Genomic DNA, 57,671 nt, shown 5'->3' on the forward strand with positions numbered 1-57,671 from the left:
CAAACTGCATTTTGGTCTTCATAACCTCGATGAAGACATCTTTGTTCCAAACCAAACACACTACGGTCTTCATCGTTTAGTATAAGTTAGTTCAAAAAAGCAGCGCGAGAAAACATTCTGTTTTCCTTGCACTGCTTCAAATTTAAAGCTTGCTTACTTCCCAAATACACCCTTCAAAACAAAAGCTACGTTTGCTGGACGTTCTGCAAGACGTCTCATGAAATAACCATACCAGTCCGTTCCATACGGTACATACACGCGCATGGTATAGCCTTCTTTAACAAGCTCCTCATGGCGTTCGGGTCGAATTCCGTATAACATTTGGAACTCAAACTGGTCGTGGCTGATCTTATGCTCCTTCACTAATTCCTTCGTATATTGAATGATAGCCTCGTCATGCGAAGCAACCGCCGTGTAGTTTCCATTTAATAAATGCATTTTGATGATTTTCTTAAAATTCTCATCCACATCCTTTTTCTCCGGGAATGCCACTTCAGGAGACTCCTTATAAGCTCCCTTCACTAAGCGAAGATTTGGATGATACTCATTTAAGTCCTCAATATCTCTAACTGTTCGATATAGGTAAGCTTGAATAACCGTTCCTACATTGTCATAGTCTTTTCGAAGCGTTTTAAAAATTTCAATGGTCTTCTCGCATCGACTGTAATCCTCCATGTCGATGGTGACGAAGACCTTATTTTCTTTAGCGGTATCTAGGATTCTGCGCATATTATTCATTACAACTTCATCTGAAATATCCAATCCCATTGAGGTCATCTTTAAAGATAGCTGTGCATTTAATTTTTCTCGACCAATTGCTTTAATCGCCTCAATTGAGCCATCAGCCATTAGATTCGCTTCCTCTATACTGTCAACAAATTCACCAAGATAATCAATGGTGACCGCAAGACCCTTTGCATTTAACTCTTTAATCTTTTTTACGGCCAAATCAATTGTTTCTCCAGCAACAAATCTAGCTGCACCAAAGCGTAAACCATATTTTCTCGCAAGTTTCGTAAGCGCTTTATTCTTTGATAAAAATAAAAAGAAATTTTGTAAGACTTGTTCCATTCCAAGTTCCCCCTCGAAACGTTCTCTAGTTGCCATTCTATCAATCTCTCAATTTCACATATAGTTTATCACGTTTATTTTGCTTTGAATATATACCTCAAAAAAATATATGAAACGCTTACATTATGTATTGTATGCGTTGCATACAAAAAACGTTTAATTGGCATCCTAATATCGAAAATAGGTTAAGGAGGTTTTCATATGGAACAACAACAATCACAACAGCAGCAACCTTTGTATACACCAAAGGGACCACAAATGTCCGAAACACCAGCGGTTATAACAACGAAGGATCTGTTGTATTTAACTGACATGATGTCTTGGAACCTTTTAGCGCTAAAAAAGGCTCACTTCTTTGCGGGTCAATGCCAGATGTCTGAAATTTCTCAAGCGCTAGAAAAAGCATGCCAAATGCATGAACGTCACTATCGTCAGATTTTAGATCATATGCAAAAGCATACAGGGCAACAGCCACAGCAACCAAGTCAAGGTCAAATTCAAAGCCAGCAAATGCAATAAAGGGGGCTACATAATGAACCAGCAAATGAATCAAAATCAAAATCAAAACCAAGTTAAAAACCCGAAAACGAGCGTTCCAAAAACACCACAAATGAATGATCGGGATTTTATCAATGACATGCTAGCAACTGAAAAATATATGACGGATGCCTATAGCACTGCTTTAAATGAGATGAGTCATGATGGATTATATGAGGATATCCGTTCCATTTTTAATGAAACACAGGATTGTCAAAGAGAGCTATACAATCTTATGTTTAAAAATGGCTGGTATAAGCTAGAGGAAGCTGAAACACAAAAGGTACAACAAAAGCTACAGCAGTTTTATAACTATTCAACTACACAATTTCCAAACCATAATACGGTTCAGTAGAAAAAAGAGATGGGACACTTTTTTAGGGTGGCCTCATCTCTTACTTGTCTTTGAACGATGCTCTTCATTCAATTTTTTTATTTCTGCGATGATTTCCTTGATGCCTTCTTTTGCATCTGGGTACGTCTCGTTCCAATGTTTTGCAAGTGGCGGCATTGATTTTGATATATGCATATAGAGTGACCAAAGCTTAACTTTTTCTTTTAATTCAGGTGAACTTTCACCAAGTAAAAGCTCTGTGTACTTTTCCAATAATCCATCAACTTGTTCTTCGATTTTTTGACTCATCCTTCTTATCTCCTATTTTACAATTTAGCGGACATGTTTTGCAGCGGTCTTCGGTACTCGTTGTCTTGTAGTAAAGGCAGCAAGTTTTCCTTGTTCGAATGGTTTGATCGTATTCTGGGCGATAAACCTTTACACCTAAATAACGGGTTAGTGGGTTGAAAGCAACTGGACCGAATAATTTACCTTCCGCTTTCTTCACAAGATATTCAAAGTCTTCATGGATGATATTTCGTTTTTCATCAAAATTGGGTTTTGCCAACACAGATTCATAGAGCCAATATACATAAATTGAAACATTTTCCCAAAGAACCTTTTTCGATAGGCCCGAATGTTTTGTAAGAGTCAGTAAGACTTCATGGATATGATCATGAAAAATGGCCTGTATGGTTTCATCTCGCCATTTATCTCGAGATTCGATAGGTGCTGACACAGTTTGAAGGTCAGAAAAATAGAACTTCGGATTCCAGTACCAAATTTTCTCCTCATCACTTGTTTCTAAGGAGATGTTAGACAATGACACATTTAATCGTTTGTTAAGAATCGTCATCGCATACAAATTAAGAGCGGCAAAAAATCCATAACGTTTCATAAACATCGATGCCGCCACTCGTTTATCTGGTGCTGAAATCCTTGTTCCGACATTTCCTAAATACTGGTTTATTTTTTCTTCCTCAAAAAGCTCATTCACTGGAGTTGATAGGCTCGATTCAAATTGTCTGTCACTAAAACGAAATTCCTTTAATTGTTCAATTTCCATTTCCGTAAGGAGGTTTGACATTGTTATACTCCTACCTTATCTAGAATACGTCTTCCCTTACCGTATGGGATGCATAGAGGTGTTCCAAACAGCGGATCAACGGTAATTTCACAATTCATTCCAAACACATCTTTTACAAGGCTTCCATTCACCACAAATTCTGGTTTGCCCTGTCCATAGATTTGCCTATCTTTTATCGCTACAATATGGTGGGCATAGCGGCAAGCTAAATTTAAATCGTGTAAAACCATAATAATAGTTCTTTTTTCAGTCTCATTCAGTTCAAATAATAGATCAAGTATCTCGATTTGATGTGTCATATCAAGATAAGTGGTTGGTTCATCAAGTAAAATAATATCGGTTTGCTGAGCAAGTGTCATTGCAATCCAGGCACGTTGTCTTTGCCCACCTGAGAGGGAATCAACGGTCCTTTCAGCAAAATCGGTCATATTAGTTGCCTCTAGTGCATGTTTGACCATTTTTTCATCTTCTTCTGTCCATTGTTTGAGCCAATTTTGGTAAGGGTAACGTCCCTGCTTCACTAACTGGAGGACGGTTAAGCCTTCTGGAGCTGTTGGTCCTTGTGGAAGAATCGCAAGCTTTCTTGCTACTTCTTTTGTTGGAAGCTTTGAGATGGTCTCCCCTTCTAGGAGGATAGCTCCTTGTTTTGGCTTTAGTAGTCTTGCTAAAGAACGTAGCAAGGTTGATTTTCCACATCCATTTCCACCGATAAACACAGTGATTTCACCCTTTGGGATTTCAAGATGTAAGTCTTCAATGATAATGGATTCTCCATATGATAACGTTAAGCTTTCTGTTTCCAAAGCATTCATTAAGTACGCCCCCTTACAAATCATAAATGTTGAAGCCGAAGCGATAAAACATGGACCTAACTATTTCTGCTCTTATAGAGCAAATAGATAAAATAAGGTGCTCCTATTGCAGCTGTAAATACGCCAGCTGGAACCTCAATTGGCGAAAAGACAGTTCTACCAATTAAATCAGCAAGCATCACAAGAATTCCCCCTAGAAGGGCTGCAGTTGGTAGTAATGCACCAAAGGCTGAACCAACTAATCTCCGTGCCATATGCGGTGCCATCAAGCCAACAAAACCAATCCCACCGGCAAAAGCTACTGCACTGCCTGTTAATGCTGTACTTGCTAGTAATAATAAAAACCTTTGTTTTTGAACGGCACTTCCAACCCCAGTTGCAAGCTCTTCTCCAAGCTCCTGAATGTTTAAGTTGCGTGCGAGCATAAAACAGATGATGAATAAAATGATCACAACAGGGCTGAGAATTTGTACATTTGCCCATGTTGACCCATTTACAGTCCCAGTAATCCAAATATTCGCCTGACTGGCTTGATAAATGGGTCCCATTATCATAAATGTTGTTGTCAAAGCTTGTGTAAGGGCAGATACACCAATTCCTATTAATACAAGACGAATAGGTGATACTCCATTTTTCCAAGCCAGTACATACACTAAAAAGGCAACTGCAGTTGCACCAATAAATGCAGCAACCGGCATCCATTTAATACTCACTGTTAATGCATTACTTGAATTTGAAAAAAAAGCTAAAAAGGCAACAACCGCGACAGATGCACCACCTGTAATTCCTATAATATCTGGTGAGGCAAGTGGATTTCGAATAATTCCTTGTAGGATACTACCTGCAGCAGCAAGTGCCATTCCTACCAAAAAGGCAATGATGATTCGTGGTAAACGAAAGGATGTAACTACCAATTGCTCCATGCGTGTACCATATCCAAATAACGTTTTTACAACTGTTACCGGGTCAATCTTCATTTCTCCAAGTCCTGTGCTTACTAAAAACAAGACAAGTGCAATAAATACTAAAATAAAAAAAGTAATAAGTGCTTTTTTATCAATTAAAAAGGAGACATTCCCCTTTTTTCCAATACGGAAGGATTTATATTTATTCACGCCTTATGAAACCCCTTTCTCGCCACATAAATAAAGAAAGGTGTTCCAATAAGGGCCGTCATAACCCCTACTGGTACTTCTTCTGGCATGACAATATACCGGGCTGAGATATCTGCTAATAATAATAATACCCCACCAAGAATCGCACAAAATGGTAGAATCCAGCGATGGTCAACGCCCACTAGAGCCCGAGCAAGGTGTGGAATGACGATCCCAATAAATCCAATTGGCCCTGCAACCGCAACGGCTCCCCCGGCTAGCAGGATGATCGTAATCGCTGTTATAAGCTTAACGGTACCAGTGCGTTGCCCAAGTCCTTTTGCAACATCCTCACCCATTGTCAGGATATTGATTTTATTCGCTAAGAGAATGGACGCAACCCATGCAACTCCCAAATACGGAAGGACACTTGTGAGCATCTCAAGCTTTCTCCCTTGAATTGAGCCTGCTAGCCAGAATAGTACTTGGTCTAGCGCCATTTCATCAATAACCAGCAGTCCTTGTGTAAAGGAAGAAAACATGGCAGCCATTGCTGCACCTGCTAAGGTTAATTTCATTGGGGTGAGGCCTTCTCGCCCAAGTGATCCGATAAAATAAACGACAAATGCCGCAACAGCCGCACCTAAAAAAGCAACCCACGTAAAAGCTTGTAAAGAATTGATAGAAAATATGGAAACAGCAGCCACAATAAAAAAGCCCGCTCCCGCATTGACACCAAAAATACCCGGTGATGCTAATGGATTCTTTGTTAAAGCTTGCATTAGAGCTCCAGCTATTCCCAAACTTGCTCCAACGGCTGCAGCAATGAGTGCACGCGGCAGTCTAATTGTTTCAATAATAATATGTTCGTTTGAGCCATTATAAGCTGTGAATGTTTCGTAAGCCATTTTCCAAGATGTATCAGTATATCCATAAACAATACTTGCACATATCGAAAGAAGTAATACTATAATTCCAATAACAAGTCCTGCAAACTTAGCTTGATTTGATTTCAAAACCATTATATTAAAGACCCCTTAATTATAAGAAAGAAATGTATGACTTTGGATGAACATGTTTATGTTAATATTAGGTGTTCTTAGTTAGACTTCACTACTCTCACGCCTTCTTATACATAATAAAAAGACAATGAATATCCGTAACTAATTTCTCTTTTAGTCTATTGGAAATGAGAATTGTTGTCAACGAAATGAAAATCATTCTCAATTTTATATTGACTAAATATCCGAATCACCTTATTATCATAAGTAAATGAAAATCATTATCAGTTAACAGGAGGATACATAATGGCATTAACAAAGAAAGCTTATCTAGGAATTTTAACGTTGGCTTTATTTTCACTTTTATTAGCAGCGTGTGGTGCAGCGGATAATACAGACAAGAATAAGTCAGTTGAAAGTGCAAATACTTACACAGTTGAACATGCGATGGGTACAACGCCGATTAATAAAGACCCCAAGAGAATTGTTGTTTTAACAAACGAAGGTACAGAGGCATTACTAGCAATGGGAGTTACACCTGTTGGTGCGGTGCGGTCATGGATTGGCGACCCTTGGTATGCTCATATTGAGGAACAAATGGAAGGTGTAGAAGTGGTCGGCGAAGAGAGTAATGTCAACATCGAAGCAATTGCTGCTCTTGAGCCAGATCTAATAATCGGCAACAAAATGCGCCAAGAAAACATTTATGAGCAATTAAAAGCAATTGCACCTACTGTATTTGCAGAGGATTTACGTGGTGATTGGCAAAAGAACTTTACGCTCTATTCAAAGGCGATTAATAAAGAAAAAGAAGGTCAAAAGGTTCTTGCTGATTTTGAAGAACATTTGAATCAAGTCAAAGAGAATATTAACACAGATACTGCAGTGTCTGTTGTCCGTTTTATGGAAGGTCGAACTCGGATTTACTATACGGATTCCTTCTCTGGAGTGATTTTTGATCAATTAGGGTTGAAACGTCCTGAACAGCAGGTTGAATTATTTGCGCAAGACCCAGATGATCAATTTGCACGCGAAGTTGATCAGGAAAAAATTCCATTAATGGATGGAGACGTTATTTTCTATTTCACATATGAAACAGGTAACGGCGAGGCAACAAAAGTGGAGGAAGAATGGATAAACAATCCGTTATGGAAAGGGTTAAATGCGGTGAAGGAAGGCAATGCCCATAAGGTAAGTGACCCTATCTGGAACACAGCAGGCGGCGTTTTAGCAGCAAACCTCATGCTTGATGACATTGAAAAATACTTAGCAAAATAATAATGAGGCTCCCGCCATTAATTTGTGGGAGCCTTTTGTTTCTTTATTTATTTCGAAGTTTTTCTAAAATAACCTGTGCCTTATATCCGTCTTTAAATGTATAGAGATGGCTGTCTTTGCCAAGTATGGCTGTAACAAGATGGTCGATTAGTGTTGAGGTTTCTTCATTTCCAGTTTCAATTGGCTGAATCTCTTCACCAAGTTTCCCACCTTCGAGTTTACCCCAGTCCACTAGTGAAAGGGTCCCCTCTGTCCCATAAGCTGTGTACGCAATTCGCTCCATTCCGGAAACCTGGCTTATCCCGTTGATTAAAAATGGAGTTCCATCTTCAAATTCTAACGTGGCAATAACTCCCGTTTCACATTTGGAAGTGTCCTCTGGGAACTCCAACTTGCTAGTTTTATGCGTAATGGAACCAAAGATACGTTGTGTTAATTGAATAAAATGAACTCCAACCTCTAACACAAACCCACCTTGTTCACGACCTGCCACCCACTCATTCTGCTGCCAAAGACGTGGCCAGTTAGGAAAATTCATGGAAAGTTCCAGTTTACGAAGTTTTCCTATGTATCCTTCCTTAATCATGCGTTCAAAGGTATTGGCAGGGCTCCTATAGTTAAGTGGGAAATTCATTGCATGGATGATTTTCGCTTTTTCAGCTTGTTCCAGCATTTCCTTAGCCTCTCCAACTGAATTCGCGAGTGGCTTTTCACATAACACATGAATTCCTTTTTTAATGACATCCATTGTTACGGCATGATGATATTTTGGTGGGACGGCTACATAGACTAGGTCCAGTTCCTCTTTTGCCAGCATATCCTTGTGGTTGTTGTACCCATTGATTCCACCAAGTTTATCTACCATTCTTGTAACCCGCTCTTTATCCGTATCAACGACCGCTTGAACGATTGTGTTTTTATTCGAATTAAAGCCTTGGATGAGTCTTTCTCCTATAGCTCCAAGACCAATTACACCTACCCTTACATTTTCCATTTCATCTCTCCTCTCCACTCCCCATTATAATTCCGCCCCCTCCAACCCGTCTATGATGACCGCAAAAAAAGCCCCTTTTGGAATTAAAAAGGGCTTTCACTTTATAAAAACGATTTTATATCATAAACATGGCCATTGATTAATTCCTGATTGAAGACGAGGTCTAGGATTACACCTGCAACAAATTCAGGCGATCTTAGCATCCCCTTCTCATTGAATTCAATAAATTGCTCAACCTCTGTGAAGTCCTCTTTTTTTGTCTTTCGAATCACCTCTTGCATATCCGTATCCATGACACCAGGTGAAAATGAAATCATCGTTACTGGGTGCTCAGCTGTTTCCTGTTCAAAACCAACTGATTTTGTAAACATATCGATTCCTGCTTTTGTAGAAGAGTATGCAGTCCATCCATATCTCGCACGGTTAGCAGCACCTGATGAGATATTCACAATCACCTTTTTCGTCGCAAACGAAGACGTATTCCGAATGAAATATGAACTTAAGAGCATTGGCGCTAACAGATTAACATGAATATTTTCCGTTAGTTCTCTTGGACTTGCTTTTCCAATTGGTTTAATTGGATCAATTATTCCGGCATTGTTTACTAAGTAAATTCCTTCTGCATTTGAAAAGTCAATGGATGAAAAAATTCGTTCCATTACTTTTTCAATTTCTTCTGACTTTTGGAGATCACAAGAAAAATAATAAAGATTGATGCCTTTTTCAAATGCTATTTCCTTTAATTCATTATTTTGCTTTCTTGAAATGCAAAACAAAGTGTGGTTCTTGTCCAAAATTTGTTTTACGATGGATTCTCCTAATCCCCTAGATGTACCAGTAATTATAAAATATTTCAAAGAAGACACTCCTATTAACTTTTATCTTGCTACTTACAAAAAGTATAACATACCCCTAATAAATAAAGGCAAGCATATAACCTTTTCTTATTCAATAATACCCGTTTCGGTTAATTCTACCTCTACGTGAACATCTATTTGCATATTAGGATAATCACGCTTCCATTTTTCATAATCTAAACCACGAGTTGAATGTCTGGCTATATATCCAATCCCAACTGGATCAATATTTTTCTCTTGAAAATCTTTCAACATTGCTTCAGACTTCTCTTTAATGGTGCTCCCAAGTTCCTCAATGATCTCCTTGATCACTTTAGGGGTTGTTTTTTGACCACTAAATTCGCTTAAGATACCTTGAAACTTAATCGTAATGTTTACCTTTGGATCCCCGTGTATATCTTCAATCTTTATTTTTCTTTTTGATTTGATCCGCCTAATAGATGCATACTCATCGGTCTCTCTTAATCGAATTGTATAAGCACCTTCTCCATAATTTTGCACCAATGCTTTAAAGAAGAACAAATCTGGTTCATCAATTTTCGATACTAATTTCCCATGCTGAAATAATCCAAGTCCAGTAATCTCCATCTTATCAGATAGCAATTTTAACATGGGGAGGTAGGGGTCCATCCCTTCCATGTAATGTCTATACATAAACGTATGAAGATCAGACCTTGGCAAATCTCGTTTTTCAATATTATGTTGTAACAAAATCGATAGGTATTCCCCTGTACCCCTGTTACCTAAATTTTTTTCTAGAACATCCTTTGTCTTTCCTTCTATAATGGCTAAATTAATTTTTGACCCAATACTCGCATCTCGTTGAAGGGCGTCAATATACCGAAGTATTCCATTCTTTGCAAGCTCATCCTCGTACAATACAACACGTACAGCACCTGTAACTAATGGATCAGCTGATTTTTTTTGTAAAACCGTAATAATTTCTTTAGCTAGAAATGATTCGCCAGTGAAGCTAGCATTATCAATACTTTTATCCGCCTTAAAAACAGGGATAACGGCTGTTCCATTCACTTTTTGCCCTTCAGCTCGATCAAATCCAACAGCTGCCACCATATTAATTTCATCAATAATTTCCACAGATATCCTGCCATAAACAATTGTTACAATTATAATGGCACATATTGCAATTCCCATAAGCATCTTTTTCATTTTTTCTCCCTCAGTTTTCGAATGACTAGTGTAATGATGAAAAGGAATGGAATGTAAGCAAAGTTATAATAGAAACCAAAATTTGATAGGTAATTACTAAGCATGTCTATATCATGTCGTGTTTTAAAAAAACTGCTCACAACTAAAATCACCGGCATTATCAAAAGTACAGCTTTTCGTTGTTGGACTGAAAATACTTTTTTCATTCCCCTGCTTGCCCCCCAGATGGCAATACAAATATTAGGAAGAATCACAAGAAACCATGATGCTATTCCAATATATTCGAAGCGTTCCACAAAGGGCATGTTGATGCTTTTAAACATTGTTAGTGTGGCCCAAATTATTTTATCAAGTTGGTTTTTGCTAAAATACATGATTGCCGTAATTGAAGCGATTAGATATAAACACGTAGTGGCTAAGACTCCAAGATGGGCCCATTTCTGAGATTTCTCTGGATTTTTCACAAATGGATAAAAGAGCAATAGCGTCTCAAATCCTAAAATACTCAAGGTCATTTGCTTTGTAGCTTGTGCTATTTCGGATAATGAATGATTCATGATTGGTACTAAATTTCGCACATGTCCATAATCTAAAGGGAAAAAAATCAATAAAATGATATACCCTGGCAGAACTATACTAAAAAAACTAATACCCGTTACGGTTCTAAAACCACCAGAGACGATATAATAAGTGAGAGCCATTGTGAAAAAACCAAAGATCCAGCCATTAAATTCAGGAAACATCCATACCTGAACAACCTCAACATAGGTACGTAAAACAGTCACCGCTAAAACAATTAAGTAGACAATAAATAGTAGGCTAAATAAACCTCCTATCCATTTTCCGAAAATTTCTTTATGAACATCAACAATATCCCCCTTTGAAGGATTTAAAATTTTATAGATCATCCACACTATAATGTGTACAGCCACCCCTGATAAAATGACGGAAATCCAACTATCATACCCAGCCATTTTTGTTATAATTCGCTGGAATCCAAGTATTCCCACCCCTACTTGCATGGAATGGATTAGAAAAAACACCAAAAATGGAGAAATTAAAAATGGTTCTTTAATTCTATCCATCACTGCAACTCCTTAGTTTGACTACTCATCAATATCTTTTTTCGCCTCTGCTTTTTTTTGATTAAATCGTTTCGTGTCTTCCGGACGAACGTAGGTTGGACGCTTTGACAGTTTTGAATAAGGTAATCGAACAAATGCATCTTTTAGATCTCTCACCCGTATTGGGTAAATTGGTTCTAAAAATGGTCTTCCTAACGATGTTAAACGAATTAAATGTGTCAATAAAAAACAGAAACATATAACAATTCCTAATAAACCCCATAGCTGCGCAAAAAGAAGAAAAGGAAATCGAATGATACGGATTGTGTTACCCATTGTATAAACAGGTGTTGTAAATGATGCGAGTGCAGCAAGTGCAATCATAATGAGTAAAACATTACTCGTAAGTCCTGCTTCAACAGATGCCGTTCCAATCACGATACCGCCCACGATACCGATTGTCTGACCAACCTTGGCAGGCAGCCTTGCTCCAGCCTCACGGAGTAGCTCAATGACTATTTCTAAAAACAATGCCTCTAAAATCGGTGGTAACGGAACCTCCCGTCTTGATATAACTAAGGTTGCCAGCAAATCACGAGGAATTAACTCATGATGGTAGGTAAGAACGGCCACATATACAGGTGTTATTAAGATGGAAAAGACAACTGAAAAAAGTCGAAGCATACGTACAAACGATGCAATATACCAATTCATAAAATAGTCTTCAAACGATGAAAAAAACTCAACAAGGGTAGTCGGTGAAATCACGGCTTGAGGCGACCCCTCGGATAGGATCACTACTTTTCCCTCTACTAATACAGATGCGACTCGGTCTGGACGTTCCGTTTCAAGCATTTGCGGAAACGGGGAGTACGTATTATCAGCAATCATTTGCGAAATAAAGGAACTGTCACTTATTGAATCGATCTCAACATCACTGATTCTCTGTAAAACGGTTTGTACATTTTCCTTTTCAACAATATCCTCTATATAGAGGATTGCTACTTTCGTCTTTGATAACTTCCCAACAGTAAGTTCTTTCACACGTAATTCTGGTACAGGCAATCGTTTTCGAATCAGGTTTAAATTTGTATCCAGGGACTCTACAAATGCCTCTTTTGGACCATTTACACTAAATTCTACCTCTGGAGTGTTGACCGATCTTTTTTCAAATTTCACAGCATCGATAAGCGCACAGTAGCTATCATTTTTATGAAATTGAATCATGATACTGCCTTGTAAAATCTTATTTTCTATTTCCTCAGTTTTTTTTGAAATCACAATTTCCTTATTTGGAATAATGGCTTTAAGATCCCGAATCGAATAGATTTTCATATAAAGTAAATAAGGAAGAATCTGTTCGTTGAGAGTTTGTGTATCAATAATATTGCGCTGATAACAAATCCAATATGGACGATTCGCTTGGCTATTAAATTGGCAAATAAAGTCTTGTGATTTTCGAAAGGTTTGATAAATTTCCTCGGTTAATGGAGGTTTTTTATGATCTTTTTTAAACCAATTTGCCATCGCTATCTCCCTTTTTGCTATAACAAGTTCTTTTTTTTCCACATCTATCCTTCTGTTAGTTATTCCTTGAAATGTATGGAATTTATGCATGGAATTTCTAGTTATGTTGAAATTATTGGAATGAAAACAAAGCATGAAAGAAGATAAAGGGCAAGATACTAAAAGAAAAGTGTGTTGAGGTGATATAGATGTGGAATAAAAAAAGAATTGCGATTGTGGCATTGGTTATCACAATTGGACTTACGTTATTTGTTTCTTTTTCTTACTTTAATGATAAGGATAAGATGGGGCCTAAATCATTTTCTTCCCCGAACAGTCCTTTGCATGCAGAAAATGAAACAATAGATACATCTCCTCAAATTATGAATGTGGACTCGATTCAGCTATATAATAATGTTCAAAAACAATTAGACAAACATGAAGAAATTGATGTTATTGACCATAATGGCAAGGACAAGAGTCATTATCATCATCACCAAGTCATTGTTGATTTTAAAAACCATCTTACCCAAGATGAAATTAAACAAATTGAAAAAGATATTCAAGGTAAGCTATTACGTAAACTTGATTCATCTTATATTTTTGAATCAAAGAACTTGAAAACGCCTGAAATGATTTCGTATTTCGACAAAATGAAGAATGTTGAGTTCGCTGAACCAAATTATATTTTAATGCAGAACCAACAGCACCCAAATGACCTCTTATACAATGACTTTCAATGGAATTTACGAATGATTGATTCGGAAAATGGCTGGGGAATTACACAAGGCTCAGATCAGGTAAAAATTGCGATTGTTGATACTGGTGTAGATTTGGATCATCCTGACCTTGTAAATCGAATCGCGGGAGGGTATAACGTCCTTAAAGATAATAATGTTCCGGATGATGATAATGGACATGGTACACATGTTGCCGGAATTATTGCCTCTCAAACAAATAATCACGAAGGAACAGCAGGAATCACATGGTTTAATCCGATCATGCCGGTTAAAGTGATGGGCTCTGATGGATATGGTTCTACCTTTGATATTGCCCGTGGCATCATTTGGGCAACTGATCATGGGGCAGATGTCATTAACCTTAGCCTCGGTAACTACCAGGGGTCAAAGTTGTTAAAACAAGCGGTGGATTATGCATATCGACATGACGTTGTAATGGTTGCGGCATCAGGTAATGATAATTCAAGCCAGCCCAGCTATCCTTCAGCTTATCCTCAAGTATTAAGTGTTGCAGCCGTTGATTTAAACGGAGACAAAGCGGATTTTTCGAATTATGGCGATTATATTGATGTGGCTGCACCAGGTGTAACGATACCAAGTACCTATATTGATGAGCAATATGCTGCCCTTTCAGGTACCTCAATGGCTGCACCACATGTTGCTGCTCTTGCTGCTTTAATGCGTTCAATAAACCCAAACCTTTCGAATAAAGAAATTATGGACATGATCAAAGCAACGAGCTTGGACCTTGGTAAAGCTGGGAAGGATATTTACTTTGGAGAAGGACTTATTGATATCGTCCAAGCTTTACAACAGGCAAAGCAAGGTGCAAATTTGAAAACGCAATAAGCAAAAAGTGGGTAACCCCCACTTTTTTACTTTTTCACATTCATATTCCATTTGATAATGGATAGGATAAAAGATAAATTGACAAAAATGAGGTTTTCGGTAAATGGAGGAAAGACAATTGTCTCATACTGGAACTCTAAAACGAAGTGAGTATCGTCTTATCATCGCTGCATTTTTACTCATCATCATTTTTGTATCTCCGTATTTTATTCTTGGAGAGAATGCTCATTTAAGAGTTCATGACAATTTAGATTCGAACCTGGCATGGTATCGTGTTCTTGCTCAAAGCAATCAAATGCTTGGACCAGTCGATGCGACGATCCCCCAAATTATTAATGGCAATCTCCAAAGAGGTGCATTTGGTACAGAATTAAGCGGAATTGTTTGGTTGCATGTCTTTTTTCCCCCGATGGTAGCATATGGTCTTAGCCAGCTTATTACTAGGATCTTTGCATTTCTCGGGATGTTCTTGTTATTAAAAAAACATTTTCTGCCAAATAAAGAATGGTCCTGGATTCGGGTTGGGGTCTCATTAGCTTTTGCTCTTACACCCTTTTGGCCATCTGGAATGCTAAGTACACTTGGAATGCCATTAGCACTTTGGGCACTGCTTAATATCCGAGCAGGTGAGAAATCATGGGTGAACTGGCTGACCCTCACCTTACTCCCGCTCTATGCGAGTATCGTGCTTGGCTTTTTCTTTTTTATAAGCGCAATGGGAATCTTATGGATTGTCGATGGTATACGTGGCAAAGGCTGGAACCTTCGTTTTTTATGGGGACTCATCTATTTTACGTTGATATTTATGGCAGTCGAATACAGACTTGTATACTCCTTTCTGTTTATGGACGAACCGAACAGTCGTGATGAATATTTTCATGCTCGATTATCATTTCTTCGTGCTTTACGACTTTCCCTGAAAAATTATGTCCTTGGTCATACCCATGTAATGAGTGTCCATGGCTTAATCATTTTGCCCGTAACCTTCATTGCTTTAAATATTGTACTGATAAAGAAGCAGTGGAAACAAGAAAAGGTATTCCTTTTTCTACATATCTTTAATGCAGCGTTATCGATTTGGTATGCATTTTGGTTTTATGAAGGCTGGGTTCCATTAACGGAACGTTTTCATTTTCTAAACACCTTTAATTTTGCACGATACCATTTTCTTAGACCCATGGTGATCTATGTTTTATTTGCGATTTCATTAAAAATCCTCTGGGAGTATCGAAATGGTTGGAAGTGGGCTTGTTTGGCCTTTATCGCTGCACAATTATTTTTTGTGGGGGCTTTTAATGAGGAAATTGTCTATAAAAAGAAGCCGTCCTTTCAACAGTTTTTTGCTGAAAAACAATTTGAAGATATCAAAACATATATTGGGTTACCACAAGAAGGATACCGTGTTGCAAGCATCGGTCTCCATCCAGCCATCGCTCAATTTAATGGATTTTACACCCTTGACACATACAATAATTTTTATCCTCTTTCCTATAAACATCAGTTTCGAGAAATTATTGAAAAGGAATTAGACAAGGATCCAAAATTACGGGAATACTTTGATGAATGGGGTGGCCGCTGTTACATTTTTTTAGATGAGCTCGGTAAGCATTATATGTTCAAAAAGACGTCAAAAAAAGAAATTAAGAAAATGGACCTGAATATGCAGGCATTTTACGATATGGGAGGAAGGTATATTTTTTCGTCATTGCCTATTAAAAATGCCGCAAAAAATAGCCTTGAACTCGAGAAAACGTTCGATTCACCTGAATCTGCATGGAGGATTTATTTATATCGGGTGTCAGTTACTGAATAAAAACTATTAGGGGGATTCATCATGAATGCACCAATACTTACTATTGTCGTCCCTTGCTACAATGAAGAAGAAGTCCTTCCGGAAACGATGAAGCAGCTTCGAACCCTATTAGATGAGCTTATTACAGATAGGCTCGTTTCAGAAAAAAGCAGACTTTTGTTTGTCGATGATGGCAGCAAGGATCAAACCTGGACGATTATTTATAAAAAAGGATTAGAGGACCATACGATTAAAGGGCTAAAACTTGCGCGAAATGTCGGACACCAAAATGCTTTACTGGCAGGTCTATTTGCTGCAAAACGCGGGTCCGATTGTCTCGTTTCGATTGATGCTGATCTGCAGGATGATATTGCTGTGATTCGCGAGTTTCTGAATCGATTCTCTGAAGGCTATGAAGTCGTATATGGAGTGAGAAAAGAACGCAAGACCGATACCTTTTTTAAAAAACATACCGCTCAAGGCTTTTATAAATTAATGCAATTCATGGGTGTAAACCTTGTTTATAACCATGCTGATTACCGGTTAATGAGTAGACGAGCAGTGGAAGCACTTGAACAATTTGATGAGAGCAATCTCTTCTTACGCGGAGTTGTTCCTCTTGTTGGCTTTCAATCCACTTCTGTTTTTTATGATCGGAAGGAACGGATGGCAGGAGAAACGAAATACCCATTGCGGAAAATGCTCTCATTTGCGCTTGATGGGATTACATCATTTAGTGTTGCACCGATTCGCTTTATTTCCTTAGTCGGGTTTCTCTCCTTTTTTATCAGCCTTGTATTCGGAGGATACTTTTTTTATTTAAAATTTAGTGGACAAACGACGACAGGCTGGACCTCAATGATTATGTCGATATGGTTAATTGGTGGACTGCAATTGATTGCATTAGGTTTCATTGGAGAATATATCGGGAAGATCTATAAGGAGACGAAACGACGTCCCAAATTTGTTGTTGATATTGACACATATAATTTGGCGGTTCCAGAACAAGAGTCTTTTGCTCCAGAAGAGGGTGAACTCTTGATTGATTACAACCCACTTTCTGAAACCAACTAATACATTTATTCGCTTCTTGCTCGTTGGGGTATTAAATACACTTGTTGGGCTTTCAAGTATTTTTATGTTGCTACATGTAATTGGTCTTTCCTATTGGATATCGACCTTTCTTGGAAATTCGATTGGTGCGGTTGTAAGTTATCAGCTAAATAGACGATTTACTTTTGCCAGTCATACAGCCATTGGCCGAAGTTTCCCCTTATTCGTTGCTGTGATTTTAGGCTGCTATTTTCTTTCATTTTCTATAAGCAAAATCGTGGCAAGTCTCATATTGGCCCATTATCCAAATGAGGCTGCCGTTTTACTGGGGACAGGTCTTTATACGATTATGAACTATCTCGGACAGAAATATATCGTATTCCAACCAAAAAAGCACTTAAACTAAGTGCTTTTTTTCATTGTCCTTATTGTTTTTTGAAGGAATACAATACCTACACTTAAAAAGATGACCATTAGGATTGCTGGTAACTGATTTTTTTTAGCTAGGTCAACTGGATTAACTTCGGCACGAGTACCCTTAGCTTCTTTAGGAATATCCATTTTAAGCTGCTTTACAGCAAGTTGACGGCCGTCTTCCCCAAGTACCTGAAGGACTCCCTGATCATTCATTGCTATTTGTACATCCTCATTTTTCTTTTGCGTGTATGGGAGTGGTTTGTTCAAATGATAGCTTTCGTCCTGCTCACCAGAAAACTTTTGGTTTGCCGCTACCTCTGCTACCTCGAAATTTTCAAAGCCATAATCTAAGAGCGCGACCGTATCCTCATATGCGTATTCATTGCGATCTGCCTTTAACACAATGGCAATCAAAGCCAAATCTCCTTGTTCCGCTGATGTTGAAAGGGTGTATCGCGCTTCTTGAACAAAGCCTGTTTTCCCGCCTGTGATCCCTTCATAGGGAATTTCACCTCTAAGCAATAAATGGTGGCTAAAAAGGGTGGTATCCCATGATTCTCCATCCCATGCTAATTCCTTCGTTCCAAAAATTTCACGGAAAACGGGATTCTTCAAGGCATATTTTGTCATTAAAGCAAGGTCGTATGCGGTTGTGTAGTGATTCTCATCAAAGAGACCATGAGGGTTTGTAAAATGAGTCTGTTTTACTCCAATTTTTTCTATTAAATATTTATTAAGGGAATCTGCAAAGGATTCAATACTCCCGTTAAGATGCTCTGCAATAGCAACTCCTGCATCGTTTCCAGAATTAATTAATAACCCTTGGATAAGATGTCTTAATGTCACCTGCTCGCCTTCCTCTAGATAAACGCGAGTACCATCCGTTTCGTAGGCATTTGCACTTACCGTTACAACATCATCTAAATTCCCATTTTCAATTGCATATATGGCTGTTGCCATTTTTGTTAAACTTGCCGGGTACATTTGTGTATGACTATTTTTTTCATATAGGATTGAACCAGTATTCGCATCTAATAAAATGACTGCATCACTCTTAATCGCAGGTACGTTGGACTGAATATTTTCCGCAAAAGCTTGAATTGGCGAAAGTGAAGTCATCAGAAATACTAGAATCAATACAAAATTAAGTTGCTTCATTTCACTTCTCCCTTTGGAACTTTAGGGACGAATCCCTTTCTTTACAGTGTTTTTTCACGTTCACTTGGGACAAGGTACCTGTCCCCTCGTCCCACGATTTTACAATTAGAGGTATTCGTATGTCAAATCGATTTTATGACAGAAATGAGAAAAGACGTTGGCGTGTTTTATTGCCAAACGTCTACATTTACTTTATTTATGGTAAGTGTATATAGAACTCCATTCGTGGATTAGATTGGTTGCAAAGAGTATATCGCGTGCGTATAATTCTGCTTTCTTCATGAGTTCTTTTTCCTCTACTTGACCTTCAAAGTCAGGGTTCACCTTGTAATAAATATAGGTATTATTTTCGGATTGACGAAACCGAACAAACGCAACAAATTCTTTCTCACGATAGACAGAATAATAGTAATCTGTGGAATTCCTATACAATTCAAAATAGGTCCAATTTGTAACCTTGTATCTTTCCTCTTGTGTCATTGGAACTAGGTGGATATCAATCCTAACATCTGTAAAAATGTCTGTAACCTTGAAATGCTCCACTACAATTATTGTATCTTCATTAAGCTCATATCCGTCATTTTTTAATGGCTTCTCCCAGCTAAAAATATGATCACGGATAAATTCATCTAAAGTGGCGTTTTCTCCTTGTGCAATTCGTTCTCCTAGCTCACCTTGAATTTCGCCAAATCGAATTTCATAAAAATCAGTAATTTGAAGGTTTGCTTTATGTTCATTTAGCTTTGTAAAAACCTGAATTGTATCGCCAATTTCACTTTTTTCCTCGTTTGGCAATTGATCATACCAAACCTTTGGAGTACAGGTGACCGTCTTCAGACCTCGCAGTACCTCTTCTAAAAGTCTTTCATCATAATTATCTCGACCCCAAAAATCGATTCGTTTCATTCCAATCACCTCTTCCCACTTCTTAAATTATATAATGGAAAGTTTGGAATGAACAACTTAAACTCATAAGTTTTAACGACTTATTGAGTTTGAGTCATACAAACACATTAATTATCCCCATATCCCCTATGTTCAATCCGTCAAAAAAATCACATAAATTGTATTTTTTACAAGACATGAGAATGAGCCCTTTAACACAAATTAAGAAAGGATTGTTAAAAGGTGAAAGCCTTTTGACTATCTAAAAATTCGTCTGGGAGGGTTCCGAATGCAAAACAACAATCAGCAAATTCCAGCACAGGCTCAAGCCGCTCTTAATCAGATTAAACAAACTGCCAAGCAATTGGCGCAAACTGAGCAAATGAATGCTCAGCAGTTCCAACAAAGCTCACCACAAGCACAACAGGCTGCCCCTGGATTTGCAGGACGTGAATTGAATGCTGCTCAGCAGTTAAATCAGATAGAGCAGACCGCACAACAGCTCCAACAATCTGTTGGGCAACAACAATTCACTTCAACAGGTTCCTCTTTCAGTACAGAATTTGCTAGCGAGACAGATGTTGCTGAGGTTCGAAAACAGAACCAACAATCACAAGCTAACAAAAATCGCTAGTTTCCCTTCACAGATGTACCCCCACACTATGTGGGGGTATTTTGAAGAACATTAAATGGCCTAATTTTCCTACCATAGGCATTAATAAATCGTTTTAAACTACTCATACTACAAAGTAAAGTTAAGAATGGAGCTGAACAAATTGGGTAGAACAAAGCGTGGAAATGCAAATGCACAAAGAAATAATAATGTAAAAAAAGGAAATAGAATCAGTGAAGAATTAGTTGAATTTGCTTCTTATACAGAAGTGGAAGCAGAAAAACAAAATGTTCAAAAGAAGAAAAAGAAATAAGAGTATTTGGTCAAGGTCATGCCTTGACCTTTTCTTGGTTCTATCGATTTTATTCTGGTTCATCGATTTTAGTATAATTACTTATGCTTGCTTCATACATCTCCCGTCGACAGTTCTACCAAAACATCTTTTGGTACACCCAATTCACTATAAAAATAATGAACCCGGCCGCAATATTAACCCATCCAAGGACCTTGCTAACCCTTTGTTCCTTCTTCATTTTTGCTTTTTTATAACTTTTTACATCAAATATGAGAATCAAAATCCCAGTCGTTATGCTAAGGATAACAGCGTAATTTAAATATCCAATAAAGATCATTTTGTCTCCTTTTAGAGGTTATTTAGCCTTTGTACCTACTCGTCTAATTTTTGTCGTACATTGAATATCAAAAGATAAATCCTTGAATACTTCACGCCATTTCTCTTTTGTTTGGATTTCTTTATTCCAAAAGCCAGGTTGTTTTGCTCGAAAATATTCACCAAATCCAAAAATATCTGATTGGTCAGCCTGCATTTTATGAATTAATTTAGTAGTTCCTTCAATAACTCCCTTCGAGGCCTCCGTTTCTATTTTTCTTACAATTTCAGGATTATTTAAATCTACTCTAACTGCCCCTTCGTCAATAATACTTTCATAATGAATTTTTATAGTTACATGTGGCTTTCCGTTCCGAATCGTTGGTTTGATCGATGACTTCCGGTGTTCTGCCCTTACAATTACTTTAGCGGTAGAATCAGGTACATCAACAAACACTTCATACCCACCTGTTTTTTCTCCTGTTACAGCCATAAATAACCCAATTTCAACCGGTTCTGTTTTACCTATCATTTGGTCATCCCTAAAATAAGCTAATCCAGCAATTTGAATATTATCTTCTTTCCTTAATTCAAGATATGGAAGAAAAGTATCTTGTCCTTTGCTTTGAAGTTTCGTCCAAAACAAGCCAATAAAATCTTCCGGAAAAGTACCTAATCCAACAGCATTTTCAACCATGGCAGCTAAATATAGAGGCGGAACTCGCTCTAGCTTAGGTGCCACCTCCATGAATTTTATGGCTTCTCCTTTTGAAACTACCATCCAAGCAGTTCTTCTAATCTCAGGATTTCGTCTTAAATAATCATTAAACCTTATTACCCCATCCTTGGCCACTTCCTCACTTATGACAATCATTCGCAGATGGCCAAAGAAAAGTCTGTCCGCTACTTCCTGCTGTAACACTGCTATTGCATCATCAATTGTATTTCCCACTACACTTATTAACCATGTTGGATTTTGGTCTACTCCTGCTCCCCCACTCTGTGGGCCTAATGGAATTCTTCCTGGAACGGCGATTTGCGCACTCAGTTTAATTAACCCTTCCTTTGGCCTTGGAAATTTGTTACCTAAGCTTGTTATTTGTTCGCGTTCCTCTCCGTCTCTACCAGCAGCTTTATCAATTGAGATCGCCAATATTGTCGCGCGTTGCTCAATATCATTACTATCCCAGCATCCAGTTAAGAACAGAGCTGGCACAATAACAATTAGTATCATTTTTATTTTCCAATCATGCTTTGATACTCCCACTTTTTTTCACCTTTTTCTTTATAAGGTCGACACAAAGTAACAGCATGGGATAACCGACCGTTAAAATCAAACCTAATCTACCAAAGATTTCAATAACATCGTATAAATGCAAAATATTTTGCGGAATCATTGCAATAATGAAGACGATGGGTAAGATAGAAAAGGAGAGCATTTTATGATCGCGTAATCCAACCAGTTGGCTAATAGCATGAACTGTAAACATATAACTTGAAAGCAATGTAGTGAATACTGCAATTACCCAGACAGATAAAAAAACAATATCTAATCTCTGAAGAATATTTCCTGGTACTGACGTTGTACGTGCTAATTCAAGAGTTGGCCATAGCAGGTTCAATATTTCACCTGGACCAAATACCGCAACAGTTGCAATTACAATTAACAAATATAATCCACCTGCTATTCCCATCCCCCAAATACTCGCTTTTAGCGCTTTTTGAGGATAACGCATAAAAGGAATAATCATTGTAAATATAAATGAACCTTGAAATAATGCGGCAATGGTAAACGCTCCAACTAAATAGTTCCCGGAATCATTACCTAGTAATGGTAATAAGTATAAGGTATTTGCATTTTTTAAAGATAAAGCAACGATGATTAATGCAGGTGCTATAATAAACGGCACATAAAAATTATGAATATAGGCAAACACATTCATGTCATTTCTTGTAGATAGTGCCGCCAGAATCAACATAACAATAACAGTTACTTCTAAAGGCGTTTGCTTTAGTATCGCAGTAATGACAACTGCACCGAATTCACGTGAAGTTAATCCGGTTAATACCGCAAAAAAGAGAATGATTGCGATGCTCCAAACCTTTCCCAGCCACTTTCCTAAAATATCTTCACTATACAGAATGATCGATTTACGCGGGTGGCGCATTCCTAAAAATGTAATGAGTCCAAGGCCAATTGATGCTAAAACGATCCCCATTAATGTTACAAAAGGAGCGCCCGTATCCGCTGTACGAACCGCAAAAAGAGGAAGTGCTAATAGACCCACTCCGATAATCGTGCTAATTAGGATCGTCACTGCTTGAATGACTGTTATCTCGCGTGGATATTCCACTAGACTTTTCCTCCTCCCATTTTTCATTTCCAACCTTGATTGGATCCAATGTGTTATTTGGAGCTTTTTTTACTTCTTCCTTCTTTCCTAAACGTTCTGAGTTCTGGGGATGTAACATTGCTGGCCTTTTCGGCATCCAAGAAAATGGCGAACGAACGATGACATCCTTTAATCCTTGAAAATTCCCAGGTGTGACTGGGCTCATATAAGGGACCCCAAAGGATTTTAAAGAGAGCATATGATTAAAAATAAAGATGACGCCGATCACAACTCCATAAAGTCCAAAAAATCCTGCCATAATCACGATGGGAAATCGAAGCATCCGAAGGGCAAATGCTGCATCATATGCTGGCGTTGCGAATGAACCAATGGTTGTCATTGCAATCACCACTACTGTAATTGGACTTGCAATTCCGGCTTCAACTGCGGCTTGTCCAATCACAAGAACTCCTACAATGGAAAGGGCTCCCCCTACTTGTTTTGGCAACCTTACAGTCGCTTCACGAAGAATCTCCATGGCTACCTCAATCATTAACACTTCGATCACTGCTGGAAAGGGAACACCTGCGCGTCCACCAGCAACAGCTACAGCAAACTCTGTAGGAAGCAACTCAGGGTTAAAGGAGATAAACGATACATATAACGATGGAAAAATTAATGAAAAGACTAACGCAACCATTCGTGCAAGACGGACAAAGCTACCCATTAAAAATCTAGATGAATAGTCCTCTAAGGTTTGGTAGAATTGATTAAATACAACTGGCGCAATGAGTGCAAAGGGCGACCCGTCAAGTAGGATTGCCACTCTCCCTTCTAAAATATTACCAACTGTTTTATCTGGTCGTTCCGTACTTTGGATCTGGGGAAACGGAGACATATGGTTATCTTCAATAAATTGTTCAATATAGCCTACATCTAGGACGGCATCTATATCAATTTTTCTTAATCGATCCTTAACCTCTTTCACTAATTCTTCGGTTGCAATTCCTTCAAGGTAACAAATCGCTGTCGTTGATTTTGACAAACGACCAATTTCCATCGTTTCTACTCGGAAATCAGCTGTTTTTAAACGATTACGCAATAACGCTACATTTGTCCAAAGCGATTCGATATAGCCCTCACGAGGCCCCAAAATCACCTGTTCGGTTTCCGGCTGGGAGATTGAACGTTTTTCGACATTTTTAACGGCAAATTGAATACCGGTAGTTACGCCGTCAATAAATACAAAGGTTTCTCCACTCAAGAGAGCTTTAACGATTTTTTCGATATGATTTTCTGCTTTTGTTTCACAATGAAATATAGTCTCGTTCAGCATGAAATCCTTTATATTTAAAAGTGAAAGCTTGTCAAGTTTAGTTGAAATGGGAACATGCATTAGCGGCCTCATAATCTCATTATTAATTACGTTTTTATCAACTAAGCTTGAAAAATAAACAATAGCCGCTCTATATTTACCGTACATTTGAAACTGTCGATAAAAGAAATCAACATTTTTCCCTAATAGATTTTTTAGTAATTCTATCGTTTCATCGAGGTTCTCTCCTAATTGATCCTTCGGTAGCTCTTCAACCAATTGATGTGGAATGTTCTTTTCATTCGAATCCGTAGCTGGTTGGTCTTTTGGTTTACTATACCTTCGTTTCGGACTCCTTCTGATCGTGGACCAAGACATTTCGATACCTCTTTCTTCAAAGGAGACATTTTTTAATATATTCCACCATAAATGGAAATTTATTCTGATACAGAAAAAAGACAGTTCCTCAAAAAAGAACTGTCTTTGTACTTATCATTATTAAAAATGTTTTTTATACCATTCCGCAGCTGCCGCAACTTCGGTTCCAGTTAACATATGACCATTGTTTTCCCAGTGAACCTCTACCTTTGCATTTGCATTTTGTAATAGGCCTTGAAGATCAACGGTTTCCTGTGCAGGACAGATTGGGTCATTTTTACCAGCAGTGATAAAGACAGGAGTACCCTTAAGGTCTGGTAATTCGATGCCACGTCTAGGCACCATCGGATGATGAAGGATGGCTCCTTTTAAGGCATCCTTATAATGGAACAATAGGCTTCCAGCAATATTGGCTCCATTCGAATATCCGATTGCGATTATATTGTTTCGATCAAATGAATACTTTGTTGCTGCTTCATCGAGAAATTCATTTAATTCTTTTGTTCGTAAAACCAGATCCTCTATATCGAAAACTCCTTCAGCTAGGCGACGGAAAAAGCGAGGCATGCCATTTTCAGATACATTGCCACGAACGCTTAGTACTGAAGCATCTTCATCGATATGTGGGGCCAACGGCAATAGATCGGATTCGGTTCCTCCTGTGCCATGCAGTAACAAAAGTATTGGTTTGGTTTTATCTTTACCTTCACGGAAAATATGCTTCATGATTTAATTCCCTCCAAAACAAAATGCTTGTTTTATTATTTCCAATCATCTTCAAAACAATAGAATAATTTTAAGTATCTTAACTTCAAGATAATATACTCTATTCTATTTGTCAAATGACATATAACAAGGACAAGTTTCATAACTTATTGTATACGTGTATAGGAGGGGCAGTATGAGTCGTAAAATTATTTTTCTGTTTATTTCACTAGCGTTGTTACTAGGATGCACTTCAAATTCAAAGACAGCAGCGAAACTGTACAGCACCCTTGACCAGAATCTCTCTGAAAAGGATCAGGCTTTATTAGATAGTCTTCAAAGCCATGTACAAAAATTTATCCAACTCAATAAGGAGCTAGATATGCTTTTGGACGAAATGAAAAAAGATGATGAACTTGAGGCCGCCATTGAAACGATGCAAATCGCGAACGAAGAGGCCATGTACATTTTCAATTTAATTGAGCTCGATGAGCAACCAACCAATGAAAATTTACATGAACTAAGAAGTCATGTTCAGGCTACCATTGAAAAATACATGGAAGCTATGAATATGCAGCTTGAAGGAATTTCAACGGGTGACCCCAAAAAGACGGATAAAGCTTTTGAAGAAATACAATTGATCAATGAGGAATTTGATCAATTGTATCGTTCAATGAATCGTTAAATCGATTTTGGACATCTGTTTGCTAAAGAATAGAATTCATGATTTAACCTATACTACTCTATATGAAGTTTGAGGAGGTGGCCTCATGGACAAGCATAAGGTTCGCTTATCTAGTGCCGAGATCGCTGGATTATGGACAACCTTCATCCAGGGAAGTATGACCGTTTGTTTAATCAAATATTTTCTTCACCATTTACATGATGAAGAAATCAAAACGCTCTTAAAAAAGTCTTATGAAATCTATAATGGACAAGTAAAAGCTATTAACGGCTTTTTTACCGAAGAGAAAATCCCAATACCCGATGAATTTGGTGATGAGGATTTGAATTTATCTGCTCCACCACTCTTTTATGATCCATTTGCTCTTACATTTGTTTATGCAATGAGTCGAATGAACATGATTAACTTTAGTTTCATTACATCAAATACTGCTAGAGAAGATATTCGATCTTTTTTTTCAAATTGCCTCTCGGATGCATTGAATCAATATAATGAGGCTACACAGCTAATGCTTGAAAAAGGAATGTATGACCGGCCACCCATGGTCGTCTATCCAACAGAAAATGAGTATATCAAAAAGAAAACGTATTTAACCAAGTTTATAGGTGACAAAAGACCATTAAATGTGGTCGAAATCACGGATATGTTTTTTAATATTGAACGAAATTACTTCGCAATTGTTCTTTGCATGGGCTTTCAACAAGTGGTACAAGATAAAGAAATCTTTGAATTTATCAAACAAGGGAGAGAGATTTCAGAGAAGCAAATAACCTATATTAATGATTTATTGAAACAGGAAAATCTAATGGGGACAACATCCATCACAATGGAAGTAACAAGTTCAACTGTTTCCCCGTTTTCTGATCGGCTTATTCTGACGCTCTTCCATGCTCTGAACGGTATTGATATTACCCTTCTCGGGCATGCCCAAGCATTATCAATGAGGGCAGATCTAGTTGCTTTTTATTCAAAAACAATCGGTGAGATTTTCTTATATGCCGCGAAAGGCTTTAATATGCTTGTTGAACGAGGTTGGATCCAGGAACCGCCCTCAAACATAAATCGAGATAAACTAAGAAACATTCAAAAATAAACGACAAGCTCCTTAAGGCTCGTCGTTTATTTATGGAAAATTTGAAACCTATCCCACACTTCTTCTAAATTAGTAAGATGCTTTTCAATTTCAGCCCGCTTCTTTCGACCAACTGCTGTCAATAATGCATTCACCAAACTCAACGGAGCAACAAAAGAATCTATATAGGACGGCATCTCACTTGGAGAGCAGAGGGTAATATCAGCGTAAGGTATCAAAGGTGAAAACATTGTATCTGTAATCGCAATGACATTTGCCCCCCGGTCTTTCGCAAACGATACTGCATCGATTGTATTTTTCGTATACCTTGCAAAGCTAAGTCCGATTACTATATCCTCTTCATTTATTCGAAACATTTTTTCGGAAATGCCATTCGGGTTTCTAATTAACTCTGTATTTTCGAACAAGAGATCCAAATAAAACTCTAAGAAAGAACCAAGTGAGACCGCACTTCGATTGGCCACAATAAAAATTCGTTTTGCGTCGATAATGGCCTGAACAGCCTGACGAAAAGCCACTATGTCAAATTGGTCAGCCATTTTTTGAATTCGGTTGATTTCCTCTTGAAACATTTCGTAAACCGCTTTATCCTCTGAATCATAAATATCATCGGAAATTTTTAAACGTTCGACTGTCGTGAGCTGTCTTTTCACAGAATCCTGCATCGCTTTTTGCCATTCTGGATATCCACTATACCCAAGAAAGGTGGAAAAACGAACAACGGTTGCTTCACTTACCTCCGCCATTTTTGCAAGCTGTCCTACTGTAAAAAATGGAACAGATTCTGTATGCCCCAAGACATACTTAGCAATTTTACGTTGTGACTTACTCATTTCTGGCAATTTATTTGTGATGATTTGGTATACCTCTTGCATATTTTTTATTCGATTCCTTTCACAATCTTTATCGCCCTTTCATGCATATTAACAGTTTCTTTCATATCCTCTTCTGTGTGCACAATAGACATCGAGTAGCGATTAAGTGGCTTTGTATAGATTCCAAGCTTTAAAAGTTGAAGATCCATGTTTTTACGGAGTTCCATATCTGCTTTAACTAAATCACGGTAATTTCGGATCGGATGATTGGCGTGCACAATATTAAAAATACTCCCCATTCCAACAGTCTGCATAGGAATCCCATATGAATGGTACAGTTTTTCAAGGCTAGAACGAAGATCATTTGTTTTTTTGATTAACTCCGGGTACACATTTGCACCTTCGAGGACTTTGATGGTGGCTAATCCAGCTGCTAATACAACCGGATGTCCATTGTAGGTTCCACTATGAAATAGCACTTGATCTTTTAATGTAGCCTTTCCACCTGCCGATAAAATATCTCCGCCTTTTGTAGGATCCATGATCTCCATGATTTCTTGGCTTCCACCTACTGCTCCAATTGGAAAACCACCACCCAAAACCTTTCCTAAAGCAGTAAGGTCTGGTTTTATTCCATAAATAGATTGTGCCCCTCCTAAAGTTAAGCGAAATCCAGTCTTAACCTCGTCAAAGATTAATAGTATTCCCAGCTCTTTTGTAAGTTTTCGAAGTCCATCCATAAAACTCTGTTCGGCTGGGATAAAACCACCTTGAATTGGTTCAATAATGATTGCTGCCATTTCATCCTCATATTGGCGCAGGAGCTGAGCTGTTGATTCTAAATCGTTAAAAGGGAGAATAACAGTATTTTCGACATAATGTGTTGAGATCCCTTTCGATTCCGGTACAGGGTTCGGCCTCTTCTCATCACCCGCTTCATCGATGGTCGGATTAACACTTACCAATACCTCATTATAGCCTCCATGATAATGGCCCTCAAATTTTGCGATGGTTGTTTTTCCTGTATAAGCTTGTGCTAATCGAATTGCTAATAATGTAGCCTCTAATCCAGAATTCGTATAGCGAACCATTTCAATTCCTGGAAAATACTCGATTAGTTTATTTGCCATTTCCACCTCTAACACATGCGGCGCCCCAAAAACCGCTGTTCCTGCTGTTGTCAATTGATGAAAAACAGCAGCCGTAACCTCTGGGTGGCCGTGGCCAAGCAGAAGAGCTCCATAGCATAATAAATAATCAATATATTCATTTCCATCTACATCAACTAACCGGCTCCCCTTTCCTTTTTCCATAAAAATTGGATGTGGTGAAAAGTACTTAATGTTTGCAGATACTCCTCCGGGAATGACCGATTTTGCAATGGAAAAATAATTTGCCGATCCAATTGTTTTTTCTGTGATAAGCCCTTGGTTAGATTGAAACATTGTCAATCCAAACACCCCTTTGAAATTAGTGTTTCATAGTATTTATTTATGAAATATATATTTCATTATAGAACGGGACAAGCTTGGAAGTAAATAGACAACACTAAACTTTTTGTTCGACAAAAATAGTAAAAAACCACCCTTTCCTAAAAAAGGGTGGTAACCGTGCTCAATTAATTAAGTGACACCGTTGGCCTTTGAATATGCTCTTTTGGTCGTCGTGATTGAATGAATAATACAGCAACTATAGCTGCAATACCTACTAATCCTAGATAGATATCAGGTGAAATTAAACAAAGCCCTCCAGCAAAGAGAATAACTCGTTCCCAGATAAAGGTTTTCCTTATAAAGTATCCCACCATTGCAGTACTTACACCTAACATTCCAATAATCGCTGTAATAACAGAGATTGTTAAGAACGGAACTTCGTAGTTAAGTAAAAGCAGCTGTGGATTTATCACAAATATAAATGGAATGATATAAGCCGCGGTTGCTTGCTTCGTAGCGGTTACACCCGTCTTAAATGGATTTGCTTTTGCCAATCCAGCAGCGGCGTAGGCAGCTAAGCAAACAGGCGGAGTAATATCAGCGACAATTCCGAAATAAAACACAAACATATGGGCGGCTAATACCGGAACGTCCAATCCTTGAATTAATGCTGGAGCAGCGAGTGTTGCTGTTACAACATAGTTTGCTGTTGTTGGCAATCCCATACCTAAAATGAGGCAAGCAATCATTGTAAATAGTAAGGTTAGTAATAAACTACCTGCACCCAACTCGATAATGCCATCTGCAATTCTACCTCCAAGTCCAGTTTGAACAACAACACCAACGATAATACCCGCTGAAGCACAGGCCGCAATGACTGGTAATGCAACTCTCGCTCCTTCTTCCAAAGTTTTGATCATTCCCCATAAGGATAAACGTGTTTCTTTTTTAATTAGACTCACTAAAAATGCAATTAGAATAGCAAGCAAAGCGGCTCTCATCGGCGTGCGCCCAATTGCAAGCGCATAGAAAATGACAATAATAGGTAGTAATAAATAGCCTTGTTTAACCATTAAGTCTCTTAAACTCGGCAATAGGTTCTTAGAAACCCCAATAATGCCCAGTTTCTTTGATTCATAATGTACAGCTAAAAATACGCCTAAGAAATATAGGATTGCAGGTATAATAGCAGCAATCATGATTTGGCTATAAGGAATGTTTGTATAGGATGCCATTATAAAGGCGGCTGCTCCCATGATTGGTGGCATAATCTGTCCACCAGTTGATGATGAAGCTTCTGTTGCTGCAGCGAATTCAGGTGTATAACCAGCCTTCCTCATCATCGGAATGGTAAATGCACCTGACCCTACTGTGTTGGCAACAGAGCTTCCCGAAACCATTCCTTGAAGGGCACTTGAAACAACCGCAGCTTTTGCTTGGCCACCTGTATAACGCCCGGTTAACGCATAGGCAAGATCATTAAAAAATTGGCCAATCTGCGTTCGAATTAAGATGACACCGAAAAGCAGGAATAAGAAAATAAAAGTCGATGAAACTTGAATTGGGGTACTATAGATCCCTTTAGTTGTTAAATACAAATCACTTGCAAGTGTACTCCATGAAAATCCGCGATGGGCAAACAGTTTTGTTGGAATCAAATTTCCATATAAAGCATACAGAATTGCCACACTCGCAACGATGACAATTGGTAAACCAACACATCTTCGAGTAGCCTCTAATACGAGTAAAATACCAAGAGTTGCTACGATGTAATCTGGCGTTGTATACCCAAATACAATCCTTTCTGTAACTAACTCTTCATAAAAGAAGACATTATAATATCCAACACATAAGGAAATGGCTGCTAAAACAGCATCGTACCACGGTACTCCTTTTTGTTTTCGCTGTAAGCCTTTTTTGGCTGGATATAGTAAAAAAATTAAACACAGTGCGGTTCCCAAATGAATAGGGCCTTGTATGCGTGCCTCAAAGGAACCACGGTAACCAGTGTATAAATGAAATAATGTTAATAAAACTGCAATTGTGAGAACTACCCAAGTAAACTTTCCTAGGTTTCTTCGATACGTACTTTCCCGGTCATATTTTTCTAGAATTTCATCAGTTGATAGATTTTCATCTTCTGACCGATGATCATTATGCATAGTTAACTCATCTGAAGCTCTTTTACCCTTTTTGAAAAAACCTTTCATCTCCTCCACCACCTCCAACATTCACTTATTGGTGAAAAAAGGGCAAAACACAAAGTGTCCAGCCCCTTTTTCCAAGGTTATTAATCTAGTATTCCAACTTCCTTATAATATTTTTCTGCACCCGGATGAATTGGTAATTCCCCTAGTCCGTTAAGCGCATTTTCTTTTGTCATATGTGCGGCCTGGGCATGTGTGTTTTCACTCGCTTTTTCAATCATTACCTTGGCTAGCTGGTATGCTAACTCGTCATCTACAGTTTCTGTATTTGCAACAAGAACAGCAAATGCGGATACAGCATTTACATCCTCTTTTAACCATTCGTATGACCCAGCCTTGATTGTGTAGCCTGTGTAACCACTGCTTTCCTCAACCACTTTTAGCTCATCGCCCGTTACCTCTAAGAACTTTACATCACCTACTGATGCTTGAAGTTCGTCGGCTCCAGCATCTGGTAATCCTAATAGTCCAAATGAAGCATCAATTGTGCCATCCTGAAGCTTTGACTTAGCGTCACCAAATCCTTCTTGGTATGCGTCATAATCCCCATCATTAATACCATAGGCTGCTAATACCGCCTTTGTTGCCGCTTGCGTTCCGCTTCCTGGAGGTCCAATCGCAATTCTTTTTCCTTTTAGGTCAGCGATTGTCTCAACACCAGTACTTTCACGTGTAATAATTTGAAGAACCTCTGGGTAGATATGTCCAATAAATGCGAAGTTCTCCACCTTTTTCCCCTCAAAATCACCTGTACCGTTTAGCGCATCATATGCTGGTAGATTAACCGTCATTCCAAGGTCAAACTCGCCATTTGATATTTTCGCGAGGTTCTCTACAGATGCACCTGATTCTGTCGACGTTACGTTAACTCTTTCAATATTCTTATTCCAAACATTCGCCATTTCTGCACCAAGTGGAAAATAGGTACCACCTTGGCTACCCGTACCCATGAGAAGATCGACTGTACCTTTATCGCCGCTATCTTTTCCTACATCATCCTTGTCCTCACCATTCGTGTTATCACTGCTACAAGCTGCAATGACTAAAACCAATGCTAATAGCAAAGTAAGAAATGAGTACTTCCTAAGCATTTGCATTCCCCCTATTATTCTTTTTTATGTAGACCCTCGTAATTGAGGTTTCCTACCAAACACTTATTTGGATTAATATGGTAGATTTACCATAAAACCTACAGTATTAGGTTAACACAATTTGTTTGTGGTTTGCAAAATATTTTTAATATTCATTTAATGTATATGAAATAATACGTTTAAATACATATATGATAGTCGTGAAATATATAGATAATTTTTCGTATTATTGAAACCTTTTTCCTTACCTTTACGTAAATACATTAATTCCAAATTTGGAGAGGTTTAGGAAAAAATCTGATTGCAAACTATATACTGTATAGTACAATCAAAAAGAAACATTTTTTACGAGGGGGAAAACAACTTATGAAACGTACTGGAGAAATTGTGTTAACGATTATTGGAGCATGTTTTTTTGCATTGATTAGTGTGTTTGGATTTATGTTTATTGGCCTAAGTGAAGATAATGCATTTACGCAGGAAATGGAGAATATTGCTGCTCAAGATCCAGCTCTTGAAGGTACAGATATGGGATTCTTGACTGATATGATAGTTGCTGGCGGCTGGTATTTCGTGATTGTGGGGATTCTAGCTATTATTCTTGGGATTGTATCGCTCGTTCTTCTAAAAGGTGACAAACACCCAAAGGCTGCTGGTATTATTTTAATTATCGTAGCTGTACTCAGCGCACTTGCAACAGTCTTGATCTCAATCATCTCAAGCATCCTTTACTTAGTCGCAGGTATCCTTTGTCTCGTTCGAAAGCAAAAGGAAACATTCAATCCGGAATATTAACCAAAAAAGCTTGAAGGTTTTGCCTTCAAGCTTTTTTTAGTGCTTGACTAAACCGCTTTAATCCTTCTTCTAAAAGTGATCTTGGGCAAGCGATGTTGATCCTTGTAAAGCCATCTCCTTCTTTTCCAAATATGTATCCTTCATCAAAAGCGACTTTCCCTTGTTTTTGGATGACTTCTTCCAGCTGCTTTGCTTCCAAACCAAGTTCACGGCAATCCAGCCAAACGAGGTATGTGGCATCTGGTTCGATCACTTTTACCTCTGGTATCGTAGTCTTGATATATTTTTTTAGAAATTCAAGATTTTCTTTTAAATATACAAGGAGCTGGTCAAGCCATTCATCACCTTCCTCATAGGCAGCAATTAAAGCCGTTACTCCAAATGTATTGGTCATACCTATAAAACGATCTTCGAGTGCTTTATTAAAGCTTTCACGAAGTTCTTCGTTTGGAATAATGATATTAGATGTTTGCAAACCTGCAAGATTAAAGGTTTTGCTTGGTGCAGTGCACGTGATGGAAATTTGGGCAAATTCCTTTGATATTGATGCAAACGGCGTATGAACATTTCCTTCATAGACAAGGTCAGAATGAATTTCATCTGAAACGACAAGGATATTGTGCTTCAAACAAATTTCCCCTAGTTTTGTTAGTTCGTCCTTTGTCCATACACGACCGACAGGATTATGTGGATTTGAGATAATGATCATTTTTACAGATGGATCCATCTTTTTTTCAAGATCATCAAAATCCATATAATAACGGTCATTTTCAAATCGTAAAGGATTATTGACAATTTCCCTGCCATTCTTTTCAATCACATTCATAAAGGGGTAATAAACAGGTGGCTGAATCAAAATTTTATCTTCTTGATTTGTAAAGTTTTGAACAATAATGCCTAGTGCGGGGACGACGCCTGGTGTAAAACAAATCCATTCCTTTTCTATTGTCCAATTATGACGACGCTTCATCCACCCTACGGTTGCTTCATAATAGGAATTTGGTCTGATTGTATATCCATAAATCCCATGTTCGACTCTCTTATGTAGGGCATCAATGACTGGCTGGGGAGCTTTAAAATCCATATCAGCCACCCACATCGGGAGAATCTCTTTGTCACCAAATAAGTTTTCTACCTCATCCCATTTCACCGAGTTCGTATTTAAACGACTAATCGATTCATCAAAATTATACTTCAAGCCAACCCCTCCATTAACTTAGTAAAGACTTTTGATTGCTGCATTTTCAGGAAGCTTAAATGGATGTTCTTTGTTGATATGATCGTAAAACATGATTCCGTTCAGATGATCGAATTCATGCTGAAAGACAATTGAAGCATACCCTTTTAAGCGTAGTGAAATTTCTTGTCCATTAATATCGTATGCTTTTATTTTAATTTTTTCATATCTCGGGACATAGCCTTCAACCGGGCGGTCAACAGAAAGACAGCCTTCTCCTTCCGGCAAATAGGTCATCGAAACAGAATGGCTGATAATTTTCGGATTCACTATATAATACTCAAATAATTTGTCATCAAAGTCCGTAAAATAAGTGACAAACATTCGCTTATTAAGACCGACTTGGTTCGCAGACAATCCTACCCCAGGACGTAAACCGTATTTTTTTGCAAGTTCTGGGTCTTGGCTATTTTTTAAATAATTCATCATGCTAATGAGAGATTCTTTGTCCTCTTCCGAGAGTGGTACAGGAACCTCATCCGTTTTTTGAGCTAAAATCGGCGCCCCCTCCCGGACAATATCCTTCATTGTAATAATGTAATCAGATTTATAGTACATTCTTTCTCATCTACCTTTTCTCTTTTTCATGTATTTATCTTATCTTTCCCTAAAGTTTATGTCCATTGATATACAGTTTTTCACTAATATCAGGTTGTATTCTTTATCAAAAGAAAAATGCCCCCAAAACTGGAGGCATTTCAAATCGTTGCATTTTTTACTAAAGAACTGAAAACTTCATTACTCATTGTTTTGTAGCCATCACTTGTCAAATGAATGCCATCATCACTAATAAATTCATTTAAGTCCCCGGATTGTTTCATAGCCGAACGCACATCAATCTTTAGCACATTTAATTGCTCAGCTAGGCTGTTCAAGCTGCGATTATATAGACCATGCCAGTGCTCAATTCCTCCTTGAAGACTGATCCAATGACTGATTGAACTTCCGTATGTCTTAGCAAGCATTTTGTAATATCGAACAGGGTCGAGTGGTGGCAAAGTCATCAAAATCGGAGTGCCATTTGTTTCTTGTATTCTATTAATCAATTGTTTTATGTTTTCAATATAACGTTCAATGGGAACGATTGGTTGATGCTCAGCCTCAGGTTTTTCAGCTACTTCATCCCATTTAAAATTGCAGTCGTTGCCGCCAATATTAATAATGACGTAATCCGGATGTTCGGCAATCACATCTTTTTCAACGCGGGTTAATAAGAGGTCCGAGTTGTCATTAAAAACACCTTTATTCATAACCGTAAAATGATCAGAAGCAAATTGCTGTAAAAAGGCAGGGTAATTTTCTTTTAATATTCGCATTCGACCTTTTACAAAAGAAACACCTCTCGTTAAGCTATCACCAAAGCATATAATTTTCATATTTATCACCGCTTCATCATTAATTTATTCGAATTACCACATTATGCGGTTTTGATTACTACATATAATCATATATGCATTTCAACATATAGTCAAGTTTTACATCAAAGTGGTTTTAGGGTAAACTAAACACAAATAAAACCGGAAAAATGAGGTTGTTACAGTGGAGATTGATAAGGATTTACTTAATGTTTTAGAAATTGATAAGAATATTTTTTTAGAGGATATTCCACAAATCGATCTATATATGGACCAGGTCATCCAACTCTTTGAAAATACGTTTAATTCTTCTAAGAGAAATGAAGACGAAAAAATACTCACGAAAACGATGATCAATAATTACGCAAAAGGTAAGCTATTAATCCTGATAAAAAACAAAAAATATTCTAGAAATCACTTGCTATTATTAAGCATGATTTATCAACTTAAAAGTGGACTATCCATCAATGATATTAAGGCAACCCTTCATGGTATCAATGATAGAACAATGAATGATGGGGAGTTTCACCTAGAGGAATTTTATAAAAGCTATCTTGCTCTATATAAAAAAAACACGGCTGAATTTAAAGAGGATCTTGATACAAAAATAAAGGATGTTTCGGAAGTAATGGGTTCTGATGAGGATGAACAACTGAAAAAAGTGCTTCTTATTCTCTCCTTTATAACCGTTAGTCAATTTTACCGTCGTGCAGCTGAAACATTGGTAGATGAGTTAATCATTGAACAAGGTGAAAAAAAAGAAAAGTGAGCCGATCACTTTTCTTTACTTCACACTATTAATTAACCCATTCATCATTTCTTTATCCATCGGTCCCACAATTTTTTTCCGCACTATTCCTCTGGAATCAATTAAATAGCTCGTTGGAATGGCGTGGGCTTGATAGATTTGCCCAATATTTCCTGTTTCATCAAGCATGACTGGAAAGGTGAGCGCGTAATCCTCTACAAACTTTGCTACATCCGAACTCTTTTTCTCTGCTGTTGTTAGGTTAACGGATAAGAGGACTGCATTGGAATCTTTATTTTCTACATAAAATTCTTGCATATGAGGCATTTCGGCTTTACAAGGTGGGCACCAGCTCGCCCAAAAGTTTAAAATGACCTTCTTCCCTCTAAAATCCGAAAGCATCATTTCTTCTCCACTTATCGTTTTAAGTGTAAAATCCGGTGCCAGTTGACCTTCAGCGATCCCGACTTCATGTTCTTCTGCTTTTGCTTCTTCGTTAGGGGTTGCGTATGAAATATTGCTATGGACTGTCCACACCACAAGCCCTGTTAATCCAACGATGAGTGCTGCCTTTTTAATCAAATGAAACACTTCCTTTTTCTGTTGTCCTCTATAATAGAATGTCAACAATATAAGAAAGAATGCACTCATCGCTATTACAAAATGGAGAGCTGCATCTTCTCGAATCCAAAATAAGAAGAGTAAATCATACATTATTAAAGCTGCGAGACCTACTATAAGTATTGAACGAACAAGGAGAGCAGAGGGAATTGTACGCCTTTTCAAGTGGTGCAGCAAATAGAGGATTGTAAGGATTAAAGCAATCACAAATCCTTTCGTACCCCCGGTGAAGTACAGTAATGACATTGGACTTTTTAGTACGAGTTTTGGTTCAAGAAATAGCAAACTCCCTTTCCACGCTATAAAACCAATGAAGATACCATTAGTTAGTAGGTTAAGTATTGTTTGGGTCGTATCCTTCGATTGTGTTTTTGCGGACCAAACTCGTAACACAAGAAGCCCTACTACTAATCCAATTCCAAGGATGACCCATTTTGTCATGATCGCTAATGAGCCGATTTGTATGAAATGCATGTTTGTCCTCCACAGTGTTTAGTACAATTATTATACTATGTAATGATTAAAAACGTTTAGTGACAGTAAACTCATTCCACAATCAATTCAACTAAAAAAATAAGGCCCCCTGCAAGAAGGAGCCCATTTTTATTCATTTGTCGGTCGTTTGAACGGCCACCAGTTGGCAATGCCAAAGTTTTTGACCATTACTGGAATAAATAATGGCAAAATCACAAACGCGTACAGCATGAGTCCAACAAGTGTGATTGACGCAATCTGAAGCAAGGATAGCATTCCAGAAGGCATCATTGCGGCAAATGTTCCTCCTAGAATAATGGCAGCTGAAATAATAACAGTTCCCATTTTCTTCATAGAAAGAAGCATTGCCTCTGTCACAGAAATATCGCGATATTCGTTAAACCGGTCCATCAAGAAGATACTGTAGTCTACTCCAAGTGCGACGAGGATTACAAATCCAAAGAATGGAACGGCCCAGCTAATTCCGGTATATCCGAGAATATTAACAAAAATGACTTCATTGATTGCCATTGATGTGTAATACGTTAAAATTAATGAACCTATGATGTAGATTGGCATGATGATTGAACGGAACAAGAATATTAGAATGAGCGCAATTCCGATAAACATCAAGACGATTGTTCGAGAATAATCTTGCTCGGACATTTTGCTTAAATCAGTATTCGTGCTTGTGATACCGCCAAGGGCTACATCTGCATTTTCAAGCTTTGTACCTTTTGTCGCTCTTTCAACTGCTGCATTGATTTCATCAATCTGTGCCATTGCTTCATTTGAATATGGGTTTGCCTCAAAAATAACATCCAATGTCATGATTTTATGGTCTTTTGACATGTAAACATCAAGGACCTGTAAGAATTCATCACTTTCAAGTACTTCTTTCGGCATGTAGAAAGCATTCAAATCTTCAGAACTAGAAAGATCTGATAAATACTCTTGTGCTGATCCTAAACCATCTGAAACCTGGCCAAGTCCTTCTGCACTTTGATTGAGTCCATCTGTTAATTGAGTAATTTGACCACCCAGACTTCCAAAGCCATCTAGCAGCTGCTTTTGACCATCATTAATGCCCGTTAAGCCGTTAGTAATTTGTGGCATTCCTTGCACAATTTTTCCTTGCCCATTTGCCGCTTGAAGAAGACCACCTTTGAGTTCTTCGAGACCTGCAATCAGCTGTTCAAGACCCGCTGGAAGGGCTGCCTGCTCTTTCAGCAATTGTTCGAAACCAGTATTGGCTTGGATCATGCCTGCATTCACAGCTGAAAGGTGTCCATTTAATTCTTGAATTCCTGCTGATAATTGCGGGATCCCCTGTAAGGATTGCTTCATACCTTGATATACTTCATCAACAGCAATACTTTGGCCCGTTTCTGCATTTTTGTAATAGCCTTCTAAATAAGCAAAGCCACCTTCATTTAGTTGGTTTACACCAGCAGTTAATTTTTGCAGAGCATCTGCTATCCCTTTGTAGCCAGTTTGTAAACCTGCAATACCACCTTGGGTCTCTTTATACCCAACTAATAATTTCGTATTATAATAGTTTAATAATTCTTCTGCACCGGCTTTTGCCTTATCCACCTCAGCAATCATTGTATCAATTCCAGCTGTCCCGCTACGGATGCCAGACTCGATTTTTGATAGGTTCGTTTGGATTTCGGTAAGTCCTGATTTAACTTGATTTGTACCTGTGATTAATTCACCAATTCCATCTGTTGCTGTTTGAAGCTCAGGTTCTGATTTTGCAAGCTCGCTGCCTGCCTCCTCTAAACCTTCCTTAATTTGAGAGAGTCCATCTTTTCCTTCTCCCAGACCTTCCTCAAGAGTCTTGGCTTGGTTCGCGACAAATAAATCTTCAATTGGTTCACCGGTTGGTCTAGTGACTGAGCGGACTGTGTCAACTAAGTCTACTTTTTCAATTTCTTGACTGATTTTTTCTGTTAGTTCGATATATTCGGTAGAGTCCATGGCCTCATCATTTTTCACAACGATTTGCGTTGGCATGGATTCACCGGGTCCGAAGCTCCCTGCAATCGCATTGAAAGCCTTGATTGAATTCACATCTCCACTTAATTCCTCTAATGAGTTATAAGATAGCTCACCATCATACACAACTAAAAATGGCGTAACGATTGCTGCAACTACTAATAGAGATAAGAGTGGACGGCCTAATGAAAATCGACCTGCCAATTCCCAAATCTTACTGTCCCCGTGTTCCAAATTCTTCTTAGATGGCCAGAATAATTTTTTCCCTAATACGGCCATAAAGAATGGAACGACTGTAAATAATGCCCCTAATAATAGCGCTACCCCTACCGCCACTGCAACTGCAGATTGATATAAAATGAATTGTGAAAATCCAATTGCTGCAAAACCAATCATAACCGCAATACCGCTAAAAAGAACGGTGCGTCCTGCGTTTTTATACGTTTCAATAATCGTTTCAGTTAAACTCTCCCTTTGTGAAAGTTCCTCTTTAAAACGACTTAATAGCAAGATACAGTAGTCCGTTCCAATTCCAAATAACACCGCAACTAAGAAAATCTGTGTATAGGTCGATATCGGGAAGTCAAGTTTATCAACCAGCATCGCAACAATAGATTGTGAGGCAAGATAAGCAAACCCTACTGTTACAAGTGGAATAATAGGTGCTATTAAAGATCTAAAGACAAGTAAAAGAACGACAAGAATAAAGACTACAGTAATACCTTCTGTCTTTTTCAGGCCTTCTTGAGAACTTGTTACAAGGTCTTCACTTATTAGCCATTCACTGGTGTAATAGTGGTCAACCTTCACATCTTCAATTGCTTGATATAAAGCCTCGCCAACCTCTTTCGGTTCACGGTCATTCCAGCTAACTGTTACTGAAGCAAGAATGGATTTTCCATCCTTGGAAACAAGCTGCTCCTTTAATGTCTCTTCATTAAAATGAGTCAGGATTTCGGTTATTCCAATTTTGTCCTTCTTTTCCTCGAGAAGTCGGATTGCCCGTTCAGCTTCCTTTATTTCATCTTCTGTTAGCTTTTTTTCATCGTGAAACACGAGTGCGACCTGTGTTTCATTCCCTCCGCCTTCTTGAGATTGGGCATCGTTTAAGATTTTTCCAGCAATGGAGGACGAATATTCGTCCGGAACAGTGATCTGACCCTTTTCCCGAACAAGGTCCGCCATATTTGGAGCTGCAAGAAACAATCCAGCTACAACGACAATCCATGCGATAAGGACAAACCATTTCCGCTTTATGATAAAATTCATGCTTAATCCACCACCTTGTTGATTTTAATTTGTTGTAGAATCCCATTAAGCTTTTCATAGGTTTTTAAAAATTGAACAATTTCCTCTTCTGAAAATTCCCCAATGATCGATTCGACAAGCTTATGAACCCGCTCCTCCGTCTTCGCGTACAATCGATTTCCTTTATCCGATAATGTTAAATAAACAAGTCTTCGGTCATTTTCATCGCGCGTTCTTTGGATTAACCCTTTTTCGTAAAGACGATTAATAATTGCCGTGATTGCACTCTTTTTCACTTCAAAAACATCTGCAAGTTCAGTAGACGTACATAAGCCTGCTTTATTTATGTAGCGAAGGGTATAATGCTGTTCATTTGTAAGGTCACTTCCAATTTGATCCCTCACAAGAGACTCAGCAATGGTATTAACAGAAAATGAAACGTCTATATAAGTATCAACTAATTCCTTAATGTTCGTTTTAGACAATTTGCTATCACCTCACGTAATAAAATTAATAGTTAAGTCCTTTAACTATTAACATTGTTAACTATAATTTGCACCAGTCTAAAAGTCAATAAAAAACATCTCTCTAAAAACGAGAGATGTCGACTTATTTTTCCTTATTCAAGTACTTCAATATCCTTTAACTCCATGACTGTGTCCCTTTCAAACGAAACGTAATACTTTACATATCCATTTTCATCTTTTACATATTCCGCATTAGTGTCATCAATGATGTTTCCGTTAATGGTGACATCGCTGTAGGCATAGTTATTGTCATTGAGAACCTTTTGAATGACTTGGGACTCCGTTAGAACATCTTCCCTTGTTGATTGTGTTGAATCCAACACAATATGCATGCTCAATGGCTTTTCTAGTTTCATATCCTTGCTCCATGTTGTATTCATGTCATAAGCACCTTTTTGAACCTCTAAGGCAACTCCCATCCCTTTCACGTTTGGAACGGATTGTTTCAATAAAGATGTTATTTCCTTTTGAGCTTCCTCACTTAATTTTTCCATTAACGGCTGATCTAAATTCTCAGTGTAAATGGAGTCTAGCAATACAGAGGGCTGTATTAACCCTCTCACGGTAAATTCATATGACTTTGGCCCGTTTTCATTCGGGGCGGCAGCACCAATTTCTATTACATTATAATCATAGGTTGAAAACTTAAAATTATAGAATCCTTCTTCAATCCGGAACTCGCGATCTGGATATGTTTCCTCTAAATAATTTTCCAGTACTTTTGTTGAAAAAAACTTACTAACCGGATTTCCATTCGTTTCGTTATAGAGATATAGGACAAACAAAACGAGCAGTCCAAGAATCACGCTATAAATTATTCTTCGCTTCTTCATTTATCATCACCAGTCCTTATTTTTATATATAAGAATCCAATCATGCTCCCGATAAAAGCAAATACATAATGAAGCAAGGTTACCAAAATGGATCCGATAATTGATTGCAGTAAAAATGGTCCGAAGGATACTGCGCCAACTATGTCCCCACTCATATAATCACTTATATTTCCACTAATTGACCAAATAAAGATGGGGATAAAAGAAATGTAAAAGACAATTTTCATATCCTTATAAAACAGATACGTAAGTAATCCAAGTACCGTATACCATAGAATAAATCCAAAGCTATCATTGAGCATGGATGTCTGTATAGCAAGGAAAAAGGACAGCCCAACAAAAATTAGTTGATAAAGCGCGAGTCTTCTTTTAATGTTTGTGATCATTTTATCGTGCTGAACAGGAGAATTAATTTCTTCCTTTACGAGTGGAGTTGTTGTTTGATCCACGAGCTTTTGGAGTTCATTGTTATCCTGTATCTGTTCCTCCAGCCAAGTCGTCGTTTCTTCACTTAGCAGCCCTTCATTGTATAGCGGAAGCAAATCTTCAATGATGGCTTGTTTACGTTTATCCATGATATCCCTCCATTTCCTTATAAAGCTTGAGTTTTGCCCTATGAAATGTAACTCTAGCAAAGTTTTCACTTTTTCCAAGCAAGCTTCCAATCTCTTTAAATGATAATTCCCCGTAGATTCTTAATGTTACAACTTCTTTTGATACATCATCTAACCGATTAATAAAATTAATTAGGTTTTGTTTCGTTTCCTTTTTAAGCACTTCCTCCTCCGGTGACATTGATTCTCCAGTTTCCTTTTTAAGCATGTCGTTTAGCTGATTCTTATATTTTTTTGTTCGATAATGTTTTAATAGTCGATTTTTGGCAATGGAGAATAACCACGTCTGGATTGTTGATTGCTGTGAAAAGGTATGCTTGCTTTTAAGTGCTTCATAGAAAACCTCCTGTGTTAAGTCCTCTGCAACCTCCCTGCTAGAGGTTTTGATAAAGAAAAAAGCATATATTCGTGGTTGCACTTCTTTATATAGCTCCTCTAGCTCCATTTTTCTCTCCCTATCTGTTTATTTTTGACTTTCATTGTATTAGTACCTTGAGTATCGCTTTTGTTACAGATTTATTGAAATTATGTAATCACTCAAAGCTTAAGCCAAGGATTGATTTCTGTAAATGCAAAAAAGCATGGGACATTGTCTCATGCTGGGATCATTCTTATCACTAACGGAACGAATACCTATTAATTGACTTCCCGCAGTCCTTTTCCATCAAGTATTTCTTGTACCCCTTCTTCACAAACGCCATAGGCACGCCATGAACAAGATTCACAGACTGTTTGAATATCTGATGGGACAACATATTTGCGGATTCGTGATTCGATGTCCTCCCATCTTAAAACTTTTCCAATTCGAAGTCCGATTTTTTCAAGAATAAGAGCATCCCTTTCATAAATGGAGGCATCTTCACAATGGTATTTTCCGTTGTTTGGGTATTTTTCACATAAATGATCTGGCCCTTTTACAATCTGAACGAGTGTCTTCGGGTTCTTTCTAAGGGTTTGGTGGACAATCGTCATATTTTCCACATACTCCTGGGAATAGCCCATTCCCCGGTACCCCAATAGACAAAATAAATGATGGCCGCGCAGTTTATACATAGGAACACCTCTTTTTGTTAACTTTAATTATTTTATAGTTTACATATATTTTTTCATAAAATCTACCCCTGTCATTCCATCAAATCAGACATACGGACCACACGATGTAACCGATGTATTTGAAGAAAATATGTAAAAAAATGAGGTCAGGTTCGTCCTGGCCTCATCTTTTATTAGTCTCGGTCGTCATTGTCATCATGATCATCGTCATCGCGGTCATCAATTTCTTTTTTCAAGATTTTACCGTCGACTGCAGAAATTTCAAATTCAGCTTCTTTTCCTTCATGAATCATTTCGATTTCATAGTAGAGGTCATCATCTAGTTCAATTTTCACGATTTTACCTGGAGTGTCCTTTGTAGCAATTGAAATGGCTTGTTCTTTTGAAATTTTCACTGCTGCTGCAGTTGTTTGAGATAGTTTTTGATCGTCATCATCGTCATTGCGATCATCATTTCTTACCTCTTTAACAGTCGCTGTATTGACTGCAACCTTAGCAACGTTATCATCATCGTGACCATCATCAACTCTTACCACTTTACCAGTTGTTGCATTGACTTTAACCTCTATATCGTCATCTTGCTTTCCTTCAAGCTCTACTTCGTAAACTAGCTCTCCATTCTCACGTTCAAGCTCTATTTCTTCAACTTGTGACCCCTTTACCTCTTGTGTCGCAATTTCTATTGCTTTTGCGTGTGAAATCTCTGCTTCCTTTGCAATTGCACCGACACCTACAGCTCCTCCTAATACGACTGCTCCAACAATTCCTAGTACTACAAGTTTTTTCTTCATTTTTGTTTCCTCCTTTATTTGAACTATCTTTATCATAGACAATGAAAATGAGGAAACTCAGATAATAAAATGAGAATTTGATGAGAACCAAATGAGTTTTTCTAAGAATTAGTCCTCAAGAACAATCGTGATGACCTCACCTGAGATCGGATGAATCTGAACAATTTTTTCTTCACCTTGATTTGTTTCGATTTCGACAAAATAATAATACTGTCCGCCTTCCTCTTCAAATTCAACGTCATCAACAACACCCGCTACATGTTTTATTGCAAGCTCAATTGCCTGTTGCTCCGTAATTCGTTGTACAGTTTCAATTGGTGGCTTTGGTTTAGTTGGTTTGGGTGTAGCTGGATTTGTTTCGGGTGGAGTCTGCGGCTGCTTTTCATTCTGGACAACATCCACAATCTCGCCTGTGTTTGCACGTAATTTATACGTTGATTCTGTATCGCCTTTTATGACGGTTGCATAATAATAGGGTTGTTCTTGTTCCATTTTCTTTTCAATTGTTTTGATTTCACCTGTTTGCTCGTTTGATACAATTTCCCGAATCTCGTCCTCTGTTTTTTCCTGTGGTTCCTGGGAAAGCTTTGTCAGATTCGTAATATCACCCGTTTTGCGGTGGACGTCAATTTTATACATGCCAGAATCAATCTTAAATTTTATTTGATAAACGTCCCCTTCTTGGCTTACTTCCGTATCCTTACCGTTATACATTTTTTCCACGAGGTTAATCGCATCACTTTCTGACAAAGGCTCTGCAGACGTATAGCTTTTAGTAAGCTGCCAAATGACAATTGCTGTAAGCAGAATACCTCCTGCAGCAATAAGACTATTTCGAAGGGTTCTTTTTCTCATTGCACTCACTCCATCATTTTCTTTGTTTCTACTATACCTTTTTTATATGAGAATTTAATGAGAATCCTCTGCGGAAAGTAGAATATTGGCGGTAGTTCCTTCCCCTTCAATACTGTCAAATCGAATGTTCGCACCTATCGCATCTGCCAATTCCTTAGCAAGTGAAAGCCCCAATCCGTATCCCCCTGTTTTCCTTGCTCTTGCCTTATCCACCCGGTAAAAACGGTCAAATACCTTATCGACATCTTGCGCAGGAATCCCTACTCCCTGGTCAATGATTTTAATACTAGGCCTTTTCCTTTCTTGTCCGAGTACGACAATCACTGGTTTCTCACTGTATTTTAGGGCATTTTCCATTAGGATATAGAAAATCTGCTTGAGCTTTTGCTTATCTGTTCTTACAATGACTTCTTCTTCCACAATGATTGAAATTTCACGTTTGTATGCCTCACGAAACGATCCAACCGACTCATCAACTATTTGTAGAAGCGATAAGCTTTCGATATGAAGCTTCCACTGTTCATCATGTTTTGCCAGTAAGAGAAGTTGCTGAGTTAATTCCCTCATATGAATAGCTTCAGACTGAATGGCATCCACCGCTTCTTGAAACAGCTTAGGGTCTGTTTGTCCTCTCCGTTTTAAAAGACTTGCATATGAGTCAATCACCGTTAATGGTGTTTTTAACTCATGAGATGCATTGGAGACAAAATTCTCCTGTTTTTCATAGTTCACTTCTAATAAATCCATCATTTCATTAAAGGTTTGACCCATTTCATACAGTTCGTCTTTGGATTCCTTTGATAATTCAATACGTTTATATTGTCCGCTTTTTCGAATATCCCGCATCGTCTGAATCATGGTCGTAATTGGCTGAGTAATGACATTACTTAGTAGCCTTGTTGACACCAGAACTGGAATAGTTGCAATCAACGTGACAGCGAGTAAAACTAGACTTAATGTTTTTAAATTGTTGGCTGTTGCCGAAAGGTTTTCAATCACCTGGAGCTCAGCTACTTCCCCATCAAGCCATATAATAGGGTATGACACGAAAGCATGTGGAACTCCATTAAAATCGATAATTTGTCGTTGTTTCGTTTTATGATAGGTTGTTGGAAATTTATCCAACTCCTGTTGTTCTGGAACGAGCGCTTGTGCTCCTATACTCCCATCAGGTCGTACTACCCGCAGCATACCTTCTATAGGGAGGTACGTACGCAGCAAAGCCCCTATAGAAACTGAATGACCTGCTTGAGAAATACCATTCAAGGCACGTTCTGCCTCTGCCTCAGTGCGATCCAATTCACTATTAAACATCAGGTTGCTGAAGGTAAAATAGGAAGCAATGTTAATTAGTACAAGCAATAGAATAAACACAACTGCCGTGAACAAATTGATTTTTTTTCGTAGTTTCATTTCGTTTCCTTCATCACATAGCCGACACCACGTACCGTGTGAATCAACGGCTCGTCATACGGCTTATCCATTTTATTTCGTAAATATCGAATATACACATCCACTATATTTGTGTCTCCGTAATAGTCATAGCCCCATACCGCATTTAATAATTGTTCCCTATTTAGTACTTGGCGCGGATGCTTCATTAAATACGCAAGCAAATCAAATTCACGAGGTGTCAATTCAATTGTGTCATTTTGACGTATCACTTCATAGGTGCTTTCATTAAGTGTTAGGTCCCCTAGCTTTAACCAATCGTCTACTTGGTCTTCCTTAGATTTGTCTAGTTTAAGATTATTGCGAAGTGCTACACGAATACGAGCCAGTAGCTCTTCAATTTGAAAAGGCTTTGTCACATAATCATTTGCTCCTAAATCAAGGCCAGACACCTTGTCCTCGACTGAATCTTTTGCGGTCAAAAGAATGACTGGTGTTGATGCGTTTGCAGAACGAATCCGCCTAAGTACCTCTATCCCGCTTATTCCCGGGAGCATGACATCTAAGAGGACCAAATCCCATGTCTCCTCTTGAAACATGTCCAAGCCCGAATGCCCATCATATGCTTTTCCAGTTTCATAGCCTTCATATGTCAATTCAAGTTCTAATACACGAGCAATCTTCTCTTCATCTTCTACAATTAAAATACGTTGGTTTTGCACTCCTAACCCTCATTTCTCTATGTATCTACTTATTATTTTACCCCAAATAAGGCGTTTCCTACACTAAAAGAAAAGTACCTGATCACCACAGGCTTTTGGCCTATGATAACAGGTACTGTTAAAAATTCTATTCTTCTTCAATTTCTTCCTCTTCAGATCTTGGTCTTCTTCCCCAAAAAAACTCCCATGCATCGACTCGTCGAACTTCCTGTTCCTCATGAGTTTCCTTTTCTTTATTATCGGCCAATACCAGCACCTCCCCAAATTAACTGTCGTTTATATCCTATTCAGTCCGTTGGTTTCTGTATGGGGTTTTGCCCATTTGGATTAAAAAATTCGTGTTGGAAGTGTAATGATAAACGATGTATACTGAAGATGTAAATATTTAACTTTATTCAGTAGCAGACTTTTATGAGGGGTGAGATGTACGCAGTAGAGTAATTATTTCATTGGGTTCAAACCCTGACTGAATAAAGTTAAAGCCTCCGGCGGATGCCACGATTTTTCAAGGGAAATTTTTCGAGCATGCTCGAAAAAAATCGGGCGCAAATACGCCAAGGCGCATTTGAGAGAGGTGATGGAAGATGGCAAAATCAAATGCTCGGAAAAAGCGCGAGAAGCTTGTTCGGGAAGGAAAGCGAAATCCTGAAAACGGGAGAAGCCCATTTGCATTAATCGATATGCAAACAAGAATAACAAAAACAAAAAAAGATCACTTATACCGCACAAAATATAAGAACCAATCATTTACCGACGGAAATGATGGTTCTTTTTATTTTGTTTTTTATTATTGAAGGATAAACATTGGAAAATGTATTTTCTACCAGGAAACTGTTTATAAATCTATGAAATGGGTCAAAATGTAATAATGTTTAAAATTGATAGTATGAGGAGAAATAATAGTGACAACAAATACAAGAAGGAAACTGATTAATACGGGAAGTTTTATATTTGGCTTTGGTTTTTTAGGCGCACTAGACGGAATAATTTTTCATCAGTTGCTGCAGTGGCATAGTGTGTATATGGCTACAGACCGCCCTGGGCAAATAATGAGTGATGGAATTTTCCATTTTGCTGTAACAATTACTCTCATCGTTGGCGGTGTACTGCTTTGGTTGGCAGGAAATCCAAGTAATCTATCAAAGGGAGTTCGTTTACTAACTGGCTGGTTTTTAATCGGAGGTGGGGTCTTCAATCTAGTTGAGGGTATCATTAATCATCATCTCCTTCAAATCCATCGTGTCAAACCTGGGGACCCGAACGCTTTAGCATATGATTTAGCTTTTCTTGCATCCGGTTTAGTGTTATTCATAATCGGACATGTGGTTAAACAAAAAAAAGAATTACAGGATTCATCTATTAATTCGTAAATTGGGTGGAATTATGTACAGAATCATAAGCTTTATTATTATTTTTAGTATCGTTTCCACGATGTTGTATTTTCATAATAAAAGCAGTCACTTAAGCGCCGCAAACCATGAAATATTGCATCAAATAAACCAAATCATCATTCCACCATTACATCCTGCTCCTGCTATTACTGGTTCGGTCGTACAGGATCCCTCTGGGACATGGTTGTTAGAAATCAATACTGAACATTTTAAATTCGAACCGAAAAAAGCTGGTTCTAATGTAATTACCTTTAATGAAGGACATGCACATATTTATTTAAATGGAAAAAAAATAAACCGGTTATACGGACAGTTCTATCACCTGGACAAATTACCATCTGGTAAACACCATATAAAAGTTACTCTCAATGGAAATAACCATGGAGTATTCATGGTAAACGGAGAGGAAGTTGCATATAGGGAGACTGTTCACATACCATAAAAAATGCTGACAATTAGGCGTCAGCATTTTTTCGTATCTCTTATGACAAAATTCGTTTTTCTCCTTCAATCTCTTTGATAGGGGCTATATTTTGCGAAAATTCCATCGTTCCGATATACTCTCCATCCTCATCCCTTACGGCAAAATACCGGATATACACGTATTTTCCTTTTGCTTTAATCCAGAAATCTTCAGTATCTTTTCTTCCTGATTTGAAGTCCTCAAGTAATTCTTCGACAACGTGTACACTTCTTGGAGGGTGACAGTTTTGAACCGTTCTCCCAATCACAGCTTTTGTCCTTGCAAAAATACGCTCTTTTCCTTTGCTGAAATAACGAACGACGTCATCCTTATCAATAAACGTGATATCAACCGGTAAATGGTTTAACAATAGCTCCAGCTGCTTTAACGACAAGATACCTGTTTCCATCTTAATAAACCCTTTTGTTGCAATCGATTCTTCCTCAATCACATTTCGCTCAGGCTTCCAATCCTCAGGAGAGATCAAACAAAATCCAATTTCATCACTTTCATTGGCGATTTTCATCCACTCATCTTCGGTCAGATTATTTAAAGACATCGGGAACAGAATATTTTCCTCACGATAAATCATCTCATTAACTTGGTCAATAAAAAATTGAATAACCTCAACGACCGACTGACTATCCCCTCCGTAATTTGTTAGCATTTTTTTAGCATCCTTGATTGCATCCTGAATGAAGTCATCGATTTTCCACATCATATTAGTTGGTCCATAAATTCCGTACTTTTCAAGATATGGAAAAAGGAGTTGTTCTTTTCTTTCATAATGTTTTCCAATATCCAATAAGAGGTTGCAATCCTCAAGTAACTTCAATCTGTTCTCTTCATGATCATCTTGTTCAAAAGTTTGCAAATGCGGCTTTATTCTGTCGTTTACTAGCTTTGCTAATTCTCTATTTTCAAGCTTGAACGTATGCACTGGGTGCCCAGGTTGCTCTTCAGGATGAGTAGCCCTCGTTTCTTCTATTAAATCCTTAAAAATCTCCCGATGCTGTAAACAAATTTCTGTTGCTTCACCTGCTGGGATGTTCTCTTCTTCAACCAATACATGCTGTAGTCTAGAGATTTCTCCTATCGTAATATACCCAACCTTATTTGCTAAATGGGATTTAATTTCTTCTACTGATTTCCCTTTATGTAAAGCCTTAAAGCTTTGTTTTATGATTGCTTCTCTCTCTACATCACTCATTTGATATTTTTCTCGGTTATTAATAAGTTCACTCACACTAATTTCTCCTTTCCAACTGTGCTATTCCTTTTGAAAATAGCATAGTTTCAGGAAAAGTTTCGTGATTCGAATCACATGGTCAAAAATCAAATGCGCCTTGGCGTATTTGCGCCCGATTTTTAGGCCCGCAGGAAGTGGGTCATAAAGACGTTGTCACAGGAAGGCGTACTTAGTCTTTGATCTTACCTGCTCGAAAGAATTCCTCTGAAAAATCGTGGCATCCGCCGGAGGCTTTAATTTTATTCAGTTGGAGATTGAATCACCATTAAAATTGTCCGTCCCTTAATGCATTCACCTGTTGAATAGGGAACTTGTACTGAATAAAATAAATAAAGACCCACATATTGTGGGCCTATGGTTTGGGATATTGGTATTCTATTTCATCTTTCTCTGGATTATAGTCGACAATGAGATTATGACCATTGAAAAACCAGATATCATCTTCTTCTACATAGAATTCAATTTCATCAATCGTTTGACTTGTGTGAATTTGGATGGGGTCGTCATGTGTAGAAAAGGCAAGTGAATACTTTTCTTGTACGGGGCTAGTTCCATAAAACATCGGATAAAATCGAACCGTATCCCCTTTTTTTACGCTTATGTCTTCTTTAAACCATTTTAAAGCTGCGTCGCTTATTATCATTTCCATATAGATTGAACCTCCCTAGGTGTCCTTCTGATATTTTGTACAAAAAGATGGGCTTTATTAACTTTATAGTACTAGAGTTTTTACAGATTTGATACCAACTAATTTGTGAAATGTTTATCATAGATAAAAAATGCACGCAATCATGAACGATTGCGTGCACTTGTGTTATTTGCTTATAAGAGGACAAAGGCAATTGTAGCTCCTGCGATAATGGCTACACTTACAATTTTTCCCCAAAGAGGAACTTTGTCATTTGTATTTTGATTGACTTTCTTCTCTTGATCCTCGACTACCTTCCGATACTCAGGACTGCAGCACCCCATTAGGATACCTTCTTGTAGTGAGAAATATCTACTTCTAGTGGAAGATTTGCCGCACGCATTTTATTGGCTTGACGGAAGAATAACACCAATAACAAGGCAGTACCAGCAAATCCACCGTACCATGAAATATCCATTGGTAAACGGAAACCGATTTGAGCATTCAAGATATAAGTGATGACCAAGCATAGCATGAATGTTCCTGGTATTAATGAAATCCAGTAGTTCTTCTTCGCAATGTATAGATACATCGCTCCTACGAATAGAGCAATTACTGCTGTTGCTTGGTTTGCCCAACTAAAGTATCTCCAAAGAATATTGAAGTCGATTTGCGTAAGAACAACTGAGATTGCAAACAATGGAACTGCAATCCATAAACGGCTTGATAATGACTTTTGAGCCATTTTTAAATATTCAGCAATAATCATACGTGCACTACGGAACGCGGTATCACCTGAAGTGATTGGCAATACGATAACACCCAATACAGCAAGTGTTCCACCAATCGCACCTAACATCATTGTAGAAACTTCACTTACGATTGCCCCTGGTCCACCAGCTGCAAGAAGTTCCTGTAAACCGCCGTAACCATCAAATAAACTCATTGCTGCAGCTGCCCAGATCATTGCGATGATACCTTCCGCAATCATCATACCGTAGAAAATTTTGCGTCCTTGGCTTTCCTTTTGAGTCGTACGTGAAATAATTGGTGTTTGAGTTGCATGGAATCCAGACAAAGCACCACAAGTGATTGTAAAAAATAATAATGGGAAAATAGGTGCATTATCAGGATGGAAATTTGATAATGAAAGTTCTGGAATTGGTGCACCTTTTAAGATTAAACCGCCGCCAACCCCGACAGCACTGATTAAAAGAACTGCTCCAAAGTATGGATAAAGACGTCCGATAATTTTATCAACAGGCAACAAAGTAGCCAAAATGTAGTATATGAAAATAGCTACGATTAAAATTGCGATGGCAACTTTCCCGTCCATTAGTAGGTATAATAGATCCGCTGGTGTTCTAACGAAAACTGTACCAACTAATAGTAAAAGTAAAACAGCAAATGCGTTCACCACATGCTTCATTGCTTTACCTAAAAACTTCGTTGCAAGCTCTGGTAAGTGAGCCCCTTTGTTACGAATGGAAATCATCCCAGTTAAATAGTCATGAACAGCTCCTGCGAAAATACATCCAACAACGATCCAAATGAATGCAACTGGTCCGTAAAGCGCTCCCATAATTGGTCCGAATACAGGTCCAGTACCCGCAATATTGAGTAGCTGAATCAATGAATTTTTCTTTGTGCTCATTGGAATATAGTCCACTCCGTCAGCATCAACATAAGCTGGAGTCGCACGTTCTTCCTTTACACCGAATACTTTTTCAACGTATTTTCCATACGTAAAGTATCCAATGATTAACAAAGCAATACTTGCTAAAAATGTAATCATGTCATTTCCCCCTTATTCATCTTATTTAGAAAAAATAATGAATGCGTTTACATTCATTATAGTAGATAAATAGAATTTTAGGAAGATTTGAAATTGAAAGGTAGAAATTTGACAATAACGTGTCAAAATCGTGAACTAAAACGCAAAAATTCAGCCCTAACAGTTTAGATTTCTAAGTTAGCGCGCAGTGCTTTGACATAATTCCTACTAACGGAAAGCTGTTCTTTCCTTCCTTCAATTTCTAATTGATAGGCCCCGTTAAACCAAGGAGTAAGTCTGGTAACATATTTTAAATTAACGAGGAAGCTTTTATGAATGCGGAAGAACCCAAATGATTCGAGTCGGCTTTCCAATTCCTTCAACTGTGTTTTCGTATCATACTCACCCATTTTTGTTACAAGCTTTGTTATTTTCTCATCCTTGGCTATATATAAAATATCCTTTGGCTCGAGATAGATAATCTCCCCACTTGAATCAATCGCCAATTTTCCAGCTTGTTTTCCTTTTTCCTTCTCCTCTGGTGTAAGAAGATGGTTTTCAATTCGTTTAACTGTTTCCTTTAACTGTTCTTCATCAAATGGCTTTAATAGGTAGTCAATCGCATTAAATCGAAATGCTTCCACAGCAAACTCAGGGTATGCCGTTGCAAACACAATCAGTGGTGGCTTTTTCAATTCCAGCAGGGCTTTTGCAGCATCCATGCCTTTTATCTTCGGCATTTCTACATCTAAAAACACAACATCAGGCTGAAGTTGGATTGCTTTTACAATAGCAGACTCTCCAGAATCAGCTTCTCCGACGATCTGAATGGTCGAATATGTTTCTAATAAATGAGTTAATTCATCACGACTATATAGTTCATCATCGACAATTAGTGTTTTAATTTTTGCTTCCATTTTATATAGCCTCCGTTAGTGGAATTGAAAAGGTAATCTCCGTTCCTTTGTTTTCTTCACTTTTTATCTCTAAAGCGGACTTTTCACCAAATAGCATGGTAAGCCTTCGATTTACATTATAGAGTGCGACGCCGCTGCCTTTTTCTGATTTGATTGGGGTAAGGCAAATTTCACGGGCCCGCTCTTCTTTCATTCCCATTCCATTATCCTCAACCTTTACAAAAACACAGTCAACCTCTTTTTGAATCGAGATAATTACTTGAAAATCTCCATCACGGTCCTTCATTCCATGTTTGATTGCATTTTCAACAATCGGCTGAAGGGTAAGTGGTGGGATATACTGATACAAAGCAGCCTCCTCAACCTTATAAAATACCTTTAGTTTATCTACAAATCTAGTTCCTTCTATTTCTAAATAGGCTTTTACCTGTCGCAGTTCTTGTTCTAGGGTCGTTATATTTTGTGTTGTAACAGTGAGATTTTGACGTAAAAAATGGGATAGGGAAACGAGTAGTTTCCTTGCCTTTGTTGGATCTCTTCTTACCAAAGAAAGAATCGTATTCAAGGTATTAAAGAGAAAATGCGGACTAATTTGTGCTTGAAGCACTTTAATTTCAGCCTCTTTTGCGAGCTGAAATGCTTTATCGGCTTCCGCAATTTCAAGCTGATTGCTTAAAAGGGAGCTCAACCCTGAAATTAGCTCAGTAACAACAGGTGTGATTTCTTTTTCAGAACGAAAGTAGAATTTTAATGTCCCAATCGTCTCTTCTCTACGTTTTAACGGCGCAATCACGGCAGCCCCCAGTGGACAATCCTCATCCCGGCATTGAATCATTTTTTTGTTCGCGATTACAATTTTTCCATTATGAATAACTTCTTGGGTGATTTGAGTTTGAATTGGCATCTGTACTCGGTGATGGTCATGTCCAAGGCCCACATGTGCTAAAATTTCATGATTGTTTGTCATTGACACTGCGGTAGCTTGAATCTCGTCCTGAATGATATGACAAACCGCTTTTGCTGTTTCGCGATTCAACCCATTACGCAAATAAGCAAGTGTTTTATCTGCGATGCGAAGGGTTTTTTGCGCTTGAACCGCACCAACCTTCTCTCCCTCATTAATCACACTCTTAATAATCATAAGGAAAACAGCGCATCCAAGTCCATTTGCGACAATCATCGGAATCCCAATGATCTCAACTAAAGCCCACGCCTTTTCAAAAGGACGCGCGAAAAGCAAGATAACAAACATTTGCAGCGCTTCTGCCGAGGCCGCAATAATAAATGCAGTACTTAATTTCACGTGCTTATTTTTCTTATAAAAGTAACCGGATATAAAACCCGCAATAATAGAGGCAAAGCCACAGGAAAAGGCGGTAAACCCACCAAGCGTAAAACGATGAATTCCAGCAATTAAACCTGCCCCTAAACCTACCTTGTAACCACCAAGCAGACCAGCAAGTACTACACCAATCACGCGTGAATTCGCTAACGCTTCATCAGGGGTTAAACCTGATGCCCAGCGGTCAAACTGCAGACTCTCTGTATTTAGACTTAGGCCCGTATACGTACCAATAATTCCGAAAAAGCCAAAGAAAATAATCGCCACGAGCTTCTGCCATCGATTCAGCTCATCCTGATACATCATCCCTCTGAAAAACTTCAACCTCGTTAAAATAAAAGCGATTGCAACAATGATTCCTAATCGCTCTAACATAGTAATTAAAAGTACGAACATAGGCATGCTCCTTTTTCTGGGACATGATTGAGACAAGGGGACAGGTTCAGTGTCCCAACGTTAGGAAATATTAGGAACAATAACCTTCCCACTCTACCTGTCTTTGTATCTTTATTGTAACAAGATTTTATGGGTTTGGGTTAGATTTTTAAGGGTAAGAATTTTGGAAGTTTGGTAGGTTTATATGGAAAAAGCCCTTCATGGGATGAAGGACTTTTCGTAAAAATTGCCATTAAATTGTTTACTTACTTATTTACAGAAGACAAAAACTGATCAAGTGCAGTCTCTAACTCTAGCATAGCAGCATCCACTTGCCTTTGGGTCGCACGGAAATCTTTTTCAATCTTGCGGACTTTATTAATTGTTTTACGTAAATGTTTTTCAGACCCTTTTGGATACTCACCAACCTTATCTCCTTCTTTTGCATCACGTAAAATGGCTTGCGCTTCTTCCATTAGAGCTGTTAATTGTGTTTTAACACCTTTAACATTTATGGATTGCTTAAATGTATCAAGTGCAGTCTGTAATTCTTTCAACGAAGTATCGATTTGTAATTGAGTTGCTGAATTTTGCTCTATCATTTTAGCTTTTGTAATAGCATCGTTAAAAACTTGTTTAGCTTCTACAGGATATTCGCCAATCCTATCCCCTTCTATTGCATTTTCATGGACATTTTGTGCAATTTTTATAAGTTCTGTTAATTCGGTCTTGTCACCTTCTACATTTATTGAACTCATAAACGAATCCAATGCCTCCTGTAAAGTTGTTACTGCATCATCAACTTGTTGCTGTGTTGCAAATACTTCTTCTTGTACTTGAATAGCTGCTAAGATTGCATCATTGAGAGTTTCCTTAGTTCCAACTGGATACTCACCCACATTCGGACCTTCAACCGCTACATCATGAATATCACTCGCATCCTTAATAAGTGATTCTAAAGCAAACTTATCAGCTAATTCCTGACCCGCTGGTAGGGTTTGATACAATCCTATTTCTGACATATATACCGAACCACGAGCTTTAAGTATACGAATACGGAATTCTTTACTGGTTATTGGGTTAGAAAGTAAAACAATACGCTTGTATCCAATTGCCTGGTTTGTGTATACCTGCTTCCATTCACCATTTGCATCACGTACATCAATTGCAAAAGACTCTACTTGCTGTCCATGGTTAATGTCTTCTTGTAATACAACTTTATCTACAGTTACTTCCTTTGGTAGGCTAAAAGTTAGACTGCTAGGTTGAGTGCCTGTTCTCCATGAAGT

The 57,671-nt window shown here is 38.1% G+C and carries 59 protein-coding genes (1 of these 59 running past the window's edge); 16 read left to right on the forward strand and 43 right to left on the reverse strand.

Annotation, left to right across the window (positions count from 1 at the left end; translation table 11 throughout):
• Positions 1-153: 153 nt before the first annotated feature.
• The gene (locus V7138_RS20640; protein WP_335401077.1) at positions 154-1,071 is read right to left on the reverse strand and encodes a proline dehydrogenase; all 918 of its coding nucleotides are present in this window, start codon (positions 1,069-1,071) and stop codon (positions 154-156) included.
• A 201-nt stretch (positions 1,072-1,272) separates the two neighbouring features.
• Between V7138_RS20640 and V7138_RS20645 the strand changes: the two genes are divergently transcribed.
• Together V7138_RS20645 and V7138_RS20650 are read left to right on the forward strand one after the other, a co-directional pair.
• Positions 1,273-1,590, forward strand: coding sequence for a hypothetical protein (locus tag V7138_RS20645; RefSeq protein WP_335401079.1), 318 nt, complete (start codon positions 1,273-1,275; stop codon positions 1,588-1,590).
• A 13-nt stretch (positions 1,591-1,603) separates the two neighbouring features.
• Positions 1,604-1,963 carry a spore coat protein gene (locus V7138_RS20650; RefSeq protein WP_335401081.1) on the forward strand — a complete coding sequence of 120 codons (360 nt, stop codon included), beginning with the start codon at positions 1,604-1,606 and terminating at the stop codon, positions 1,961-1,963.
• A gap of 33 nt (positions 1,964-1,996) precedes the next feature.
• Here V7138_RS20650 and V7138_RS20655 read toward each other — a convergent pair whose 3' ends face one another.
• The 5 genes from V7138_RS20655 to V7138_RS20675 are packed head-to-tail and all read right to left on the reverse strand — an operon-like array spanning position 1,997 to position 5,957.
• On the reverse strand, positions 1,997-2,251 hold the full coding sequence (locus V7138_RS20655; protein ID WP_335401083.1) for a YusU family protein: 255 nt from the start codon (positions 2,249-2,251) through the stop codon (positions 1,997-1,999).
• Positions 2,223-3,029: an IucA/IucC family C-terminal-domain containing protein gene (locus V7138_RS20660; RefSeq protein WP_335401084.1), complete on the reverse strand. Its 807-nt coding sequence runs from the start codon at positions 3,027-3,029 to the stop codon at positions 2,223-2,225. Before V7138_RS20660 ends, V7138_RS20655 begins: the two co-directional genes overlap by 29 nt.
• A 2-nt stretch (positions 3,030-3,031) precedes the next feature.
• Entirely contained in the window at positions 3,032-3,841 is an 810-nt protein-coding gene (locus V7138_RS20665; protein WP_335401086.1) for an ABC transporter ATP-binding protein, read from the reverse strand.
• 56 nt (positions 3,842-3,897) lie between these two features.
• Positions 3,898-4,956, reverse strand: coding sequence for a FecCD family ABC transporter permease (locus tag V7138_RS20670; protein ID WP_335401088.1), 1,059 nt, complete (start codon positions 4,954-4,956; stop codon positions 3,898-3,900).
• Positions 4,953-5,957, reverse strand: coding sequence for a FecCD family ABC transporter permease (locus V7138_RS20675; protein WP_335401090.1), 1,005 nt, complete (start codon positions 5,955-5,957; stop codon positions 4,953-4,955). Before V7138_RS20675 ends, V7138_RS20670 begins: the two co-directional genes overlap by 4 nt.
• A 285-nt stretch (positions 5,958-6,242) precedes the next feature.
• On the opposite strand from V7138_RS20675, the gene V7138_RS20680 reads away from it, so the two are divergent.
• Entirely contained in the window at positions 6,243-7,214 is a 972-nt protein-coding gene (locus V7138_RS20680) for an ABC transporter substrate-binding protein (protein WP_335401091.1), read from the forward strand.
• Between the two features lie 43 nt (positions 7,215-7,257).
• On the opposite strand, the gene V7138_RS20685 is transcribed toward V7138_RS20680, so the two are convergent.
• From V7138_RS20685 to V7138_RS20705, 5 genes are all read right to left on the reverse strand, one after another.
• A complete protein-coding gene (locus V7138_RS20685) occupies positions 7,258-8,208 on the reverse strand; it encodes a Gfo/Idh/MocA family protein (RefSeq protein ID WP_335401093.1) in 951 nt (316 codons plus the stop codon).
• Between the two features lie 101 nt (positions 8,209-8,309).
• A complete protein-coding gene (locus V7138_RS20690) occupies positions 8,310-9,065 on the reverse strand; it encodes a (S)-benzoin forming benzil reductase (protein WP_335401095.1) in 756 nt (251 codons plus the stop codon).
• Between the two features lie 87 nt (positions 9,066-9,152).
• A complete protein-coding gene (locus V7138_RS20695) occupies positions 9,153-10,235 on the reverse strand; it encodes a Ger(x)C family spore germination protein (protein WP_335401097.1) in 1,083 nt (360 codons plus the stop codon).
• Positions 10,232-11,320 carry a spore germination protein gene (locus V7138_RS20700; RefSeq protein ID WP_335401099.1) on the reverse strand — a complete coding sequence of 363 codons (1,089 nt, stop codon included), beginning with the start codon at positions 11,318-11,320 and terminating at the stop codon, positions 10,232-10,234. Before V7138_RS20700 ends, V7138_RS20695 begins: the two co-directional genes overlap by 4 nt.
• Before the next feature lie 21 nt (positions 11,321-11,341).
• Complete coding sequence (locus V7138_RS20705) at positions 11,342-12,826, reverse strand: spore germination protein (protein ID WP_335401369.1); 1,485 nt, start codon at positions 12,824-12,826, stop codon at positions 11,342-11,344.
• Positions 12,827-13,014: 188 nt separating this feature from the next.
• Here V7138_RS20705 and V7138_RS20710 point away from each other — a divergent pair, with 188 nt between their 5' ends.
• The 4 genes from V7138_RS20710 to V7138_RS20725 all read left to right on the forward strand — a co-directional run bounded on the left by V7138_RS20710 (position 13,015) and on the right by V7138_RS20725 (position 17,645).
• A complete protein-coding gene (locus tag V7138_RS20710) occupies positions 13,015-14,394 on the forward strand; it encodes a S8 family peptidase (protein WP_335401101.1) in 1,380 nt (459 codons plus the stop codon).
• Positions 14,395-14,497: 103 nt separating this feature from the next.
• Positions 14,498-16,207 (forward strand): DUF6044 family protein, encoded by a 1,710-nt coding sequence (locus V7138_RS20715; RefSeq protein WP_335401103.1) that lies wholly within the window; start codon positions 14,498-14,500, stop codon positions 16,205-16,207.
• A 21-nt stretch (positions 16,208-16,228) separates the two neighbouring features.
• Positions 16,229-17,260, forward strand: coding sequence for a glycosyltransferase family 2 protein (locus V7138_RS20720; protein WP_335401105.1), 1,032 nt, complete (start codon positions 16,229-16,231; stop codon positions 17,258-17,260).
• Complete coding sequence (locus tag V7138_RS20725; protein ID WP_335401106.1) at positions 17,229-17,645, forward strand: GtrA family protein; 417 nt, start codon at positions 17,229-17,231, stop codon at positions 17,643-17,645. The genes V7138_RS20720 and V7138_RS20725 overlap by 32 nt, the downstream gene beginning before the upstream one ends.
• On the opposite strand, the gene V7138_RS20730 is transcribed toward V7138_RS20725, so the two are convergent.
• Together V7138_RS20730 and V7138_RS20735 are read right to left on the reverse strand one after the other, a co-directional pair.
• Positions 17,642-18,814, reverse strand: coding sequence for a D-alanyl-D-alanine carboxypeptidase family protein (locus V7138_RS20730; RefSeq protein ID WP_335401108.1), 1,173 nt, complete (start codon positions 18,812-18,814; stop codon positions 17,642-17,644). The two genes, V7138_RS20725 and V7138_RS20730, sit on opposite strands and share 4 nt — an antisense overlap.
• A gap of 192 nt (positions 18,815-19,006) precedes the next feature.
• Entirely contained in the window at positions 19,007-19,720 is a 714-nt protein-coding gene (locus tag V7138_RS20735; protein ID WP_335401110.1) for an ASCH domain-containing protein, read from the reverse strand.
• A 268-nt stretch (positions 19,721-19,988) separates the two neighbouring features.
• Here V7138_RS20735 and V7138_RS20740 point away from each other — a divergent pair, with 268 nt between their 5' ends.
• Together V7138_RS20740 and V7138_RS20745 are read left to right on the forward strand one after the other, a co-directional pair.
• Entirely contained in the window at positions 19,989-20,333 is a 345-nt protein-coding gene (locus V7138_RS20740; RefSeq protein WP_335401112.1) for a gamma-type small acid-soluble spore protein, read from the forward strand.
• A 142-nt stretch (positions 20,334-20,475) separates the two neighbouring features.
• On the forward strand, positions 20,476-20,625 hold the full coding sequence (locus V7138_RS20745; RefSeq protein WP_165439141.1) for a hypothetical protein: 150 nt from the start codon (positions 20,476-20,478) through the stop codon (positions 20,623-20,625).
• Between the two features lie 115 nt (positions 20,626-20,740).
• Here V7138_RS20745 and V7138_RS20750 read toward each other — a convergent pair whose 3' ends face one another.
• The 5 genes from V7138_RS20750 to V7138_RS20770 form a co-directional block, all read right to left on the reverse strand.
• Positions 20,741-20,944 carry a CLC_0170 family protein gene (locus V7138_RS20750; RefSeq protein WP_335401114.1) on the reverse strand — a complete coding sequence of 68 codons (204 nt, stop codon included), beginning with the start codon at positions 20,942-20,944 and terminating at the stop codon, positions 20,741-20,743.
• A gap of 18 nt (positions 20,945-20,962) precedes the next feature.
• On the reverse strand, positions 20,963-22,189 hold the full coding sequence (locus V7138_RS20755; RefSeq protein ID WP_335401115.1) for a Ger(x)C family spore germination protein: 1,227 nt from the start codon (positions 22,187-22,189) through the stop codon (positions 20,963-20,965).
• Complete coding sequence (locus tag V7138_RS20760) at positions 22,170-23,276, reverse strand: GerAB/ArcD/ProY family transporter (protein ID WP_335401117.1); 1,107 nt, start codon at positions 23,274-23,276, stop codon at positions 22,170-22,172. The genes V7138_RS20755 and V7138_RS20760 overlap by 20 nt, the downstream gene beginning before the upstream one ends.
• Positions 23,224-24,948 carry a spore germination protein gene (locus V7138_RS20765; RefSeq protein ID WP_335401118.1) on the reverse strand — a complete coding sequence of 575 codons (1,725 nt, stop codon included), beginning with the start codon at positions 24,946-24,948 and terminating at the stop codon, positions 23,224-23,226. The genes V7138_RS20760 and V7138_RS20765 overlap by 53 nt, the downstream gene beginning before the upstream one ends.
• Before the next feature lie 120 nt (positions 24,949-25,068).
• A complete protein-coding gene (locus tag V7138_RS20770) occupies positions 25,069-25,674 on the reverse strand; it encodes an alpha/beta hydrolase (protein WP_335401120.1) in 606 nt (201 codons plus the stop codon).
• A gap of 175 nt (positions 25,675-25,849) precedes the next feature.
• Between V7138_RS20770 and V7138_RS20775 the strand changes: the two genes are divergently transcribed.
• On the forward strand, positions 25,850-26,338 hold the full coding sequence (locus V7138_RS20775) for a hypothetical protein (protein WP_335401122.1): 489 nt from the start codon (positions 25,850-25,852) through the stop codon (positions 26,336-26,338).
• A gap of 85 nt (positions 26,339-26,423) precedes the next feature.
• A complete protein-coding gene (locus V7138_RS20780) occupies positions 26,424-27,431 on the forward strand; it encodes a DUF3231 family protein (protein WP_335401124.1) in 1,008 nt (335 codons plus the stop codon).
• A gap of 26 nt (positions 27,432-27,457) precedes the next feature.
• Here V7138_RS20780 and V7138_RS20785 read toward each other — a convergent pair whose 3' ends face one another.
• The 4 genes from V7138_RS20785 to V7138_RS20800 form a co-directional block, all read right to left on the reverse strand.
• Positions 27,458-28,306, reverse strand: coding sequence for a MurR/RpiR family transcriptional regulator (locus V7138_RS20785; RefSeq protein WP_335401126.1), 849 nt, complete (start codon positions 28,304-28,306; stop codon positions 27,458-27,460).
• Positions 28,307-28,311: 5 nt separating this feature from the next.
• Positions 28,312-29,691, reverse strand: a complete 1,380-nt coding sequence (locus tag V7138_RS20790) for an aspartate aminotransferase family protein (RefSeq protein ID WP_335401372.1) — start codon at positions 29,689-29,691, stop codon at positions 28,312-28,314.
• Positions 29,692-29,864: 173 nt separating this feature from the next.
• A complete protein-coding gene (locus V7138_RS20795; RefSeq protein ID WP_438824391.1) occupies positions 29,865-31,841 on the reverse strand; it encodes a TRAP transporter permease in 1,977 nt (658 codons plus the stop codon).
• A 128-nt stretch (positions 31,842-31,969) separates the two neighbouring features.
• Positions 31,970-32,977 carry a TAXI family TRAP transporter solute-binding subunit gene (locus V7138_RS20800; protein ID WP_335401129.1) on the reverse strand — a complete coding sequence of 336 codons (1,008 nt, stop codon included), beginning with the start codon at positions 32,975-32,977 and terminating at the stop codon, positions 31,970-31,972.
• Positions 32,978-33,343: 366 nt separating this feature from the next.
• Here V7138_RS20800 and V7138_RS20805 point away from each other — a divergent pair, with 366 nt between their 5' ends.
• Positions 33,344-33,772, forward strand: a complete 429-nt coding sequence (locus V7138_RS20805) for a DUF4064 domain-containing protein (RefSeq protein WP_335401131.1) — start codon at positions 33,344-33,346, stop codon at positions 33,770-33,772.
• Between the two features lie 25 nt (positions 33,773-33,797).
• Here the strand turns inward: V7138_RS20805 and V7138_RS20810 are convergent, their stop codons facing one another.
• From V7138_RS20810 to V7138_RS20820, 3 genes are all read right to left on the reverse strand, one after another.
• On the reverse strand, positions 33,798-34,970 hold the full coding sequence (locus V7138_RS20810; protein WP_335401132.1) for a MalY/PatB family protein: 1,173 nt from the start codon (positions 34,968-34,970) through the stop codon (positions 33,798-33,800).
• A gap of 18 nt (positions 34,971-34,988) precedes the next feature.
• Positions 34,989-35,567, reverse strand: coding sequence for a peptide deformylase (def, locus tag V7138_RS20815; protein ID WP_335401134.1), 579 nt, complete (start codon positions 35,565-35,567; stop codon positions 34,989-34,991).
• Positions 35,568-35,707: 140 nt separating this feature from the next.
• Entirely contained in the window at positions 35,708-36,385 is a 678-nt protein-coding gene (locus V7138_RS20820) for an SGNH/GDSL hydrolase family protein (protein ID WP_335401136.1), read from the reverse strand.
• 163 nt (positions 36,386-36,548) lie between these two features.
• On the opposite strand from V7138_RS20820, the gene V7138_RS20825 reads away from it, so the two are divergent.
• A complete protein-coding gene (locus V7138_RS20825) occupies positions 36,549-37,133 on the forward strand; it encodes a DUF1836 domain-containing protein (RefSeq protein ID WP_335401138.1) in 585 nt (194 codons plus the stop codon).
• A 15-nt stretch (positions 37,134-37,148) separates the two neighbouring features.
• On the opposite strand, the gene V7138_RS20830 is transcribed toward V7138_RS20825, so the two are convergent.
• The 11 genes from V7138_RS20830 to V7138_RS20880 form a co-directional block, all read right to left on the reverse strand.
• A complete protein-coding gene (locus V7138_RS20830; RefSeq protein ID WP_335401140.1) occupies positions 37,149-38,207 on the reverse strand; it encodes a peroxiredoxin family protein in 1,059 nt (352 codons plus the stop codon).
• Between the two features lie 129 nt (positions 38,208-38,336).
• A complete protein-coding gene (locus V7138_RS20835; protein ID WP_335401142.1) occupies positions 38,337-41,477 on the reverse strand; it encodes an MMPL family transporter in 3,141 nt (1,046 codons plus the stop codon).
• Positions 41,478-41,479: 2 nt separating this feature from the next.
• Positions 41,480-41,941, reverse strand: coding sequence for a MarR family winged helix-turn-helix transcriptional regulator (locus V7138_RS20840; protein WP_335401144.1), 462 nt, complete (start codon positions 41,939-41,941; stop codon positions 41,480-41,482).
• Positions 41,942-42,075: 134 nt separating this feature from the next.
• Positions 42,076-42,816: a hypothetical protein gene (locus tag V7138_RS20845; RefSeq protein ID WP_335401146.1), complete on the reverse strand. Its 741-nt coding sequence runs from the start codon at positions 42,814-42,816 to the stop codon at positions 42,076-42,078.
• On the reverse strand, positions 42,813-43,391 hold the full coding sequence (locus tag V7138_RS20850; protein ID WP_335401147.1) for a hypothetical protein: 579 nt from the start codon (positions 43,389-43,391) through the stop codon (positions 42,813-42,815). The genes V7138_RS20845 and V7138_RS20850 overlap by 4 nt, the downstream gene beginning before the upstream one ends.
• Complete coding sequence (locus tag V7138_RS20855) at positions 43,384-43,875, reverse strand: RNA polymerase sigma factor (RefSeq protein WP_335401149.1); 492 nt, start codon at positions 43,873-43,875, stop codon at positions 43,384-43,386. Before V7138_RS20855 ends, V7138_RS20850 begins: the two co-directional genes overlap by 8 nt.
• Positions 43,876-44,066: 191 nt before the next feature.
• Positions 44,067-44,483, reverse strand: coding sequence for a DUF1284 domain-containing protein (locus tag V7138_RS20860; RefSeq protein WP_335401150.1), 417 nt, complete (start codon positions 44,481-44,483; stop codon positions 44,067-44,069).
• A gap of 173 nt (positions 44,484-44,656) precedes the next feature.
• Positions 44,657-45,274: a PepSY domain-containing protein gene (locus V7138_RS20865; protein ID WP_335401152.1), complete on the reverse strand. Its 618-nt coding sequence runs from the start codon at positions 45,272-45,274 to the stop codon at positions 44,657-44,659.
• Positions 45,275-45,382: 108 nt separating this feature from the next.
• Positions 45,383-46,129 carry a PepSY domain-containing protein gene (locus tag V7138_RS20870; protein WP_335401154.1) on the reverse strand — a complete coding sequence of 249 codons (747 nt, stop codon included), beginning with the start codon at positions 46,127-46,129 and terminating at the stop codon, positions 45,383-45,385.
• A gap of 54 nt (positions 46,130-46,183) precedes the next feature.
• Positions 46,184-47,542 carry a sensor histidine kinase gene (locus V7138_RS20875; protein WP_335401156.1) on the reverse strand — a complete coding sequence of 453 codons (1,359 nt, stop codon included), beginning with the start codon at positions 47,540-47,542 and terminating at the stop codon, positions 46,184-46,186.
• A complete protein-coding gene (locus V7138_RS20880; RefSeq protein WP_335401158.1) occupies positions 47,539-48,243 on the reverse strand; it encodes a response regulator transcription factor in 705 nt (234 codons plus the stop codon). The genes V7138_RS20875 and V7138_RS20880 overlap by 4 nt, the downstream gene beginning before the upstream one ends.
• Positions 48,244-48,827: 584 nt before the next feature.
• Here V7138_RS20880 and V7138_RS20885 point away from each other — a divergent pair.
• The 3 genes from V7138_RS20885 (at position 48,828) to V7138_RS20895 (ending at position 50,076) form a co-directional block, all read left to right on the forward strand.
• The gene (locus tag V7138_RS20885) at positions 48,828-49,037 is read left to right on the forward strand and encodes a hypothetical protein (protein WP_335401160.1); all 210 of its coding nucleotides are present in this window, start codon (positions 48,828-48,830) and stop codon (positions 49,035-49,037) included.
• Positions 49,038-49,145: 108 nt separating this feature from the next.
• Positions 49,146-49,613, forward strand: a complete 468-nt coding sequence (locus V7138_RS20890) for a DUF2243 domain-containing protein (RefSeq protein WP_335401161.1) — start codon at positions 49,146-49,148, stop codon at positions 49,611-49,613.
• Between the two features lie 13 nt (positions 49,614-49,626).
• A complete protein-coding gene (locus V7138_RS20895; RefSeq protein ID WP_335401163.1) occupies positions 49,627-50,076 on the forward strand; it encodes a hypothetical protein in 450 nt (149 codons plus the stop codon).
• Positions 50,077-50,116: 40 nt separating this feature from the next.
• Here V7138_RS20895 and V7138_RS20900 read toward each other — a convergent pair whose 3' ends face one another.
• The 7 genes from V7138_RS20900 to V7138_RS20930 form a co-directional block, all read right to left on the reverse strand.
• The gene (locus V7138_RS20900; protein ID WP_335401164.1) at positions 50,117-51,343 is read right to left on the reverse strand and encodes a DUF438 domain-containing protein; all 1,227 of its coding nucleotides are present in this window, start codon (positions 51,341-51,343) and stop codon (positions 50,117-50,119) included.
• 355 nt (positions 51,344-51,698) lie between these two features.
• On the reverse strand, positions 51,699-51,995 hold the full coding sequence (locus V7138_RS20905; RefSeq protein ID WP_335401166.1) for a HesB/YadR/YfhF family protein: 297 nt from the start codon (positions 51,993-51,995) through the stop codon (positions 51,699-51,701).
• Positions 51,996-52,168: 173 nt separating this feature from the next.
• Positions 52,169-52,318, reverse strand: coding sequence for a hypothetical protein (locus V7138_RS20910; RefSeq protein ID WP_335401168.1), 150 nt, complete (start codon positions 52,316-52,318; stop codon positions 52,169-52,171).
• Positions 52,318-53,769 (reverse strand): carbon starvation CstA family protein, encoded by a 1,452-nt coding sequence (locus tag V7138_RS20915; RefSeq protein ID WP_335401170.1) that lies wholly within the window; start codon positions 53,767-53,769, stop codon positions 52,318-52,320. Before V7138_RS20915 ends, V7138_RS20910 begins: the two co-directional genes overlap by 1 nt.
• A 164-nt stretch (positions 53,770-53,933) precedes the next feature.
• Complete coding sequence (locus tag V7138_RS20920; RefSeq protein ID WP_335401171.1) at positions 53,934-54,665, reverse strand: LytR/AlgR family response regulator transcription factor; 732 nt, start codon at positions 54,663-54,665, stop codon at positions 53,934-53,936.
• A 1-nt stretch (position 54,666) separates the two neighbouring features.
• A complete protein-coding gene (locus V7138_RS20925; protein WP_335401173.1) occupies positions 54,667-56,403 on the reverse strand; it encodes a sensor histidine kinase in 1,737 nt (578 codons plus the stop codon).
• Between the two features lie 245 nt (positions 56,404-56,648).
• A protein-coding gene (locus tag V7138_RS20930) for an alpha-L-fucosidase (RefSeq protein WP_335401175.1) crosses the window boundary here: on the reverse strand, positions 56,649-57,671 show its 3' portion. It continues 2,730 nt past the right edge of the window; the window shows 1,023 of its 3,753 coding nt (coding positions 2,731-3,753); the start codon falls outside the window, past its right edge — the gene reads right to left on this strand; the stop codon is at positions 56,649-56,651.

Source organism: Bacillus sp. JJ1533 (assembly GCF_036965045.1).
Classification (GTDB): domain Bacteria; phylum Bacillota; class Bacilli; order Bacillales; family Bacillaceae_L; genus Ferdinandcohnia.

What these genes read in the sequence shown, in the direction of transcription:
- V7138_RS20790 (WP_335401372.1), bottom strand. Translation starts at nt 29,691, where the DNA reads ATGTTTCAATCTAACCAAGGGCTTATCACAGAAAAAACAATTGGATCG.
- V7138_RS20770 (WP_335401120.1), bottom strand. Translation starts at nt 25,674, where the DNA reads ATGAAGCATATTTTCCGTGAAGGTAAAGATAAAACCAAACCAATACTT.
- V7138_RS20895 (WP_335401163.1), top strand. Translation starts at nt 49,627, where the DNA reads ATGTACAGAATCATAAGCTTTATTATTATTTTTAGTATCGTTTCCACG.
- V7138_RS20855 (WP_335401149.1), bottom strand. Translation starts at nt 43,875, where the DNA reads ATGGAGCTAGAGGAGCTATATAAAGAAGTGCAACCACGAATATATGCT.
- V7138_RS20640 (WP_335401077.1), bottom strand. Translation starts at nt 1,071, where the DNA reads ATGGAACAAGTCTTACAAAATTTCTTTTTATTTTTATCAAAGAATAAA.
- V7138_RS20660 (WP_335401084.1), bottom strand. Translation starts at nt 3,029, where the DNA reads ATGTCAAACCTCCTTACGGAAATGGAAATTGAACAATTAAAGGAATTT.
- V7138_RS20750 (WP_335401114.1), bottom strand. Translation starts at nt 20,944, where the DNA reads ATGATCTTTATTGGATATTTAAATTACGCTGTTATCCTTAGCATAACG.
- V7138_RS20830 (WP_335401140.1), bottom strand. Translation starts at nt 38,207, where the DNA reads ATGCATTTCATACAAATCGGCTCATTAGCGATCATGACAAAATGGGTC.
- V7138_RS20705 (WP_335401369.1), bottom strand. Translation starts at nt 12,826, where the DNA reads ATGGCAAATTGGTTTAAAAAAGATCATAAAAAACCTCCATTAACCGAG.
- V7138_RS20915 (WP_335401170.1), bottom strand. Translation starts at nt 53,769, where the DNA reads ATGATTACATTTTTAGCAAGTATTGCTTTGTTAATCATTGGATACTTT.
- V7138_RS20910 (WP_335401168.1), bottom strand. Translation starts at nt 52,318, where the DNA reads ATGGGGTGCTGCAGTCCTGAGTATCGGAAGGTAGTCGAGGATCAAGAG.
- V7138_RS20845 (WP_335401146.1), bottom strand. Translation starts at nt 42,816, where the DNA reads ATGAAGAAGCGAAGAATAATTTATAGCGTGATTCTTGGACTGCTCGTT.
- V7138_RS20775 (WP_335401122.1), top strand. Translation starts at nt 25,850, where the DNA reads ATGAGTCGTAAAATTATTTTTCTGTTTATTTCACTAGCGTTGTTACTA.
- V7138_RS20685 (WP_335401093.1), bottom strand. Translation starts at nt 8,208, where the DNA reads ATGGAAAATGTAAGGGTAGGTGTAATTGGTCTTGGAGCTATAGGAGAA.
- V7138_RS20805 (WP_335401131.1), top strand. Translation starts at nt 33,344, where the DNA reads ATGAAACGTACTGGAGAAATTGTGTTAACGATTATTGGAGCATGTTTT.
- V7138_RS20765 (WP_335401118.1), bottom strand. Translation starts at nt 24,948, where the DNA reads ATGTCTTGGTCCACGATCAGAAGGAGTCCGAAACGAAGGTATAGTAAA.
- V7138_RS20730 (WP_335401108.1), bottom strand. Translation starts at nt 18,814, where the DNA reads ATGAAGCAACTTAATTTTGTATTGATTCTAGTATTTCTGATGACTTCA.
- V7138_RS20680 (WP_335401091.1), top strand. Translation starts at nt 6,243, where the DNA reads ATGGCATTAACAAAGAAAGCTTATCTAGGAATTTTAACGTTGGCTTTA.
- V7138_RS20925 (WP_335401173.1), bottom strand. Translation starts at nt 56,403, where the DNA reads ATGTTCGTACTTTTAATTACTATGTTAGAGCGATTAGGAATCATTGTT.
- V7138_RS20735 (WP_335401110.1), bottom strand. Translation starts at nt 19,720, where the DNA reads ATGAAACGAATCGATTTTTGGGGTCGAGATAATTATGATGAAAGACTT.
- V7138_RS20720 (WP_335401105.1), top strand. Translation starts at nt 16,229, where the DNA reads ATGAATGCACCAATACTTACTATTGTCGTCCCTTGCTACAATGAAGAA.
- V7138_RS20870 (WP_335401154.1), bottom strand. Translation starts at nt 46,129, where the DNA reads ATGAGAAAAAGAACCCTTCGAAATAGTCTTATTGCTGCAGGAGGTATT.
- V7138_RS20675 (WP_335401090.1), bottom strand. Translation starts at nt 5,957, where the DNA reads ATGGTTTTGAAATCAAATCAAGCTAAGTTTGCAGGACTTGTTATTGGA.
- def (WP_335401134.1), bottom strand. Translation starts at nt 35,567, where the DNA reads ATGTACTATAAATCTGATTACATTATTACAATGAAGGATATTGTCCGG.
- V7138_RS20785 (WP_335401126.1), bottom strand. Translation starts at nt 28,306, where the DNA reads ATGCAAGAGGTATACCAAATCATCACAAATAAATTGCCAGAAATGAGT.
- V7138_RS20650 (WP_335401081.1), top strand. Translation starts at nt 1,604, where the DNA reads ATGAACCAGCAAATGAATCAAAATCAAAATCAAAACCAAGTTAAAAAC.
- V7138_RS20820 (WP_335401136.1), bottom strand. Translation starts at nt 36,385, where the DNA reads ATGAAAATTATATGCTTTGGTGATAGCTTAACGAGAGGTGTTTCTTTT.
- V7138_RS20885 (WP_335401160.1), top strand. Translation starts at nt 48,828, where the DNA reads ATGGCAAAATCAAATGCTCGGAAAAAGCGCGAGAAGCTTGTTCGGGAA.
- V7138_RS20860 (WP_335401150.1), bottom strand. Translation starts at nt 44,483, where the DNA reads ATGTATAAACTGCGCGGCCATCATTTATTTTGTCTATTGGGGTACCGG.
- V7138_RS20665 (WP_335401086.1), bottom strand. Translation starts at nt 3,841, where the DNA reads ATGAATGCTTTGGAAACAGAAAGCTTAACGTTATCATATGGAGAATCC.
- V7138_RS20740 (WP_335401112.1), top strand. Translation starts at nt 19,989, where the DNA reads ATGCAAAACAACAATCAGCAAATTCCAGCACAGGCTCAAGCCGCTCTT.
- V7138_RS20780 (WP_335401124.1), top strand. Translation starts at nt 26,424, where the DNA reads ATGGACAAGCATAAGGTTCGCTTATCTAGTGCCGAGATCGCTGGATTA.
- V7138_RS20695 (WP_335401097.1), bottom strand. Translation starts at nt 10,235, where the DNA reads ATGAAAAAGATGCTTATGGGAATTGCAATATGTGCCATTATAATTGTA.
- V7138_RS20795 (WP_438824391.1), bottom strand. Translation starts at nt 31,841, where the DNA reads ATGCATAATGATCATCGGTCAGAAGATGAAAATCTATCAACTGATGAA.
- V7138_RS20850 (WP_335401147.1), bottom strand. Translation starts at nt 43,391, where the DNA reads ATGGATAAACGTAAACAAGCCATCATTGAAGATTTGCTTCCGCTATAC.
- V7138_RS20835 (WP_335401142.1), bottom strand. Translation starts at nt 41,477, where the DNA reads ATGAATTTTATCATAAAGCGGAAATGGTTTGTCCTTATCGCATGGATT.
- V7138_RS20865 (WP_335401152.1), bottom strand. Translation starts at nt 45,274, where the DNA reads ATGAAGAAAAAACTTGTAGTACTAGGAATTGTTGGAGCAGTCGTATTA.
- V7138_RS20645 (WP_335401079.1), top strand. Translation starts at nt 1,273, where the DNA reads ATGGAACAACAACAATCACAACAGCAGCAACCTTTGTATACACCAAAG.
- V7138_RS20700 (WP_335401099.1), bottom strand. Translation starts at nt 11,320, where the DNA reads ATGGATAGAATTAAAGAACCATTTTTAATTTCTCCATTTTTGGTGTTT.
- V7138_RS20875 (WP_335401156.1), bottom strand. Translation starts at nt 47,542, where the DNA reads ATGAAACTACGAAAAAAAATCAATTTGTTCACGGCAGTTGTGTTTATT.
- V7138_RS20715 (WP_335401103.1), top strand. Translation starts at nt 14,498, where the DNA reads ATGGAGGAAAGACAATTGTCTCATACTGGAACTCTAAAACGAAGTGAG.
- V7138_RS20905 (WP_335401166.1), bottom strand. Translation starts at nt 51,995, where the DNA reads ATGGAAATGATAATAAGCGACGCAGCTTTAAAATGGTTTAAAGAAGAC.
- V7138_RS20920 (WP_335401171.1), bottom strand. Translation starts at nt 54,665, where the DNA reads ATGGAAGCAAAAATTAAAACACTAATTGTCGATGATGAACTATATAGT.
- V7138_RS20655 (WP_335401083.1), bottom strand. Translation starts at nt 2,251, where the DNA reads ATGAGTCAAAAAATCGAAGAACAAGTTGATGGATTATTGGAAAAGTAC.
- V7138_RS20800 (WP_335401129.1), bottom strand. Translation starts at nt 32,977, where the DNA reads ATGCTTAGGAAGTACTCATTTCTTACTTTGCTATTAGCATTGGTTTTA.
- V7138_RS20710 (WP_335401101.1), top strand. Translation starts at nt 13,015, where the DNA reads ATGTGGAATAAAAAAAGAATTGCGATTGTGGCATTGGTTATCACAATT.